The organism is Bartonella sp. AA86SXKL, from assembly GCF_042196885.1.
The window spans coordinates 173,014-218,421 of sequence record NZ_JBHIRE010000002.1 but is presented as its reverse complement, the minus strand read 5'-3'; the positions used below and the strand labels follow the sequence as shown (position 1 = coordinate 218,421).

Sequence of the window (45,408 nt, the reverse complement as noted above, 5' to 3'; positions counted from 1 at the left end):
CTGGTTGTAAGGCTTTGATCTAAACTACGAGCTAAAGTTTCTTGCATGCGTATCGTATGAGCAGATTCTTTTACATGTGCTTTAATGGCTTCAAGATTGGTAAAACTTTCAATAAGGCGCGATTTATGGACAGCTTGCAGAGTGAAAGAACGGCGTAATTGGCGGCGCAAGAAGGGACCGACCAACGCTAAAGAACCCATTTGTAAAGGTAAAATGATAAGGACAATGAAGGTCAGTTTCGGACTAATGGAAAAGAGTGCCGCAAGATAAATGATTGCGAACAGAACATTTAGCACAGTTGTGGCGATGGTTCCTGTTAGAAAACCGCGAATTGTATCAACCTCTCCGATTCGCGTGAATAGTTCTCCCACTTGCCAAGTGCGTAAGACAGGCAAGGAAAGACTTAACAGATGGCTGTAAATGCGCCGCCCAAATTCTAATGTAAGCCGATTGGCTAAATAAGCGCCTAGGTAACCTGATAGAGTGCTAAGAGCCGTGCTAAACAGCATAATAGCAACCATCAAGACAACGATAGCATAGAGACTTTCAATACGTTGAAAAGGGAGAATACGGTCGATAATCGCTTGAAAAATAAAAGGATTCACCAAGCCAAGTAAGCGCAAAACAACAGCAACGCAACTGAGTTCGATGACATAATAAATATATTTCTTTGTTGTTCTTGTAAACCAAGAGAATGATACAGGTTTTTCTTGTGAATGACTCATTTGAATTTATGATTTTGTTTAAGAGAAAGAGCGATGGATGTCGCATATTTAAACAGTATTGTAAATAGTATTATATTTATACAAAATATACATTTTGTATGTATGCAATACAAACAAAATGTATATTTTATTTATACAGTATTTTTATTGTTATTTATACAAATTATATTTGATATTTGCTAAAATGAATAATAATGAATTTTCCACTGTATCTTTGTGATACAGTTATTTTTAACAATAATTAAAGAGGTTTTATATGTTTCGTTCATTTGGTTCTAGTTTTTCTAATGGTTGGTCTCATGTTTCTAATACGTGGTCAAATATTTCATCAATGAATTTTTCAAGCAGTGGATCACGACCTGGGTGTACTGTTGGAGATTATCTCTCTGCAGGATTTTCAATGGGACATAGGGGACATGATATGGGAGTGGTAATTGGTGGAGTTATGGGGGGGGTAACTGGAGGACCAATAGGCGCTGTGGAAGGTTTATGGTTAGGAGGAAGAGTTGGCTCTGGAGTAGGATTTGCCACAGGTATAGGAAATACAGCCTATGGATGTTATCGCTAATATAAAAATCAGCAGATATTTCTAAAATGAACAAGCTTGTAGGCATAATTATGTGTCTACAAACTTGACAGGAAGGTTTAGGTGCATAATTTTACAAAATTATATATTTAATTTGGATTTTTTTTATGAATGAGATTATTAGTATTATTGTAGAATTATTATTTTCTATAGGTGCTTTATTTATATTTTTCTATACATTGTTTTCATATTATAAATCTAAAGGTTATAGTAAAAAGGAAGTTTGGAAAAAAATTTTGTTAAGAATATTTTTGTTCGTTATATTATTTTCTATAATATTTTTTATTTATATACGTTATTTCTATGAACAATGATTATTCATTATTAATTTATAATTATAGATTAATTTGGAAATTTTATTTTTATATTATTTTACTTTATTAACTTTTGTATGATATAATATATATTAATGTTTATTGTTTTTATATATATTTAATTTGGATTTTTTTATGAGTGATATTATTCGTATTATTGCAGAATTATTATCTTCTGCATGTGCTTTCTTTATATTTTTCTATACAATGTTTTTACGGTATAAATTTAAAGGTTATAGTAACAAAGAAATTGTGAAAAAAATGTTGTTAAGCACATTTTTGTTCATTATATTTGTTATATTACTTTCTATAACAGTTTTTATTTGTATACGTTATTTATATGAAAAATGATTATTTATTATCTTTATATAATAATGTTTTTGATATTTTATTTTCAATATTTATTTTTATATTTTCATTTTCATTAATTTATAGATACAGTGGTGACAGTTGGAAAAATAGTATAAAGGAAGCAATTAAGACATTTAGTGGGTTCTTTTTGTTATTTTTGGCGTTTTGTTTTATTTATGTTGCGTTTAAATATATTAGATATTAGTATTTATATTTAAGTTATGTTTGATAAAAAATTATTTTCATTTAAATAAGTTTCTATTATTTGTAATAATATATATTTTTTTTATTATTATGAAATTTCTTTATAAAATTGAAATAATCATTTATTGTAAAATACAGATGAATTTATGTGTATTTTATTGTTTATTTTTTTCTGTAACTATATTACATATGCATCATATTTTATGATAAATGTATTTCATCTTTCTTGATGAAGATATATTTTTCTATTTTCATTGGAAAAATAAGCCTGTAAGAAATGCTTAATTTCCTTATTAGAGAAGTCTTCTTTCCTACTTTTATGATGAGATTTCTGAGCATAAAAAATATATGTAAAATCAATTATAGTATTTAAGTTTAGAATTTGAATTCAAATTCAAATATTTTATCTATATGTCACGCGCTAAAAAGAGTCTATAAGTTGCTTTTGGGTGTTTAAAGAACTTGTCAGTAATGCTTATGGCCGTCGAGAGACGATAAATGTTTTGTGCGTTTCTGCACGTCTCAAAATTTATTTTTGAAATAAGCTAATTTAGTAAATGTAACTTACTATACTTCTAACCTCTACTCATTATCTTCAGAAAGAGGAAGTGAGGCGATTTCTGTATCAAGTGCATCCATAAAATCGATAATAAAAGCAGCATTTGTCCCCAAATCTCTTGGCAAATAACGAGAAGCAGAACGCATATCAACAAAAGTTGTATCCCCTTCATCAGTTAAACGAATAACAATATCTAAAATAAAGCCAAGATAAAAAGTTTTTGCTCTCGTTTCGATATAAATTTCATTTTCTTCGCCTTTGAATTCTCGTTGTGCTACAACAGGCCAATCATACGCAGCTAAAACATTAAGAACGGATTCGCGAATACGGTCAGGTGAGCCATCATAACGGCGCCCCGATATTTCTGGCCATTGTGACATCTGTATTGCTGCTTGTTCAGTCAAAACACTTTTGAGCGGTAAAGCATCGCTGGGACGTATTGTGCGAAAAAAAGCCGGCGGGCTTTGTGTATCGGTAGAAATATCGTAAAGAGCCGGTAAGGTAAACCAAAGTCCAAAAAAGAGCATCAATGGTGTCGCAGTTATGAGTGAATAAACGATCCCTTTTAAAGCTTTCATTCCCCCTAGAGCACCATATAACCATAAACTATGAAGTGCTTTAATAGCCAGAAAAAGAGAAATAATTACACAGCCAGTAGAGATACCTATCAAAATTATGAAGTCGCTTATGTTAATGACGGAAAAACGTTGTAAAATGACTGAAAATAATAAAATAAAGAACGACAATCCACCAAATCGAGGGGACCATACTGCTGCTCTTGAAACGAACCGAACATATCTCTTCTTCATGAAGTTTTTCCCCTCAATTGTAAACTATAAGCCAAGTTTTTTCAGAGTGCTATCTTACAAAAAGCTTATGCTCATAAAACAAAAATAAAGCACTTATTTTTGAGGTCAAGGATGCGTAATGTCTTATAAGTTTCCAGCGATTGTTTTGGCACTTCATTGAAGGTAAACAGTATTTCTTCTATAGTTTATCATGTTATTGATGCGAATTTTATGGGAATGTTTGTAAATAAAAAGAAATAAACTCAAATAACAAGTTTTACAATTGTTAGCAGCATATTTTTTAGAGCTTTACTCTTGATTTTTCTCTTCTGATTGCGGGGAGTTTTTTCTGTCAGATAATGCGTATCAAATAGGATATGATGATGTGCAATAGAGATTTCATTATATCTCAATAAAAAATTGAGGGATTTATAATCAGATAAATTTGAATATTCAATTAATAGAGAAAAAAGATAACCATTTTGATAGGCTTCATGTATTTTGTATAGAAAGTAAGGTGTTGTACAAATGAGAGGTTAGTCGGTTTTTATTCATAAAATATACGGCAGGTCGCAGATGAAAGGAAAGCTTCACTTTCTTTTCCCGCAAGGGAAGAAGGGACAAAAGTACGTAAAATAACAAACCCTTCATTCAAATTTTTAGCAACCAAAACTGAATTGGTATTTTTTTTAGGTTTTGATTTTTTGAGTTCTATGATTTGTATTGGTTTTCCAATGATAAGATCGAGTGTCGCATCAGGGGCTGTTCGGTCATTAAGGCTATAGAAAATAATTCCGTTGTGTGTGTAGGCTGCTAGTGACCAAAATTGTCGTGTTTTCAAAGCTTTTAAATGAACAGGTCCATTTTCAAGGTTAAATCTGCAGACTTTAAGAAGAAAGAGGGGATCAGCAGATTGTTGAATAGGATTATCGGGAGTAAAATCGACAAATTGATAAGAGGTTCCAGATTTTTTTAGTGCTGTCCATATATTATCTTGTGCCCAGGTGGGGATCAGAAAGAGAACGCAAATATGAACAATAATAGCGCCAATGATTGCAAGAAGTGCGATATAAATAAATCTAGTCACAATTTATTTGTCCTGATGGGATTTGTTCTATTGATGGCATTGTAAGCGTTTGTAATGCCGTTGCTGAGATGATTGGGGTATCGTATAAAGTAAGAATAAGCCCGAATTCTTTTTGACTAACTGTTGCAAGCCAATTGCCGGTTTGCGGTGTGGGTGAAATATTAATGCGCAATGAGCCATCATGCTCATAGATAATATTGTCAGTGTGGAGTTCAAAAGGTATTTCTTTGGATGAAGTATAGGGTTTTAGGGATTTGTCAGCTGTATAAAGGGTAAAAAGACGGGTTTCAGGGATGGTGCCTTTGAGTAAATAATGACAGTGATGATGAAGTGGACGCCCTTGGTTATCTTGCCAAATCTGGAATTGAATACCTTCAGTTCGTCCGAGTGAAACAATGCCTCGTTTGGTCGTGCGGGCGCGGGTATAAGGATCCATATTGGCGGTTCCCATTTTTGGATAAGCACTCCATTTTCCAATTCTAAAGCGTTCAAAATGAGGAAAGGAATTGAGCACATAATCGACACTCAGTGTTCCACATAAAATGGAAAAAGCGAAGATAAAAAAGAAAATGGTGATATTAAAAAACATCAGTGAATATCTTGAATTCAAAATGTTGAATCTCCAGTTGTTTTCATCTTCAAAGAAATTGCAGATGGTTTTTTCAGATCTTTGTTAATCAATCGCACAATATTCAATGTTTCAGGAGAAAGCGTAGAGGGTATTGGAGGAGGAACTTCAGAATCTGCATGGGAAGAAAGTACTGGGGGCTGATAAGGAGGAAGGAGAGAATCTTGAACACCATAGAGCTGTTTGAGCATGATATTTTGATGTGCAGCAAGCATGATGCGATGCCATATCATGGCAGGAACGCCACCCCCAAAAGCACGATTCATCGGTGAAAAGTTATCATTTCCCATCCATACGGCTCCCGTATAATTGCCTGTAAAGCCAACAAACCAAGCATCACGATAAGATTGTGATGTTCCAGTTTTCCCTGAGACGAGAGTCATGGGCAGAGCAGCACGCTTACCAGATCCTCGTGTCGTGACACCCACCATCATTTGGTTCATATAAGCTGTTGATTGTCTGCTGAGAACTCGGTGTAACTTATTTCCGTTATGTTCGAAATCCCACACAACACGACCATCAATTGTTTTGATTTGCGTAAACCCATGACGATTACCCGCTATTCCTCCATTGGCAAAGACATTAAAGCCTGTAGCTTGATCCATGGGGGTCATATTGGAAGTGCCAAGAACCATTGTTTTGTGTGATAAAATATGCGCGTTAATCCCCATATTCTTGATGAGATCTATGATGGGTTGGGTATCACGGTTAAGATATTGATAGGTGAGATACACAGGGACTGTATTAATAGAAAAAGCTAAAGCTGTTGCTAAATCAATTTTTCCCAAATAACGACCAGAATTATTTTTGGGTGTCCAACCTCCCCAATTGATAGGAGCATCTAAAACAATTGTCGAGGGAGACAGTCCGTGTTCCAGTGCGGTTGCGTAAACATAAGGTTTGAATGAAGAACCAGTTTGCCGTCCGCCTTGTGTTGCTCTGTTAAATTGGCTCTTTTTATAATCGAGTCCTCCAACAATTGCGCATACGGCACCGTTATTATCGAGTATAACGGTGGCAGCTTGGGTTACGCGATATTGTTGACCATATTGATGTAAATGATATGCGATTGATTCTTCTGCTGCTTTTTGAATATTCGGATCAAGGGTTGTTTGAATAATTAAACTATGGCTTGGAAGTTGATTGCGCATTTTTTTGACTTCCTCGAATGCCCAATCAAGAAAATAATCTGGCTGATTATTTTCTATTTGGGGAAGTGCCTTAGCAGGGTGGCGATGCGCATTGATAATTTGGCTCTTTGTCATAAAGCCACTATTAACAAGATTAGAAAGGACGACATTGGCACGTGTTTGAGCAGCAAAGAGATGACTATGAGGAGCATATTTTGTTGGAGCTTTAAAGAGTCCTGCTAACATAGCAGATTCACTTAAAGATACATGACGTATGTTTTTTCCAAAATAAAATTTTGCCGCTGCGGCAATACCAAAATTGTTTCCTCCCATATAGGCTCGGTCAAGATAAAGTTGTAAAATCTGCTTTTTGCTAAAATTTGCTTCTAGCCAAAGAGCAAGATAAGCTTCTTTGATTTTACGTGTTATGGTTCTCTCGTTTGTTAAGAATAAATTTTTAGCCAATTGTTGTGTGAGAGTTGAACCACCTTGCACCACACCTTTAGCTTGCATATTTTGTGAAATTGCCCGTGTAAGTCCTTGAAAATCAATACCCCAATGATCAAAAAAACGACGGTCTTCTGTAGCGAGAACCGCTTTAATGACAGTGTCAGGCATTTCTTCAACGGGGACAGAGATTGCCGGCAGTGCACCACGGTGCCCAATGGAATTTCCATAGCGATCTAGAAAAAGAATGGAAAAGTTTTTAGGAGAAGACCAATCTGTTTTGGTCAGTTCAAAAACAGAAATGCCAAAAATGGTAAAAAGAGTAAATCCCATCAACCCTAATGTTAGTATTTCATCGAGAACTTCAACGATAAAACGTTTCCATCCTTGAAGATGAAAATTTTGTGAGACGATTTTTGCCTTTTTCCAGAAAAAACTGTTAGCAGAACGAATGTGATAAAGCGCTGTGTCTAATCGTGCGTCTAATTCAATGAGAGCAGGACTGTGAAATGGCTTACGATGTTGCCTTTTCTTTTTTTTAAAAAAATCAAACATTTAAAGAGAGCCTATGGCAAAGAAATACAACCAAACAAATCTACAATAATTATATGGAGTAGAAGTATTTTTTTGCTATAGTGCTAACAGAGAAAGAGTTTATTTTAGAATTATTCATTTTTCATAAGATAGTGTATTAAGATTTTATTATTTTATTGAATAAATTTTATTCTCATTATTAAAAATATTTTATTTTGAGTTTTTAAAAATTTGGAATAATATTAATGTGTTCTTCTGTAAGATAGAGGATAAATTATTTCCATTTGTGATTTTTAAGTCGACCCAAAAAAACCATTATTTCTTTTATCCTTTATCAAGGAAAAGAAGAGATGGGTTATTGAAATATTTATGATGAAAAAAAAATTCTTGTTTGTAATAATAGCAGCTTTTTTAGGAGCAGATTCTGTTCGAGCTTCTGGGTGTGCTGAAGTAGGTAAGAAGGTTGCCGCGCAAGAGAGCGGGGTTCTCGTCCGTTCAAAACCGGTTGTTCAGGATGGAAAGGACATGTGTGCAATTGTGGTTGTTGTACCAGCCCGTAATGGTGAAAAGTTACGTCGTGTTGAGTTTTTTGTTCCTGCTGATTAGTCTTTAGCAGATGGTGTTGTGATGCGTATCTTAATCGTTGAAGATGATCGGAATCTTCACCATCAATTAGCAGAAGCTGTAAGACGTGCAGGATATGTTTCCGATAGTGCTTTCGATGGTGAAGAGGCTTATTTTTTAGGTAGCACAGAGTCTTACGACGCGGTGATACTTGATATAGGTTTACCGCAGATTGATGGTATTAGTGTTGTTGAAAAGTGGCGTCAAGAAGGGATCTCCATGCCTGTTTTAATGCTAACAGCGCGAGACCGTTGGTCTGATAAGGTGCACGGTATTGATGCTGGAGCTGACGATTATGTTGTGAAGCCATTTCATTTGGAGGAAGTGATGGCGCGCTTGCGAGCATTAATTCGTCGCACTACGGGACATGCGACGAGTGCATTATGTTGCGGAAATGTTTTGTTGGATACAAAGACATCTCGTGTTTTTGTGGATGGTCAATTGATTAAACTAACATCTTATGAATTCAGACTGCTTTCGTATCTCATGCATCATTGTGACAGAGTCATTTCAAGAACAGAGCTTACTGAACATCTTTATGATCAGGATTTTGATAAGGACTCGAATACAGTGGAAGTCTTTGTAGGTCGGTTACGGAAAAAGCTTGGAGTGGATTTGATTGAAACTATTCGAGGAATGGGATATCGCGTGAGAACGCGAGGTGATTAATGAATGTTTTTGAAGAGAATAATTGGTATAGGAGGTTCTTTTTTGTAATTACTCGATCTCTCAGTTTACGTGTTATGATCTTATCAACATTATGGGTTGTTATTTCTCTTTTATCGATTTCTGCAGTAAGTATTTTATTTTATAAGCGTTCGACTGAACAAAGCCTAGAGCGTATCCTTTCTGCTCAACTCTACAGTCTTATTGCAACAGTGACGGTGTCATCAGAAGGTACTTTAAGAGGAGGGGCTGGGATTGATGATATTCGTTATTCTGATCCAACAACAGGATGGTATTGGGAAGTTGTTGCGATATCCCATAATTTAAAAGGAAGATTGACATCCCCCTCATTGGGAACAGGCGAGATATTTACACCAAGTGATGTTGATATACCTTTTAACAATAAATTCTTTCGCTCTTATCGGATAACGGGGAACAATGGTCAAAAGCTACAAGTGATTGAGAGTGATGTTGTTCTTGATAATAAAAATCATATTGCACGTTTTCGGCTTGTTGGGAATATCGATGAAGCTCATGCCCAGGTAAAGGAATTTAAGCGAACTTTGCAAATTTTTCTTTGGAGTTTCGGTATCGGGAGTGTTCTTATTAATATTGCTATTATTTTCTTTAGTTTTCAACCGTTGAAGCTTATTCGACGTGCATTGAATGATATTCGCGAAGGAAGAGTTCATTATGTGAATACGGATTTAGTAAGCGAAGTGATGCCGCTTGTACAAGAGATGAATGCTCTCATTAATAATAATCAGCGTATTATTGAGCGATTTCGCACACAGGTTGGTAATCTCGCGCATTCATTGAAGACGCCTCTATCCGTGATTATGAATGAGACAGATAAGATGCGCGGAGAAAAGGCTAGTTTGTTGAGAGAGCAAACGCAAATAATGCAAGCTCAAATCAATCATTATCTTCAGCGTGCGCGGATTGCAGCACAATGCGATAGTGTTGTCTATCATACGTCTGTTCGCAGTGTGCTTGAACGCTTGGTGCGGGTTATGAAAAAGCTTAATCCTGAAAAACAAATTCAATTTATTATGGATGTTGATGATATTGTTTTTTCTGGAGAGAAGGAAGATTTAGAAGAAATTATAGGGAATCTGATTGAAAATGCTACTCAGTGGTCTCGCGCAAAGGTTTTGATCTCTTGTTGTTTAGAAGAAAATGCTGAAGAAACAGAATATTTTAGTATCTTTGTAGAAGATGATGGTCCTGGTTTAACAGAAGACAAAATTGATGAAGCATTAAAAAGAGGGCGGCGGTTTAATGAAAATAAACTAGGGTCAGGCTTAGGGTTAGCAATTGTTTCAGATATGGTCAGTGAATATGGTGGCAATCTCTTTTTATCACGTTCTGATTTGGGTGGATTGTATGCAAAAGTTTTATTACCTAAGATGGGAGAATAACATATTTTCTCCTTAAGCAAGAAATGTCTATAAAGTTTTTAAAGCAGTATTTTCAGACAATACATCAAAGAGTAGGGAAACATTGTTTTTAGTTTCTTTGTTTAATTGATGTATATAATAGATTAATATTCTCCATGAAAAAATGAATTTTTATTAATTCACATCATTTTTCTCATGAAGAGGATAAAATGTAAGCGAGTTATTCTCTGTTCGTATTGGAAAAAAACGATATGCTCTTATTAATTTCTGCAGCATTTTTTCTGATTTTTCTGGCAAGTGTTCTTTTTCTTTCACTACGTTTTGACGATGAGATAAAAAAAGAATGGAAAGTTCAAACCGTGGATGGTTACAGAAGCCATAAGCGTATGATTGAGTTTAACAAGCTTTATATGCATTATAAAAAAAGAAATATTCTTAAGGCTTTAAGTATCTTGTTTGTTCTCCTTATGACATGGAATATTTATGGGCTGACAGGCAATCCAGAAGTGAAAAGTTATTTTTTTAGCGAATTAATGGATAAAAATCCTCAAACTCTTAGTAAGCAAGAAAAGCTTATTCGTTTACAAGTGCTTTTTTTCCGTGCACCTCATGATGGCAAGCTAGCAGATGCGTTAGCGGTAGGGTATCTCGAAGAAAGCCTTTTTCAAGAAGCAGTGAATACTTATTTAGATGCACTTCGTTTGAATGGAGAAACAGCTCCAAGGCTTGTAGGATACGGTTTAGCATTGGTTGGTTATGAAGGGGGAGTGATAACGCAAGAAGCGCAAAATGCTTTTCAAAAAGCAGCAGATTTAGCGCCAACAGATTTTTATCCACGTTTATTGTTGGCAGATGCATTGCATCAAGCAGGAAAAACTGCGCAGGCAGTGCAATTTTTACAAAGCTTTCTTGATACAATGCCTGAAAATTTTTCAGGACAATCACGTGTTAAAAAAATGATGATTCAGTTACGTGATTTATCGAGTGATCATACAAAGAAAAGAAATCTTGCACCTATGTAGAAGATGTGCAAAGCTCTTAAAAAATAAAATATTGATACTTAGTTATAACGTATTTAAAATTTTTTCGCAGAGTGTCTATGAACAGTCAATCTTTAAAGAATTCTACCTCATGGAAGGTTATTTTAGAGCAGCGAAAAAAAAAGCGCTTACTGATCATATTATTATGTTGTTTGGTTATAACAATTGCAGCAAGTCTCATAGTGTATGCAATGCGTCATGCGGTCAGTTTTTTTAGAATGCCCTCTGAAATTACAAGAGAAGATATTTTAACGGAGCGCCCTTTGCGTTTGGGTGGCTTTGTTGAAAAGGGAACTGTTCAATATGTTGGAGAGAGAGGCGTTGTTTTTTTTGTAACGGATAACAAAAAACATGAAAAAGTAGTTTTCAATGGTGCCTTACCGGATCTTTTTCGTGAAGGTCAGGGGGTGATCGTAGAAGGGCATTTCGATAAACAGGGATTTTTTATAGGGATGCGTATTTTAGCAAAACATGATGAAACTTATATGCCTAAAGAAACAGCTGATCGTTTGAAAAAACATTACATTATGGAGAAATAATTCGATTGTGCTTGTCGAACTGGGTCATATTTTTTTAGCTGCAGCATTTTCAGTAAGCTTATTAGGGGCATTTTTACCTGCTTTAGGTTTTTGGTGGAGAGAGCGTTTGTTAATGCAAACAGTTGTTCCTCTAACATATATTACTTTTACATTACTGCTTTTATCTTTTTTAGTGATAATTTATGCTTATGTTGTATCTGATTTTTCTGTTTTGAACGTTGTTGAGAATTCTCATTCAGAAAAACCGATGCTCTATAAAATTACAGGTGTTTGGGGCAACCACGAAGGCTCTATGTTGTTGTGGGTTTTAAGTCTTGCTTTTTTTAGTGCATTGATGGCTTTTTTTAGCCAACATTTGCCAGAAGATTTTAAGACGCTTGTTTTAATTTGCCAAAGTTGGATTACAACTGCTTTTCTTTTATTTATTCTTTTTGTATCCAATCCATTTTTACGCGTAAATCCACCAGCATTGCAGGGAAATGGTCTCAATCCTCTTTTACAAGATATCGCATTAGCAATTCATCCACCGCTACTTTATTTAGGTTATGTCGGTTTTTCACTTTGTTTTTCTTTTGCCGTTGCGGCATTGATTATGGGACATGTTGATAGAATTTGGGCGCGTGGGATTCGTCCGTGGCTTTTACTTGCTTGGTGTTTTTTGACATTGGGTATTATGGTTGGCTCTTATTGGGCTTATTATGAGCTAGGATGGGGAGGCTATTGGTTTTGGGATCCTGTTGAAAATGTTTCGTTTATGCCTTGGCTTTCAGGAACGGCTCTTTTACATTCTGCTCTTGTTCTCGAAAAACGAGAAATATTGAAAAGTTGGACTCTGTTTTTAGCGCTGCTTACTTTTTCCCTTTCTCTGATGGGAACTTTTCTTGTGCGTTCTGGGCTTTTAGTTTCTGTTCATAGTTTTGCTGTTGATCCAGCACGCGGGCAAGCAATTCTTGCTCTTTTATTTTTTTTTACGGGAGCTGCTTTTCTTCTTTTTGCTTTGCGTATCCCTATTTTAAAAACAGAAAGATTTTTTCAACCAATTTCACGTGAAGGGTTTATTGTTTTAAATAACTTGTTACTGACAACAATAACAGCAACAGTATTGATTGGTACGCTTTATCCTTATTTTATTGAGATATTAACAGGGCAAAAAATTTCTGTAGGGGCTGCTTTTTTTAACCTTACCTGTGGACCGCTAATGGTTTTGCTGTTGTTGTTTGTTCCATTTGGGACAATGATGGCATGGAAACGCGGTGATTTTCTTGCAGTTTTTGAACGGTTGTGGTTTGTTTTTGTATTGGTTGGTATCGTCTGTTTTATAATATTCTATGCGGCATCTGTGCGTGATATTTTTGCAGTTTTAGGGATTGGGCTTTCAGCGTTTGTTTTTTTAGGCAGTTTAGCGGATCTATGGGGAAAGAGTGGATATGGCAAGAGAGCTTTTTCAGTACGCGTTAAGAGATTTCTTGGATTGCCATGGTCTACTTTTGGTGCAGCAATAGCACATATGGGATTAGGCATTACATTATTTGGTATTGTTTGCGTGGTAAGTTTTGGGCAAGAACGTATTTTAATCATGAACGTAGGGGATAGGGTGACGATAGCGGATAAAACGCTTCATTTTGATGCAGTGCATGATGGTGTTGGTTCGAATTATTCGACAATGGAATTTTATTTTAAAATATATGAAAATAAAAACATTGTGGGTCATGTAACAGCCTCAAAGCGATTTTATTCAAGCCAAAATACATCAACAACAGAAGTTGGTCTTAAAAATTATGGCTTATCGCAGCTATATATTGTACCGGGACATATCGATAATCGGGGTCTCGTTGTGCACGTATGGTGGAAGCCTTATGTAATATGTATTTGGTTAGGGGCATTCATGATGGCTATGGGGGGATGTTTTTCTCTTTTGGGGTATTGGTTTCGCATTGGCATGTACAATAGGATAGTGCTTGCTTTAAATTTTTGGAAAAGACATTGAGATGAAAAAAATTCTTTGGATTGTATTTTTTTTAATTGCAACGTTTCCTTTTCGATTAGCAATAGCAGTAGAGCCGGATGAGATTTTAAAGGATAAGATTCTTGAAGCGCGAGCACGCCATATTTCATCGCATTTACGTTGTCCGGTTTGTCAAAATCAATCAATTGATGATTCAGATGCTGCTTTAGCAGGTGATTTACGGCTTTTAATTCGGGAAAGGCTAAAAATGGGCTATAGTAATCAGCAAGTCACTGACTTTCTTGTTGAGCGATATGGTGAATTTATTCTCTTGAAACCACCATTGAATAAAATAACTTGGTTTTTATGGTTCTCGCCTTTGATCATTATTATCATTGGCGTAAGTATTATATTTTTCCACTTCAAACGGAATAATCATGCGTTATGTGAATGAAAAAGAACAGTCAAAAATGTCATTGCATTAAAAAAAATGTTACATAAAAGAAAAAAATCAGATCATCTGCAATAAGCAGACAATCTTATTGTAATTATATTAGGGAATACTGAAACCTTACAAAACTTTAATAATTTAGACAGAAAACGGTAAGGTCTGGTATTTTATAAGTGATCGGAATTGAAATATAGGTATGATTGAATAGGAGCATAGAATAAATGGTTAAAAAGGCTTTCTTTAAAACATTTGTCGCAGTGAGTTTTTCTGCGATATTGGAAAGTGCACTGTTTTTTAGTGGATGTACATCAAGCTTGTGGATGACAAAGGCTCATGCAAGTTCTGTATTTACTTCGTTAATGCAACAACAGGGATTTGCCGATATTGTTGCTCAAGTGAAACCAGCCGTTGTGGCAGTACAAGTAAAGAGCAATAAAAAGAAAGAAGATAGGTTCTTTAGCAACTTTTTTAGTGGTCCAGGACTTGATCAATTACCAGATCAGCATCCTTTAAAAAGATTTTTTAAAGAGTTTTATGATTTTGATAAACCTAAAAATAAATTTCCGCACCAATCGCAGAGACTCCGTCCTGTTGCTTTTGGATCGGGTTTTTTTATTTCGTCTGATGGTTACATTGTGACCAATGATCATGTGATTTCTGACGGAACAAGTTATACTGTTGTTCTTGATGATGGTACAGAATTGAACGCAAAGCTCATTGGGAAAGACCCAAAAACCGACCTTGCCGTATTAAAAGTGAATGATAAAAGAAAATTTTCTTATGTTGATTTTGGTGATGATTCAAAGCTTCGTGTTGGGGATTGGGTTGTTGCTATTGGGAATCCATTTGGTCTTGGTGGAACTGTGACAGCAGGTATTGTTTCTGCACGTGGACGTGATATTGGCACTGGTGTATACGATGATTTTATTCAGATTGATGCTGCTGTTAATAGAGGAAACTCTGGTGGTCCAACGTTTGATCTTAATGGAAAGGTTGTTGGGGTTAATACAGCAATTTTTTCTCCTTCTGGAGGAAATGTTGGGATTGCTTTTGCTATTCCAGCAGCGACTGTAAAACAGGTTGTACAACAACTTATTGAAAAAGGTTCAGTTCAACGTGGTTGGTTAGGTGTTCAGATTCAGCCGGTAACAAAGGAGATTTCCGATTCAATAGGATTGAAAGAAGCCAAAGGTGCTTTGGTTACTGATCCGTTAAAAGGACCGGCAGAAAAGGCTGGTATTAAAGCGGGTGATGTAATTATTTCAGTGAATAATGAAAAAGTTGCTGATGCGCGTGAGTTGGCGAAACGTATTGCAAATATTAAACCAGGAGAAATGGTAACCATAGGGATTTGGAGATCAGGTAAGGAGGAGAGTATAAAGGTTAAACTCGCTTCAATGTCTGAAGATGAAAGTAAGAAAGAGACTTCAAAATATTCAAATGGACAGAGTGATTTAGATGAAACATTGGAAGATTATGGTTTGATTGTTATGCCTTCTGATGATGGTGTAGGGGTTGTCGTAACGGATGTCGATACCGATTCAGATGCTGCAGATAAAGGGATACGCCCTGGTGATATCATTGTGACAGTAAATAATAAACCGGTTAAACGAGTCTCTGATATTATTAACACAATCAAAAATGCTCAGCAGTTAGGACGAAAGGCTATACTCTTACAAGTGCGAACAAATGATCAAAATCGTTTTGTTGCTCTTCCAATTTTCAAAAAATAAGGCTTTAGTTGTAGGACAAATGTTTATTAAATATTTGTCCTACAACATAATAAAATAATGGAGATACGTTTTATGAAGATACTCGTTATTGAAGATGATCATGAGACGGGGCATTATCTCGAAAAAGCATTTTTGGAAGTAGGGCATTCTGTTGATGTTGCTTATGATGGGGATACGGGATATGCTTTAGCAACCACGGAAAATTATGACGTTATGGTTGTTGACCGAATGCTTTTGCATCGTGATGGTCTTTCTATTATTGCTGAATTGCGCGCTAAAGGCAATGAAACACCGGTTCTTATTCTGTCTGCTTTAGGGCAAGTTAATGATCGTGTAACGGGGCTGCGTGCAGGGGGAGATGATTATTTGACAAAGCCTTATGCTTTTTCTGAACTTCTTGCGCGTGTTGAAGTTTTACAACGGCGGAAAAATCCTAAAGAAGCAGAAACTGTTTACTGTGTAGGTAATCTTGAGCTTGATCGGTTAGCACATACGGTAAAACGAGGTGATAGAAACATTCTATTGCAACCACGAGAGTTTCGTTTACTTGAATATTTGATGCGTTATGCGGGGCAGGTTGTTACACGCACTATGCTTTTGGAAAACGTTTGGAATTACCATTTTGATCCACAAACGAATGTCATTGATGTCCATATCTCTCGTTTGAGAGCCAAAATTGAAAAAGATTTTGATGTTCCCCTTCTCCATACAGTGCGTGGAGCTGGATATATGCTGAAAGTACCAGATAACAAAGCATGAATCGTTTGATTAATATAATGCGCACGACGGCGCTAAGGCTTTCAGCACTTTACATTTTATTGTTTGGATTGGTGGCAACAGGACTTTCTATTTATATGACGGCATTTTCTGCTTCATTGTTAACAGAGCAAACTGAACAGGCTTTACATGAAGAATTAAAGTATATTGAAAATGCTTATAATTATGGGGGATTATCCTTATTAATGCGCACTATTGATTATCGTTCAAGACAACCAGGAGCATTTCTTTATCTTGTTACAGATTCTATGGGGCGTATTTTAGCAGGAAATGTAGCACGTATTGAATTAGGTCTTTTGAATCAGAGTGGTTTTATTTCTACCTCTTTTTTGTATTCCCGTTTTGGAGAACATGGCAAAACAAGTGAACATCGCGCTTTGGCGGTTATTGTTGATTTGCCTAATGCTATGAAGATTCTTATAGGACGTGATTTGGATGAGCCAGAACGTTTTGCTGTTGTTATTCGCAAAGCTGTGATCATTGCACTTGCTGCAATGGTTGGAGGCGCTTTACTCATATGGTTTTTTGTTGGCAGGAGAGCTTTACAAAGGATTGATCATGTAACGGCTGCATCACAGCGCTTGATGGATGGTGATTTCAGTGGGCGTTTACCTGTTTCTGGAGTAGGGGATGAGTTTGATCGATTGTCAACCAATCTTAATGTTATGTTAGACCGCATTGAAGAGTTAAATATTGGTTTACGTCAAGTATCAGATAATATTGCTCATGATCTGAAAACGCCGTTAACGCGTCTTAGAAATCGCGCTGAAGAGGCACTTTCAGGAAATAAGACAAAGCTTGAATATCGTCAGGTCCTTGATAGGGTTATTGCAGAGTCAGATCAACTTATTTGTACGTTCAATGCGATTTTAATGATTTCACGTATTGAGGCCAGCAGTGCAATTGAACATCTTGAAATGATGAATATGAAATTGATCATTGAGGATGCTGTTGAGCTTTACGAACCTTTTGCTGAGGAGTCAGGTGTTTTACTTCAGTTGGGAGATATATTTGATAAAGAGCTAAAATTGAATCGTGAGCTTGTTGCACAATCAATTTTTAATCTTATAGATAATGCAATTAAATATGCGCCTAAAGGTGGAAGGCAAGCGAAGGTTTGCTTATCAATGGAATATCGTGATGAACATTTATTAGTTGTTGTGAGCGATAATGGACCAGGAATAGCAGAGGATAAACGTGAAAAAGTGACAGAACGATTTGTTCGTCTTGAAGAAAGCCGCACACAACCTGGGTTTGGGATTGGTTTAAGTATAGCAAAAGCGGTTATGAAGCTTCATGGGGGTGAATTGTTACTTGAAAATGCAAATCCAGGGCTTAGGGCTATTTTGTTATTTCCTTAAAGATATTTTTCTTCACTTTTCTCTTTTCATACGTAACAACTATTTTAAAAGTATAAAGCAATAGAAAGGAAAGAAAAATGCTTTTCAAGGGAGCGCAGACGAAACAAGCTTTTTTTAAAACACAGCTTCTCCCTTTATGTCCTCTCGATAAAAGTGGTTCCCAATGGTTAAAAGACATGGAAGAACAAGCAAGGAAAGAAGGTTTAGAATCGCTTGTTTCCATCATTTCAGAGAGTGGAACGCAGATTGATTTTATCAGTTCGGTTATGACCTTATCTCCTTTTTTGCGTGAGGTTTTAATTGCCAACCCATCATATCTTAGTGCTTTATTAAATGTTGATATAGAAACAAGGCTGAGCGAAATTATAGATGATATTACAGCTATTGATAAGGATGAAGCTATAAATGAAACTTCATTGATGGCTGCTTTAAGGCGCAAAAAACGAGAAGCGCATGTTCTTATTGCTTTAGCTGATTTGGGTGGTGTTTTTACTTACGAAGTTTCATGTGCTTGGTTGACACGTTTGGGCGAAGCAGCATTAAGTGTAGCACTACGTTTTCTATTAAGAGAAGCGCATGATCATGGTAAGATCAATTTATTAAGCCGTGAGAATCCAGAAAAAGACTGTGGTTTAATTATTTTAGGGATGGGAAAGTTAGGAGCAGGGGAACTTAATTATTCTTCTGATATTGATCTTATTGTTTTCATTGATGAAACATCACCTCATATTGGTAATCTTTCTGAAAGTGTTGACATATTTTCTAAAATGGTACGCCGATTAATCCGTATCATTCAAGAACGCACTGCGGAAGGATATGTTTTTCGTCTTGATTTTCGTCTTCGTCCAGATCCAGGATCAACCCCTTTGGCCTTACCAGTAAGGACTGCATTGCGTTATTACGAAGGGCGTGGGCAAAATTGGGAACGAGCAGCCATGATTAAAGCACGTCCAGTTGCTGGTGATAAGAGGGCAGGTTTTAACTTTCTCAAAGAGCTTTTTCCCTATGTGTGGCGGAAATATTTAGATTACGCTGCTATTGCTGATATTCATTCGATCAAACGTCAAATTCATGCGCATAAAAATTATGGTCAAATTGCAGCTTATGGGCATAATATAAAGTTAGGTCGTGGTGGTATTCGTGAGATTGAGTTTTTTGTTCAGACACAGCAGCTCATTGCTGGTGGACGTTTTCCTCAATTACGTGGACGTCAGACAGTTGCAATGTTAGCAGAACTTCACACGCTTGGTTGGATCAGTGAGAAAACGAGAAATAGCCTTATAAAAAGTTATGCTATTCTTCGAAATGTAGAACATCGTATTCAAATGCTTTTCGATGAACAAACACATCTTCTTCCAAATGATACTGCTCAATTCACGAGTGTTGCCTATTTAATGGGTTATCAAGACAGTAACAGTTTTATCCGTGATTTATTAAAAACACTTCAGGTTGTTGAAAAACATTATGCTGCACTTTTTGAGAATGAGCAAGAACTTGGTTTAGAAATTGGTAATTTAGTTTTTACAGGTGAAGAAGATGATCCAGAGACATTAATAACGTTAAGCCGTTTAGGTTTCGAAAGAGCAAGTGATATTTGTCGTATTATGCGCACGCTCCATTTTGGTCGTTATAAAGCAACGCAATCAGCCGAAGCACGCGAGAGATTAACGGAATTAACACCAGCTCTTTTGAAAGCTTTTGGTGGGACAAAACGAGCTGATGAGGCGATGTTGCGTTTTGATGGTTTTTTACAGGGCTTACCTTCAGGAATTCAGCTTTTTAGTCTTTTGCAGTCTAATCCTTCTCTTTTGGATATGCTTGTCCTTATTATGGGGGCTGCTCCACGTCTTGCAGAAATTATTGCACGCAGGTCCCATGTTTTTGATGGAATGTTAGATCCGAATATTCTTTCAGAATTACCGACCAAAACGTACTTAGAAAAACGGCTTGAATATTTTCTTGAAAATGTTCTTTCTTATGAGAAAATTCTTGACCATTTAAGGATTTTTGCAGATGAACAACGTTTTTTGATTGGTATTCGAATTTTAAACGGTACAATTACAGGAGAAAGAGCGGGTTTTGCTTTTACTGCGCTTGCTGATCTTATGATTACAAAAACATTTGCTACCGTTCAAGAGGAATTTTCTCGTCTTCATGGTCGTATTAAAGGGGGGCGTGTTGGCATATTGGGTATGGGGAAGCTTGGAAGTCGCGAATTAACAGCAGATTCCGATGTTGACCTTGTTTTGCTTTATGAACACGATAATGATGCAGAAATATCTGATGGAGAAAAGCCTCTTTATATCTCTCAATATTATACGCGTTTAGCACAGCGCCTCGTTTCTGCTTTATCCACTCTTACAAGCCAAGGTATTCTTTATGTCGTTGATTTAAGGTTACGGCCATTAGGCAATAAAGGACCTATTGCTGTTTCTTTTCCATTTTTTAAAAAGTATTACCGCCAAGAAGCATGGATATGGGAATATCTTGCTTTAACAAGGGCTCGAGGCATTGCAGGAGACCCTGATTTTTTACAAAAGCTAGAAAATGAAGTGTGTGCAATTATTGCTATTTCTCGTGATAAGAAGGAAGTTGCAAAAGAAGTATGTGAAATGCGTGCCTTGATTGCAAAAGAAAAGCCGCCAAAAAATCAATGGGATTTAAAAACGATGTCTGGTGGCATTATGGATTTGGAGTTTATTGCTCAATTTTCTCTTATTACGCATGTCATTGAGTTTCAAATTGGAGCGACGACAGCGGATATTTTAGATCACTTACCAAACAGTTTTCTTAATCAGTCATGTATTGCTGATTTACATTATGCCTATCGTCTTTATACAAATTTGAGTCAAATTATACGGCTTTGCTTAAATGATTCTCTTGATCCCAATGATATGCCACCTGGATTAAGTGACCTTTTGTTGAATAGTGTTGGGGAACCTGATTTGCTTCGTGTTGAAAAATTAATTGCAGAAACTGGGCAATTGGTCTGTTCAGTTTTTTCAAAAATCATGAAACATTAAAATAATTCTATAAGAATAAATAAAAATTATTAATTCCATTTTTATATATTAATTTTTTGTCTTTCATTTCATAGACGCTTGAGATGGTTAGAGTGAAGTTCTCTACTGGTTTTTCAAGTGTGATGAAAAAATTCTCCATTCTAGGTATCATTCTTTATACAAAAAACGATGAGTGATTAATTTAGTGAATCATATTTTTTATGAGCGTTATCTCATTTTTTCAAAAAATTGACATTATAATTATTTATATTATTGAATATAATGATGATCAATATGAAGCTATAAAAGCTGCTATAGATTAATAGTTTCTGGAAATTATAAATAATATTTAAGCTTTATTTAAAACTAATTTTAATTTTTTAACTGTGTCATTTTTGCTATAGATTTTTTCAAAAAATTGTGAAACGATTTACCATTATTTATGTATCACATTAGCTTTTAGGGGAGCAATTATGATTACAAAGTATTTAGCCTCAACATCTCTATTTTCTTTAATTTCAATTTCTGTAGTACAGGCGTCGGATATCGTTATTCCTGAACAACCTGTTCCTGTTATTCCAGCGCCTGCTTTGTCTTGGACAGGATTTTATCTTGGAGGACAGATTGGTAACTTTTCAGGTAAAACAACTGCAAGTTATTTAAAACATGAGACAGGGATATGGAATCCAATTGGAAAGGAGAATTTACCTAAACTTTCTGGTTTTATCGGGGGAGTTTATGCGGGTTCCAATATTGATATCGATAATAGTTTTATTATAGGTGTTGATACAGATATTATGTGGTCTGGTAAAAAGGATTCTAAAGATGTCAATCTACCGAAAAAAAGTCCAACTGAAGAAACACCAAAACCTATAGAAGAAACAAGTCTAACAAGAGATTTGCAGGAGAATGATTCAACAAGGCGTATTAAAGCTGTACGTCATACTTTAAAACAAAAATGGGCTGGTGCTACACGGGTGAGAGTTGGTTTTGCGATTGAGCGTATGATGCCTTATATTTCCGGAGGGATTGCTTATACGCAGCTTCAGAATATTTTTGCGGCAGTAGCTGATAGCAAAAATGGAGAAGTTGATTTTTCTGATTGGTTGCATGATGAAAAAAAGACCATGATTGGTTATACCCTTGGAGGTGGTATTGATTTTGCAATGACTGATAATGTCATTGTGCGTGCAGAATATCGTTATTCAGATTTTGGCAAAAAGAAGTTCATACAGGATAAATTTGAAATGGGCTACAAAACAAATGATTTCCGCGTGGGTGTAGCTTATAAATTTTAATTTTTTGCAGAATAAAACACTTCAAAAGTCTCATTTTCGAATGAGGCTTTTATTTTTCAGGTATGTTCTAGTAAATATCCTTTACTCAAAAGGGCTACTATTTTATTCGAACAATACTTTGATTTATAAATATAAATTACTTTTTGTCATGTTGAGTGAGAGACCCGAGTGTCATAAGATTTTCTCATTTTAAACCTATACTATATTGAACCAATCAAAACCATGTCTTTTGCACGTCAAAAAGAGGGGGAGTCGTGAGATAAAAAACATTAAAGAAAGAATAAAAATGCTTCTTATGAACTATCTTAAGTGCTAAAGGCTGTTGCTACATTAGGGGGTGGCAAAGTATGAGATTTGATACTAGCTTGCTTTTCCATAAACGTGAAGATGGTGTTGCTAAATGGACTTATCATTACATCATTCATAGGTGCCGTCGGGAAATGGGTTTTGGTGCTTTAAAAGATGCTTTTTAAAACCAACATGTGAATTGGCAAGCTAATGGCATTTTATTTTATTTGAAAGATCTCTCATACAATCAACTTTTCTGTTTTGCGGTATCGTAAAATATTTTATTTAATAACAAAAAGATCGCAAAAAAATTCTAAAGCACGTAAAATTACATCCGCAATGTAACTCAATAATAAAATAATTATAAAGAGTATTATAAAGTGATTTATAGGAAAAAATAGAGAGAAAATTAGGAATTTATTGAGACATAAAAAACATTATTACCTATGTCTGTTATCGAAATATAATCTACTATTTTTTATAACTTTTTTAATGTACGATAATAAATGTCGAGTGAAATAGTAATGGATCATTTCAAATCTATTTACGATAAATCAATCAACATCATTTGTTTATGAATCACAAGTAGGTTGGGTTATTGAAATTATATACTTTAGTTATTATTTGGCTTTTTTAGGCATTGATTTTCAGGTATAGACGCTGAATGAGCTTCTCTATTATTCTATAAAATATCATCATTGTAATAATATAAGGATTTTACGCATTAGATGCTTTTGGAGGAGTGTATGATGAAATTCAAAGCAGGGTTTATGTGTAGAGCTTTGTGAAGTAAATCACATGCGCAATTAGCAGCTGGAACCCGTGAGACAAGAATCCGGATTATTTATAAATCAGATGTGGTAGAATTTTCGTTCTTTAGGGCGGGAAGGAAGAAAACCGATAAGTTTGTAAAAAGCTAGTCACATAAGTGGGGCAGCAGATGGAACTGTCTGAGAAAAATTGATCTATTGACAGAGAAGGTGAAACTTTGTCTTTTAAGGAGAAAAAGGGAAATAAGAATTATGATTTTCAAAGGAATATGAAATAAAAATATTTTCGTTTTTTGTTGTTTTGGCAACTATGAAGGTGTTTAAAGATTAATTGTTTCAGTACATGCAATCTCGTTTTGAAGATTGATAATGCTATAACGTTGTAATTGGCAATGCCATTGATTTTGTAAGCGTTCAATGGAAAATAAATTAAAGCCTGCGGGTGGTTTTTTATCACCAAAAGCTTGTGATGCGGAAGGAACACCAACAATAGGAATTTTTTTAATTGGTCCTTCAATGTAATTCAATGTGGGTAAATGAGTATGTCCGTGAAGAATAAGCTCACAACCGTGATATTTGATAACGTCTAGAAAACGTTTTATATCCCGTAGTTTTTTATGCCAAGACGTTGCCTTTGGAAAGGGGGGGTGGTGAATCATGACGACACGAAAAAGGTTGCGCTGTGCTGCTTCCTTTAAAAAGAGCGGTAAAGTTTGCGCTTGCATTTTACCAAAATAGCCAGAAGCTTGAAAAGGCAATGTCGCAATGGCTGAAGAAGCTGCTATGATGGCAACATCTTTGCGAATGCGCATATAAGGAAAGACGCTTTTTTGAGGGATGTCACCTGTAATCCAAGGTTTAAAAAGAGTGCATGCTTTTTGTAAAGCGCCGCGGACATAGGCATCGTGATTTCCAAATGTTAAAGAAATATCTTGAGGTTTTCCTAGGTTAAGTAGCCAACGATGAGCTTGTACAAATTCTTTATCGAGAGCAAGATTTACAAGATCACCAGAGATCACAAGGTGATCAGGTTTTTTTTTGTTCAAGGCATCTATTACAGTTTCTAGGACATCTGTTGCCATCTGACTCTTACGTTTTTTTTGCCAGTTCAGATAACCGGTAAGACGCTTCCCAGAAAGTTCAAAAAGGGAAGGTTGCGGGAGAGGGGAAAGATGTACATCCGATATATGGGCAAGATAAAACATAAAAGCTCGTAGAGGATTAAAAACGATTTAAAGAATAAACATAAGATAAGTTAGTGCTTAAAGGCAAGAAAGATTGTAAAATGAAAATTAGCTTGCAAAAAAGAACGTCTCAAGCGGAATGTTCCAAATAGAATATCCCTAATAAAATATCATTGTGTTGTAGATTCACATATTTGTAAAAAAACATTTCTCAATGCGTTTGAGCTAACTTCACGACGGTACTCGATATTATAATGGAAAGCTTCTGTGAACTATATAGGGCTTACTGTACACTACCATCTCTACACTTATACAAGGTGCAAATAAAAAACATCATACTATTTTCCCCCAATTTTATGAAAATCCTTGCTTTGCTTTAAGAGGATTCATAAGAGGTATTTCACTCTTTTCTTCAATGGTTTCTATCCATACAGCATCTCTTCTAATAATACGCAAGAGAATGTTTTTTATTGTTTTAATATGAGGATATTAGAAATAAGGAGAATTCCACTGTATTTTGAGTTATAAATCAATACGTTATCTAATTACAAAAGACAAGTAGATACGTAAAAAGATAAGCTGAATTTTAAAACTATTATACGAAATCTCAGACTTTTTAACGGCCTTCATAATACCACATGCTGCTCAACAGTAAAAGGTAAGCAAGCAGTGCAAAAAAACCAGAAAATATCGAAAAATAAAAGGTATTGATTAAACGGGTTTCTGTTGCTTCTTTCAGAACAATTGAATGTGCTGGGGAAGAGGACGGACTTGTTTTTGATTGAATCAGCTTAAATGGAGGAAGATGAATGTTTTCTTTTCCTTCAGGGTGTAAACGTCCGATGTAGCCACCAGTGTGCTTAATAATGGGGGCTAGTTTTTCTTGTGTTGAAATCAAGTCAAACAACTCAAGATTATCGAGCATCCCTACAGAAGAAAGTATTGTTAAACCGCCATTTTTAATGGTAAAAATTCCTGTCTCATCAGTGGTCACAGTTGCAGTAAAAAGGCCTTCTTGCTCTTTGGTCAGAGTAATATTTTCTTTTTTTCCAGAGGGAAAGATTATTTCAGCGGGTTCTGGATGGTCTTTTAGAGTTTGGCGGCGAATTGTTAAATGATGATGGCTGCTGGTCGCACTTAATTTTTCTTCCTCAAGTTCTGGTTCTTTCATGAGCCAATGGGCAATACGACGATAAAGAGCAGCATAAGGACCACCGCCTTCGAAACCTCGTGCCCAAAGCCAACTTTCATCAGAGAGCAACATGCCTACACGTCCTTTATCAACATGCGAGAGAAGTAAAAGTGGTTGTTCATCGGCTCCTTTCATGAGGGCGATTCCGTTATTTATGTTTTGAATAGCAATTTGTCGCAACCACTGCCCCCATTGAGAAGCGGGAAGGTTAAGTGTTGCAAGACCCCTTGTGACAGGATGGCGCTCACCTTCTTTGGTTAATGTGGGGCGAAAAGGTTTTTCAATAATAGTTCCATTGGGCAATGCCGGTAAAATGCTTATTAAAGGTGTTTTCGCAAGTGAGTTTTTTTGGGTAAATTCAGGTCCTGTTACCATCAGCAATGCACCACCCTTTTGTACATATTGGGCGATATAATCATAGTAGATTAAGGGGAGAACAGTAGAGTGCTGGTAGCCATCAAGGATGATGAGATCAAAGTTATTAATTTCTTCAACAAAGAGTTTTCTTGTGGGAAAGACCACTAAGGATAATTGGCTTGAGGGCGTATTATCTGCTTTGGTGGGGGGACGCAAAATAGTAAAGTGAACAAGATCAATATTAGAGTCACCTTTCAAAAGGTCTCGCCATGTCCGTTCTCCATTATAAGGAGCACCTGAAATAAGAAGAACGCGTAAATTTTCTCTGATTCCTTCAATAATTGTTATGGCGCGGTTGTTTTTAAAGCTTAGTTCACCTTTGTGTGGATCAGTTATAACTTGGATAATATTTTTTTCAGCATGAGGAAGGCTAATTTCAGTTTGAAAAATCACGCCAGGAGTCACAGAATAATGGCCAATGTCTTGTCCATTGACGCTTAGTGTAATATTTGCTTTCTGTGGTATTGTTTTTTTGGCGGGGCCTTTATCTTCTACCAAAATGGAGAGCGTTTGTGGTTTGTTGACAAGGGCAAAGCGTGGAGGAGAAATAAACTTGATTTGGCGATCAAATTCATCTGAGTGCCCTGTAATCAGGGCATTGAGAGGTGCTTCATGATGAAGGTCTGATAGGTCAGGAATGTCATGCACTTGTCCATCGGTGATAAAAATGGTTCCTGCATAACGAGAGAGCGGTACATCAGATACTGCTTGTGTTAAAGCCTCAAACAAATTCGTTGAGGGCGCATACTGATTATCAGCAAGTTTTCCAGCTTCAATAAAGCGTGGTTCAAATTGTGGATAATGCGCCAATGCTTGAGTTAATTGCGCGCGCGCTTCATCACTGTCGTTTGTACGTGTTCCAAATGTTTGGCTTTTGCTGCGGTCAATAACAATTCCTACTGTGCTTTTCAGTGGTTCACGCTGTTCTTTTATGATCATTGGATTGAGCAAAGCAAGGATGAGGGCGCTTAATGCCATCAGACGAAATAAAGAACCTTGCCGTTGCGTAACAAGACCAACAACGACAAAAAGAATCGATATTCCACTTAAGAACAGAATCCAAATGAGTGGTAAAAAAGGCTGAAAAGTGAAAAATGATATCATTGCCTTCTTTCTCTTTTAAAGCGTTCCAAGAGTGCTGGAACATGAACTTGATCCGCTTTATAGTTTCCTGTAAGAACATAAAGGACAATATTTAAACCTGCACGAAATGCCCATAGACGTTGCATTGGATCATTGGGAACAAGGGGATATTTCCATGACCCTTTTTTATCGAGTGCCCAAGCACCAGCAAAGTTATTGGCAGTAATGAGAAGAGAACTTACATTATCGCCGCTGGCAAGGGAATTTTTATTTTTTTTGTTTGTTGATGAGGATTCAATCCATAAAGGTGAACCACGGTAGAGACCAGGAAAATCTGGCATAATATAAAAAGAACGTGCAACAACATGATCCGTTGATGCTGGCTCAATGGATGGAATATTTAACTCTTTTAAGATATCTCGTAATCTTTGCGTTTCTGGAGTAGCATCTCCTTCAAGATTAAGATTGCTCTTTATCTGATCGCGCGTGTCAAATAAAATTGTTCCCCCATGTTTCATAAAGTTATTTATTTTTTCAAGGCTTTTGGGGGTTGGTATAGGACTCTTAACATCAATTGGCCAGTAAATAAGAGGATAAAAAGAGAGTTCATCTTTATCGAGATCAAGTGCTGTAACAGAGCCGAGGGTAAGCATTGTGCGCTCTGCGATAAATTGACTTAATGCTTCTAGACCACTTTTACTCGTTGTATCAATTTCATGATTATTGGTTATAACATAGGCAAGATGTGTTGCACCAGCAGCTTGTACACTATCATATTGATTTTCTTTCGTTTGTGCATGAAGAGTTGGATCATATGAAAACAAGGCAATAAGACTTATAAAGGGGAGGAGAAACATATTACGCCGTTTCATGAAAGAAAAAATATCTCCTATCCATAAAATGAGAAAATTGTCAAAGGCGAATAATAAGATGGCTAATCCTAAAAGTGGGCCGATAAGATTTTTTTCTTTTGTATCGTAAGATAAAGGTTTTTTATTAAGAGAAGTTGGCAATGATGATTGTTTCATCAAGTGCGACGAATGAGTTAAGAGATTGAGTGCATAAAAATCGTTTTTGACACCATAAAGTCCTGGGGGAGTATGGTAGGAAGGATGGGGTGGATTTTGAGAGTCAAAGATCAAAGGAACAACATCAGAGGGTGGTACTTGTAATTGTCCGTCAACGGCTATAGTTCGCCAAGGGTTTTGTACCACTGTTCTTTTTTCTCTGTGTGTTAGGTTTGTGTTTTCGTTAGAACCTAATGTGATTAATTTTTGCAGCATTTGTGCAAAAAAGCCAGAAAGAGGAAGGTTAGACCATGTTGGGTCAGGAGCAACATGAATGAGAATGAGGGTTCCTTTACCACGTTTTGCTGCGGTAATAAGAGGAGTTCCATCCGAAAGGCTAAGCCACGTTTTTTCAAAAAGATCTGGGGTTGGTTCTGCGAGGATTTGGCGCGAGACAGTAACATCTCCTGGAAAGGGAAGACCAAAGAAAAAGCTATTTTTTGCAAAAGGGGCAAGCTTTTGTGGTTTTGTCCAAGACATAATACTTCCAAGGGAACGTTGACCTGGGCGTAGTGGTATCGGAAGAAGGTTATCGTAATGTTCTGCGCTACTGAGTTTTTCTCCTGCAAAGCGGATGAGTGTTCCCCCTTTATTCACAAAATCAGAAAGTTTTTTTTCTGCTTTTGGGGGTATGTTAACAATGTCACCCATAATCAAAACAGATGGATTTTGTTTAAGCAAATGATCAATATCCGTTGAAAGTTCTCTTCCACCGGCTGTTATAAGCTGTGTATGACCTTGTAAGGCTTTGATAATGTAATAAAATGGAGCAAGTAAAGGCTGTGCCATTTCATTGGTATCGGGTGAGAGAAGAGCAACACGGCTTATCCTGTTATGGCTGTCTACCAAGAAGGTTGCAGCAGCATGGTTTTGATTGTTTATTTTTATCCAAGCGATATCATTGCGTAGTTCAAGTGGTACATTAAAAGGAACAAGTGCTGTTGTTTCTCCTTCAGAGAAATTGTTCGTAAATTGTCCGAGAAGTTGATTATTTGAATCGTAGAGGCTGAGTATAGCGGGAGTGTTACTGTGTGTTGTTGAGCGGATAATACGCGCGCCCATGTTTCCATTGTTATTTTCTATGGATGTTATGCCGGTTAAATCGGAAATATCAGTCAAATACCACAAGAAGTTTCTAGGTTTTAATTCTTCAAGAAGAGCAAAAGCTTGCTCATCTTCATTTGTTTGTAATCCATCACTTAAATAAGCAATATCAAGAGGTTTTCCTTTGGTTATTTTGCTGAGTTTTTTGAAGGCATGCACGCGGTTGACAGGCCAAGGACGCGGTTGCAAATGCATTAAATGCTGTTTTATAATCTTGGCTGGTTGGGGCTCTATATTGGAGATATTATTTTCAGCCGTTGCAACAAGATAAATATTTTTTTGCTGTTTTTCTGCCTGTGCAAGGAGCATTTCAGCGATAGAGATGCGCTGTTTCCATTCTTTTACAGAAACCCAACCATTATCAATAATGAGTGCAAGGGGTTGAGACCCGGAAAAGCTTATTGGTTTTTGATTCCAAGTGGGGCGTGCTAGAGCTATGATAACAAGTGCCGCTATGGTTAAACGCAACAAGAGCAACCACCAAGGTGTATGTTTTGCTGTTTCTTGTTGATGAGTTGGTTTGGGTAAGAAGCGAAAAGGAGGAAAAAGCTCTTTACGCGGAGATGGAGGAGTTATCCGCAACAGCCACCAAATGACCGGTAGGAACAAAAGCCCTAGTAACAGAAAGGGAGCAGCAAAACTCAAAGTGCCCTCCTTTTTTGCAATGGAGAGTCGCTCATTGTATTTGCAAGATGAAAAATGGTCTCTGTTAAAGGTTGATCTGTTGTACTAACGTGATAAGACCATCCTTGGCGTGCGCAAAAATTTACCAATTCTTGTCGCCTTGCGTGATATAGTTTACAATAGTTCTTACGAAGATCTTCTGCTTTAGTGGAAACATGTTTCTCTTTCGTTTCAGGATCCAAAAATTCTGTGTGACCTGTGTAGGGAAAGCTTTCTTCTGCGGGATCAGAAATTTCAATTAAATGAGCTGTCACCTGTTTTGTAGTTAAAACGGTTAAATGTTGGATGATTTTTTCAGGATAGTCGAGAAAATCACTCATTATAATGACATGTGAAAAGCGTGTAATCGTTGAAAAATCCGGAAATAAATTTTCATCTGAATGATTTTCTAAAGCAAAGGCTATTCGTTCTACGACATTGGATGTCATTGTGGGGGACATTAAGTTGGGAATAGCAATATGTTCGCCACTGCGTGCAAGAAGGGATGCCAAGGTAAGGGTAAGAATAGTGGCATGATTACCTTTAGAGATTTTAGAAAAGCGCGAACAGTAATGCATTGATGCGCTCTGATCAGGACAAAGCCAAACGGTTTGTGTCGTTTGCCATTCGTGTTCACGGAGATACGTATTTTCATCACGCGCTGAGCGACGCCAATCAATGCGGGTAATGGATTCTCCTTCCATATAGGGACGAAATTGCCAAAAGTTTTCCCCATTACCGCTTTTACGTTGTCTATGCCACCCGGTGATCAATGTATTAGCGATATGACGCGCTTGTAAAAGGAAATATGGCATTTTGCCAGTATCCTTATGCAGTTCATTTGCCAGCGACAATGGAGGCTTTTGTAAAACTTTTTTGCCAAGAGCCATTCAAAGAGCATCTTTCACAAGGTTATTGATAATATCTTTTACGGTTATATCTTCAGCACGGGCAGAAAAATTAAGAGCCATGCGGTGTTGTAATACGGGATAGGCCAATGCTTCAACATCATCAAGTGAAGGAGCTAAGCGTCCATAATAAAGAGCACGAGCGCGAACACAAAGTGAAAGGGCTTGTGATGCCCGTGGACCAGGTCCCCAAGAAACATAAGTATTAGCAAGGCTATTGTCTTTATGAGGGCGAGATGAGCGGACAATTTTTAAAATAGCTTCAATCACATTTTCTGAAAGAGGCATTTTGCGAACGATATTTTGAATTTTTTGCAATTTTTTGCCGGATAAAATTGGTTTTGCATTTGATTTTTTTTCTTTTGTTGTTTCTAAAATAATCCGTCGTTCTGTTGTAAGGTCAGGATAGTCAATATCGATTTGCATCAAAAAGCGATCCAGTTGTGCTTCAGGAAGTGGATATGTCCCTTCTTGTTCGAGAGGATTTTGCGTTGCAAGAACATGAAAAGGTTGTGGCAAATCATAACGGTTACCTGCAACAGTAACATGATATTCTTGCATAGCTTGTAAAAGGGCTGACTGTGTCCGTGGGGAAGCACGATTGATTTCATCGGCCATGAGAAGTTGCGTGAAAATAGGACCTTGAATGTATCGAAAAGAACGTTTACCGTCTTTATCGGAATCCATAATTTCAGAACCAATAATATCCGATGGCATTAAGTCAGGAGTGAATTGGATGCGTTTTTCATCAAGCCCTAAGACTGTTCCCAATGTTTCAACAAGACGTGTTTTTGCAAGTCCTGGAGCACCGACAAGAAGGGCGTGACCACCAGCGAAAATAGCGATTAAAGCATATTCGATTACCTGATTTTGCCCAAAAATAACTTTGTCAATTTCTTTTTGTAAAATATCCAATTCTTTGTGTGCCGTATCAATATCATCAATAATGACTTGAGCTTCATGATTGATATTGACCTTTTTTATAGAATTGGATGATGGATCATGTTGACTCATATTTCTTCCTTAAGGCGTTTGTCGCAAAAATGGTAATTTTCTCTGCATGATAATGGATATCTTATTGTTTGTAACAGAAAATGAGAAGAAATGAAGTATCATATGCCGTTTTTTTATATTCGTATATAAGAAGAGAAAAGTTTCTTTGGAAGAAATAGACGTGCTTTATAAGGGATGTCTTAAAAAAATTGTTTTATGAAGAGAGTTTTTTAAAGCAATGAAGACAATTTTTGAAAGGTTAAAGGGTGAGTATAAGACAGAACTTCAAACAGGTTGCGTGGTTACAACAAAGTGATATCCAAACACTTCTTCGTGTTTTGTCTGTGGAGGGGGAAGAGGCGCGTATTGTAGGGGGAGCAGTGCGCAATCAACTGCTAGGGCAGCCTATTAGTGATATTGATATTGCAACAACCTGTTTGCCGCAACAGGTTATTGCACGTGTAGAAGAAGCAGGATTTAAAGCTATTCCTACAGGGATTGCTTTTGGTACAATAACAGTAGTTGCTCATTCATGTTCTTATGAGGTTACAACGCTTCGCTGCGATATTGAAACAGATGGTCGTCATGCAAAAGTGGCATTTGGTCGTGATTGGAAAAAAGATGCTGAACGGCGAGATTTTACGATAAATGCGCTTTATTGTGATGCTGCTGGCAACCTTTATGATGATGTGGGAGGTTTGAGTGATATTGCTAGCCGAACAGTTCGTTTTATTGGGGTTGCAGAAGATCGTATTGGCGAAGATTATTTGCGTATTTTACGGTTTTTTCGCTTTTTTGCGTGGTATGGAGCAGGGCGACCTGATGTGCAAGGATTGAAGGCATGTGTTCGTTTAAAACACGGTTTAAAAAAACTTTCTTCTGAACGTATTTGGGCAGAAATGAAAAAGCTTCTTGCGGCGTTTGATCCAACGCGTGCTCTTTTATGGATGCGACAAAGCAGAATTTTGGCACTCATTTTTCCTGAAACAGAACGATGGGGCATTGATGCAATTCACGCATTGGTGAAGACAGAACAGGCTCTTAGTTGGAAAGTTGATCCATTGTTACGGCTAGAAAGCCTTCTTCCTCCTGATCCCATACGTCTTCATGAAATGGCACAGCGCTTGCGTTTTTCTCTTAAGGAAACAACGCGATTAAAAGAATGGGCAGAGTTAGAAATAATAAACCAAAACTGTTCTGATCATTTTGTGCAAAAACTGATTTATTTTCATGGACGACAGCCAGTTTTAGATCAATTATCGTTGTCTGTCGCTGCATCACATCTTGATCATCTGGAAAAAAGTGATGCTTTGCAAAAAGCAGAGGGTTATGTCAAGCTTTATCAATTTGCCCAAAAATGGCAAATTCCAACTTTTCCTATTAATGGTAACGATTTAATAAAGAAAGGTTTTACAAAAGGTGTACTTTTAGGAAAAAAGCTTAAAGAGCTAGAAATGATATGGATTGAAAGCGGATTTTTAATGGATCGTCATGCACTATTAGAAAAAATTGATTTATAATATTTCTGTTTATAAACTCACTGTTGTTTATATTTTTTAAGTCAACATATTAATTTATAATAATCATTATTTATGTGAAATAAGAGTTCACAATATTGTAAGGTTATTTCAAACCTGTTCATATTACATCAATCAAAGTTATTGCCTTACACGTCACAAGTGAGGAAAAATGATTACAGAGAGGAAAAATGTCTCTTATGAATCATCTCAAAGATAAGGATTCTCGAAAATGAGAACGAATAAAGAGAATAGTGGTAGCGGTTTGCACCTTGTATGACCATAAAGAGGGGGATGTTCACTGGATTTTTACTATGAGGAGTATTTAATCATTCATAGGTGGTGATATGAGGTGATATGAAATGGATGTGATGGGCACTAAGAAATGTTTATTTTACCAGCACTTAATTGTTGGAAAATGATAGGCATTATACGCTCTAACTGTTCTTTATATGTTGTATTATTGTTTTTCGTGATAATTTATGTTTTTATAGGTTACAGTTTCTTTCATGATAACCAATTTGGCGTAATGCTTCTCCTGTTGTTATGGCTACGCTCATGGCGAGATTTAGAGAGCGTGCCTGTGGTTGCATGGGAATTTTCAATGTGTAATCGGCCGCTTCATGAACATAATCGGGAACGCCAGCTGTTTCACGACCAAAAAGTAAAACATCATTTCTTTGATAGCATATCTGCGTATAGCATGTTTTTGCTTTTGTACTTAAAAGCAACAGGCGGCGTTTAAAGTGTTTCATGGAGCTTATAAAATGTTGCCAATCAATGTGTCGTTCTAAGGAAGCATATTCGAGATAATCCAATCCTGCGCGTTTGAGATTACGATCCGACAGATTAAAGCCTGCAGGTTCAATAATGTGCACATGTAAACCAAAGCAAGCGCTAAGACGTAAAATCGTTCCAGTATTACCAGCAATATCAGGTTGGAAAAGAGCTATATGAAGTGTCATGTTCTCTGTAATATGATTTTTCTTTCGACTTTGTAAAGAAGCACCACAATTTATTCGAAAAATATGCTTTGAGAAATACATGTTTTTTACGGTTCATTTTTATTCCCTTTAAATTTCAGGGAAAAAGTTATGTATACAGGTCTGTTTGGGATCAGAGAGAAGCTCCCTATTAGGGGCTTCATTTTATTGAGCAATCCATGAAATGAATTGGCTCATTATGTTGAAAAATGGGATATTTAATAAGGTTAGATCATCAATTTTAATTAAAATCAACAAAATATGCTTTTTATGCAAAAACAGAAGCGAAAAAAATACTCATGCAACCAGTTGGAATTGAGGGAGGGAGAGATGCTGTAAATGTGTTAAAGAAATAACCGATAAGCTCAACTTGTTTACTGAGATATGGTCATAACAAGACTATGTTTCTTTCTTTAGAAGTGTTTATTTACATGCTATCTCTGATTTTCACGGGCGGGGGAGTAATTTTGATTGATTAATATGAATAGGTTTGAAATGAAAAAACCTTACGGTGTTTAGGGATTTCATTCACTCCGTAAAACGATGAATTATCATTATAAAACAGTTTTTTGTATAAACCATACAAATGGCAGGAGTTTTTTACGGGGATGTTTTTATGGTTGAGGTAACGGAGTGATCAAGCATTGTATAATGGGAGAGGGTATGGTAAAAGAATGTTTTAGCAAAGTGTCTCTTTAAGTTAAGTCCATGGGTGAGCAAACGAGGCGGGATTTTCTGTTTTTGGTAACAGCTGTTGCAGGGGCAGTTGGAATGGGAGCGGTTGTGTGGCCTTTTATCCGTCAGTTGCGTCCAGATGAAGCTGTTTTGGCATCTTCCTCTGTTGAGGTTGATCTTTCTGGTATTGAAGAGGGGATGTCGGTAACGGTAAAATGGCGAGGACAGCCTGTTGTTATTCGAAATCGTACGGCAAAAGAAATTGCTGATGCGCGCGCTACTGAATTGAGACTTCTAAAAGATCGTCAAGCGCGCAATCCTAATCTTGAAGGTGAAAAGGAAGCAACAGATTTTGCGCGTTCAGCAGGTAAAGGACGTGAAAATTGGCTTATTGTTATTAATCTTTGTACGCATCTAGGCTGTGTAACACTTGGGCAATCGGGTAAATTTGGAGGATGGTTGTGTCCCTGTCATGGGTCTGTTTATGATACTGCTGGAAGAGTGCGGTCAGGTCCAGCTAACTATAATTTGACTATTCCACCTTACCAATTTCTTTCTGATACTTTGCTCAAAATAGGATAAAGTCATGATAAGGTTTCCTCCTTATTGTCCTAAAAGTGCTCTTGTCCGTTGGTTTGATAAGCGTTTTCCTCTTCCTCGTTTTTTTTATAATGCATTTGTGATTTTTCCTGTTCCACGTAATCTTAATTACTTTTACACATTTGGCGGTATTTTAACCATTATGCTTTTATCACAGCTCTTGACTGGTATTGTCTTGGCTATGCATTATGTTCCGGATATTCATTTGGCTTTTGAAACTAGTGAACGATTTCGGCGTGAAGGGCAGTTTGGTTGGCTTTTTCGTCCATGGCATTGTGTAGGCTCTTCGTTTTTTTTTATTGCTGTTTATATCCATTTGGCACGTGGACTTTATTATGGTTCTTATAAAAATATGCGAGAAATGGTATGGGTTACAGGTATTTTTATTTATATCATCATGATGGCAATAGCATTTTTTGGTTCTGTGCTTGTTTGGGGGATGATGTCTATTTCAGCGGCTTCAGTGATTGCAGGGCTTTTAAAAACGATACCTTTGGTGGGGATATGGTTGCATGAGACACTTCTGGGTGGTTATGTCGTAGGACAACCAACGTTGAATCGTTTTTATGTTTTCCATTATGTTTTATCATTTATTTTGCTTCTTTTTGTGGGGCTGCATATTTGGGCAATTCATTGTGTTGGGCAAGGCAATCCAACAGGTCTTGCTATACAATCAGATAAGGAAACAGTTCCATTTTCGCCTTATGCGCTTATCAAAGATATTTTTGCTATTACTGTTTTTCTCATCTTCTTTGCCTGGTTTTTGTTTTATATGCCCGATTATATGGGGCAGGCTGAAAATTATAGTGTGGCAGATCCTTTAAAGGCACCTCTTCGTGTGGTTCCAGAATGGTATTTTTTGCCTTTTTATGCGATGCTTCGTGCTATAACTTTTGATATTGGTATTTTCTCTTCAAACTTTGTTGGTTTTGTTTTATTCGTCAGTTCGATTTGCATTTTAATTTTTGTGCCATGGTTAGACCGCTCTAAAATATGTTCAGCAAGATATCGACCTGTTTATAAAATTTTCTTTTGGGCGTTGGTTATTGATATCGTTTTTCTTGGTTGGTTGGGGTCAAGAGAAATAAGTGACAAAATTCTTTTATGGACACAATTGGCTACGGTTTATTATTTTATATTTTTTTTGGTTATTTTGCCGATTTTGCCAGCGTTTGAAAAAAATTGTTCTCTTCCTTCTTCAATTATGCAAGATTTAAAACAGAAAAAAAAGAGACTATGGTAAATGTCTTTGTCGGGTTGGTTGTTATTGTTGCTATGAGTTTTTCTGCTCAGAGTTTAGCGAGTGATGCCTCTGATCAGGAAGAGGGATTTATTTCTTTTCCTTTACAGGTTCCTAAAAAACAAGAATGGAGTTTTTCAGGTCCATTTGGGCTTTATAATAAGGCGCAATTGAGGCGCGGATTAAAGGTTTATAGACAAGTTTGTTCCAGCTGCCATGGGCTAAAATATGTGGCTTTTCACAATTTAAAAGATCTTGGGTATGATCAAGAACAGATCAAAGCTTTGGCGGAGCAATATGAAGTGCGCGATGGTCCTAATCGAGAAGGAAAATTTTTTAAACGTGCTGGGATTGCAACGGATTATTTTCCTTCTCCCTTTTCACATGAAGAAGAAGCAAGATTTATTTTGAATAGTGCTTATCCTCCAGATTTGTCATTGATGGTACGTGCACGTGGGGTATCTTTGCCGTTTCCTGCTTTAATTACTGATGTATTGACTCATTATGATACAGCTGGTCCAGATTATATTACGGCTCTTTTAACAGGATATCAGAAGGCACCGAAGGAGATAAAAATTGCGAATGGTTATTGGTATAATCCTTATTTTATTGCCGGTAATTCTTTAACTATGGCTCCTCCTTTGAGTGATGGTATGGTTTCTTATGAAGATGGGACCCCAGAAATCATTGAACATTATGCGCGCGATGTTTCTGCTTTTTTGATGTGGGCTGCCGATCCTCATATGGAAATTCGTAAAAAAACCGGTTTTCGTGTTATTTTATTTTTAATCATTTTTGCAGGGTTTGTTTATATTTTAAAAAATCGTATTTGGTGTGGTTTAGAAGAAGAATTAGAGAAAGAAATAAAAGACGAAATAAAGAGAAAAGGGTAAAGCGACAAGGCTCAAAAGAGTATAGAGTATAAAGAGCATAAGGAACAAATCTTTTTATGATGCATTGAGGTTTTATAAAGTAAAAGCAAAGTAAAAATGGAGATGTTAAAATGAAAAAAATTGCATGTACTACTCTTATGTCAATTTTGATGGTTTCTAGTACTTATGCTCAGTCTTTTGAAGTGCCTTCAAAACCTGAAATGATCTCTTCGACGGGTATTGTACAGGTAGGGATAGATAAGTCTGTGCGTTATGTGACACCTTTAGCAACGGATTTTGTTGCTTCCAGTCTTATAGGCGCCAATGTATATAATATAGAAGATGAAAATATTGGTGAAGTAAAAGATATTATTTTACGTGAAAATAATATTGCAGGATTTGTTATTGCTGTTGGTGGTTTTCTTGGCATAGGCGAGAGTTATGTGGTCGTTTCTCCAGAAACAATCCAGATGACAAATGATTATGGTAAATGGAAACTCATTACAAATGCGACAAAAGATTCTTTAAAGAACGCTCCAACATTTAAATACGAAGGGCGTTGGACACGCTAATTTTATATTTCTATTCTTTAATGGATCAAGCTGTTGCTATCACAATCATATGCTAGCAACAGTTTTTTTGTTCTAAAAACTCTTGAGAATTTTTGCGACAAGATTCCAAGGAGCTATTACCAAAGTTTTCAAGATAAACTATTAAGACAGAGTGAAGATTTAAGTATTATGTTTAAATAACATGATATCGCCATCTTGCACAATGTATTCCTTTCCTTCATCGCGGGCTTTTCCTGCTTCCTTTGCACCGCTTTCTCCACCCAAAGCAATATAGTCATTATAGCTGATGGTTTGGGCACGAATGAAACCGCGCTCAAAATCTGAATGAATAACACCAGCTGCTTGGGGAGCTTTTGTACCACGCGTAATTGTCCATGCTCGTGTTTCCTTAGGCCCACAGGTGAAGTAAGTAATGAGATCAAGTAAATGGTAACCAGCGCGAATGAGGCGATTGAGACTCGGTTCAAAGAGTCCTAGAGCATTGAGATATTCTGATGCTTCAGCATCACTCAGTTGTGTAATTTCCGCTTCGATAGAAGCAGAGATGATAATGCTTTGCGCATTTTGCTCTGTTGCCATTTTTTCAACTGTTTGGGTAAAGCTATTTCCATGAGCGGCGTCATTTTCGCTTACATTACAAACATAAAGTACAGGCTTGGAGGTTAAAAGATTCAAACTCTTAAGAATGTGGTGTTCATCGGAAGAAATATCTTTGAGTAATAACCGGACAGGGTTTCCCTGTTGCAGTATGTTTAATGCTTTTTCCATAATAGGTAAAATTGTGAGAGCTTCTTTGTCTTTTCCGGTTGCTCGTTTACGGATTTGTATGATTCGTCTCTCAAGACTTTCAAGATCCGCAAGCATGAGTTCGGTTTCAACCGTTGTCGCATCACAAACAGGATCAATACGTCCTTCTACATGGGTAATATCTTCATTTTGAAAACAGCGTAAAACGTGGACAATGGCATCGACTTCGCGAATATTGGCTAAAAACTTGTTTCCTAAACCTTCACCTTTTGAAGCTCCTCGCACAAGCCCCGCAATATCGACGAAGTTAATGCGTGTAGGAATCATTTCTTTTGAACCAGCGATTGATGCAATTTTTTCCATTCGTAAATCTGGAACAGCAACTTCACCGGTATTGGGTTCAATGGTACAAAAAGGATAATTGGCAGCCTGTGCAGTGGCTGTTTTTGTTAATGCATTAAAAAGAGTTGATTTCCCGACATTAGGTAATCCGACAATACCGCATTTAAAGCCCATGAGAGTCTTTCTTTTCTATTGATTTTATGGTCAAGATAAAGCTTCCTTTTTATAGCATATTTTCAGAAGAGTTATAGTCCTTGTCTTGCGATAAGTGAGAAAAAAGTCTAAAGTAGTAGGTATCTACTTTTTTACCTTAGTTCTTCTTACCTTATTGTTCTCCTTAGTTACAAGGATAAGAAAACTTCGAATTAATGTTAATATTGTGCTAAGTTTTTCATGGTATGCAAATCTGCATAAATAATTAATCGGAGAAAATAGAAGAGTGTTATCTCGTTGTGCCTTTTTAATTGCAGCACTTTTGGCTTTGGCTGGATGTGCTACACGTCAGTCAGATATGTCATCGGTACCTTTTCAACAAGTTCGATACATTCCACCAGAAATACAGGCTTTGTATGGTCCTGTAACGAATGAGACCTATTCGTTACCTGCTGTTGATCTTGCGACAATTGATCCAAAATATTGGCGACAAGAGGTGATTTATTATACATCTTATGCGCCTGGAACATTGGTTATCGATACGCAAGAGTGTTTTCTTTACCTTATTGGTGAAAATGGAAAAGCTTTGCGTTATGGGATTGGTGTCGGTAAAGAAGGCCTAGCATTTGAAGGTGAGGGGGTTATACAGCGCAAGCGTCGGTGGCCAAATTGGGCTCCTACTGCAGCTATGATGGCTCGAGAACCAGAACGTTATGGTCATCTTGGGAAAGGAATGCCACCAGGGCCCGATAATCCATTAGGTGCGCGGGCACTTTATTTGTTCAAAAATGGGAAAGATACACTTTTCCGTATTCATGGCTCACATGAATCGTGGTCAATTGGGCGTGCTATTTCAAGTGGGTGTATCCGTTTGCTTAATCAAGATATTATCGATCTTTATGATCGTGTTCCCGTTGGTTCGCGTGTTGTGGTATTGCAAAACAATAGGAGTATTCCTACAGTTTATAATCAACAATCAAATGGTTACGATCCGCTACAGTCGACCATTCAGCCAAATGATTTTTTTTAATTTAGGGGAGAAGATTGGAGAGAGCCGTTTGAGTATTTTGGTTTGCTGTTCAATCTTCTCTTTCTCTCAAAAGAGAATAAAAGAGAATATAAGCCTTTCTTTTTCAAAGGTGTATACAAGCTTGTATTCTGTTCTATTTTCTAGCTTCTCACGTTGCCAACAGATTTTGCCTTAAGTTTATAAGAGGATTTTTTTAAGAGTTCTTATTCATATTCTTCACGCGACTGGGACACGCAAGCCAATGGTTCTGATTGTTTTTTATCGTTTGTGAAACTTCATTCATAAAGAGGGATTTATCATCTTTTATAAGGAGAGCGATATTTTTTGCGATTGTCTCTAAGAGAGGGGATAACCATTCTTGATCAGATTTGGTAAAATTTCCCAGGACATGCTGATGAACAAGTTCTTTGCTTCCAGGATGACCAATTCCTATGCGTATACGACAATAGTCAGTACCACAATGGGCATCAATAGACTTAATGCCATTATGCCCATTATTTCCTCCACCAATTTTTATACGAACTTTCCCCGGTGACAGGTCTAGCTCATCATAAATGATGATCAAATTCTTTAAATCTAATTTATAAAATCGCAAAGCTTCACCGATAGCTTGACCAGAAAGATTCATGAAAGTTTGTGGTTTTATAAGAAAAATTTTCTCATTATTTATGAAACCATTGGAGATTTCTGCTTGAAACTTCTTTGACCATGGAGAAAAAAAGAAGGACTGATAAATGGCATCAACAGCCATAAAACCGATGTTATGGCGGTTATTTTGATATTGTAAACCAGGATTGCCAAGACCAGCAATAAGCCACATGTGTATCTTCAGTCAAAGTATGAGTAAGGGTAATGTCTCATAAATTAAGGCGGAAAAAATTCCCGCCTTTTGAGTTTTATGAAGTTTCCGTGTCTTCTTCATCATTTTCTTGTTCAGAAGTTTCATCGCTGACATCCATGCCAGCAGGAGCTGCAATGGTTGCAATGGTAAAGTCTCGATCTTGGATGATGGGAGTCACATCTTTTGGCAGTTGCACTGCTGAAATGTGAATAGAATCACCAATAGAGTAGCTGGAGAGATCAATTTCAATAGCTTCAGGAATAGCACTTGCTGGAGCTGTACATTCAATTTCGTGCCGAACAATATTGAGGACACCACCCTTTTTAAGTCCAGGTGCCGTATCTTCATTGAGGAAGTGGACAGGAATATTCACTTCTACAACGGATTTTGCTGAGATGCGCAAAAAGTCTACATGGAGGGGAAAGTCACGCACGGGATCTAATTGATAATCTTTTGGCAAAACCATAATTTTTTGCTTGTCAAGAATAATCGTTGCAATGGTGGTACGAAAGCCACCGGCATGAATTTTGTAGAAAATTTCTTTATAGGGAACTGTTATTGCCAAGGGTGGTTGTTTTTCACCATAAATGACAGCAGGAATAAGACCGTTGCGGCGAAGTTCACGGGAGGACCCCTTACCAACCCGCTCGCGTTTTTCGGCCTTAAGAGTGTAGCTTTTGCTCATAATTTAAGTCCTTTTTACATGATTGGAGATCCTTCAAAAACAGTAATAGTTTTTGCATGGATATGAAGATATGCGCTAACCAACAGCGATCACTCCATTCTGCGTTGCCTCCAAGGGTGTCTACGCAGAAGTTTGTTCTATAGTTCAAACTATTCATAGATGCAAGAGTTGTGGGAAAAATCGATGATTTCTACCGTTAAAAAGGAGGAAATGTTACAAATTACGGTGTGGATGGAGAATCAACCAATATGTGCTGGCGCTGATATGTTCAAAATCAAACACTGGAGATGTTATGAAGGTTGAGATTGCCTTGGGTGAGATGTCAGAGAGTCGTGCTTTGCATAAATCGATGCCAGCACTTCTTGACTTGGAAGAATTATTGGCGACACGTCTTCTTGTACAAGGTAATTCCGGTTCAGGAAAATCACATCTTTTACGCCGTCTTTTGGAGCAAAGTGCTAAGTGGGTGCAGCATTGTGTAATTGATCCAGAAGGCGATTTTGTAACTTTGGCAGATAAATTTGGTCATGTTATTGTAGAGGCTCAACGTAGTGAATTAGAATTGACTCGTATTGCCCATCGCATTCGACAACATCGAGTTTCAGTGGTATTTAATCTTGAAGGCTTGGATACTGAACAACAGATGCGTGCTGTAGGGGCTTTCCTTGGGGCACTGTTTGATGTAGAACGTGATTATTGGTATCCTATGCTTGTCGTTGTCGATGAAGCACAATTGTTTGCTCCAACTGCAGCAGGAGAAGTTTCTGATGAAGCGCGTAAAATTTCTTTGAGCGCTATGACCAATCTTATGTGTCGAGGACGTAAACGTGGTCTTGCTGGTGTTATTGCGACACAACGTTTGGCTAAGCTTGCCAAAAATGTTGCTGCGGAAGCTTCAAACTTTTTAATAGGGCGGACTTTTTTAGATATTGATATGGTGCGCGCTGCTGATCTCTTGGGAATGGAGCGTCGTCAAGCGGAAATGTTTAGAGATCTTGAACGGGGAAATTTTATAGCTTTAGGACCTGCTTTATCACGACGTCCCTTACCAATCATTATCGGTTCTGTTGAAACTTTGGCACGCTCTTCTAGCCCTAAATTAATGCCACTTCCAACAGAGCGGGATGATGTGCAAGAGCTCGTTTTTACTGCTTCACCAGAGGAAATTTTAACGCCATTTAAACAAACACGAGAGCCGATGAGGGAAAAGTCAATGCACGAGATGTTAGAGGAGGTAGTGCATAAAAAACAAGAGTTGTTGGAAGAAAACCCGAGTTTATTTCCTGAACTTTCTGATGTTGAGCGTGACGGCCAAGCAGAACATATTATTCGGGAGATTCTTGAGGATTCTGAGGCTTTTTATCGTTCAACAGCGGTGCTTTATCAAGATTTTTCAGTTCGTTGCCGTATCCATGGTATGTCAAAGGTTCCTTTTAATCTTTCACAATTTCGGCGTAAATTGGCTATTGCTCAGGCTTTTGTTGATGAACAAACGGCTGTCAGTGAACATTGGAAACATATTTTGCAGATATCAGAAAGTTTGGAAGAAGATGTTCAAGGAGTCTTCTTGAACGTGGCACAGGCCGCATTAGGGGGAAAATCATGTCCATCTGATGCATTTTTAGCACGTCTTTATGGGACTCATTCTTTAAGCCGTGTACGCCGACTTTTAACCTACTTTGAAGAGCGTGGACTTATTGTTATTCACACGCATTTTAGTGGTCAACGTATTGTTGCATTTCCTGATCTTGGTGTTGAAACAGCACCAGGAGACCCCAAGGAACCACTTTAACCAAATAAGCTGGAAACCGATTGTTCTGCTGCTGTCCTTGCTATTGCTTCTCCCATAAGGTCGGCAATGGGCAAAACACGAATATTATGGGTTTTCTCAATAGCTTGTGTTGGCATAATTGAATCTGTAATAACCAATTCTTTCATCTCTGAATTAGCAATTCGCTCGATTGCATTACCAGAAAGAACACCGTGCGTGATATAAGCTGTGACACTATTGGCACCATGTTTAAGCAGAGCACTTGCTGCATTGCATAAAGTTCCACCTGAATCAACAATATCATCAAGCAAAAGGCAATCTTTTCCCGATACATCTCCAATGATATTCATAACTTCTGATTCACCGGGGCTTTCGCGACGTTTATCCACAATAGCGAGCAAACTGTTCAAGCGCTTGGCGAGTGCGCGCGCACGCACCACACCACCCACATCAGGTGAAACAACGATAACATTTTCAAGAGAATAATGCACTTTGACATCGCGAGAAATGACAGGAACAGCATAGAGATTATCCGTAGGGATATCAAAAAAACCTTGAATTTGTCCTGCATGAAGGTCCAATGTTAAAACACGATGGGCCCCTGCTTCCGTAATTAGGTTGGCAACAAGTTTTGCAGAAATAGGAGTCCGTGGTCCTGGTTTTCTATCTTGGCGGGCATAGCCAAAATAGGGGATAACAGCTGTAATACGACGCGCAGAAGAACGACGAAGGGCATCAATCATGATGAGTAATTCCATCAAATGATCATTTGCGGGATAGGATGTAGATTGCAAAACAAAAACATCTTGTCCACGTACATTTTCATGCAGTTCTACGAAAATTTCTTGATCAGCAAAGCGCTTTACAGTTGCTTTGCCTAAGGGGATGTTCAAATAATTTGCAACATCTTCAGCTAGGCGTGGATTAGAATTTCCGCAGAAAAGTTTCATAGTAGAACCTCTGAATCATCATGGTGGGAATGCGACACGGTTTTTAATTTCTTTTTATTAAATTGCAAGAGAACAATTACAAAAGCCTTACAATTTTATTGATTATTATTAAAGAGCTATGCAGTATGTTTTCTCTTTTTCCAAAAGTTTGTTACTTTTAGAGCAAAGTTTTTTCTCCATGCGGCAAAGAAATACATATTGATTAAGCTTTTTAGTTATTACTTTATAAAAATACTTTCAATATGGGGAATGTTTCATATTTAAGATGAATGAAGGGGAGTAATAAAAAGAAGTATCATCTTGCCTTCAATCATTATAACCAAACATTGAAAATGATCATAGCGAAGGCTATCATATTTTATGGGCTGGTAGATAATTTCGTGAAAAAAGCAAAGTACAATGGGATTTATTTTTCCATTTGGGTAAAAAGTTTAGTTTTGCAGTTTTGGTATTGTTCTCAAGCATAAAAGGGGCTCATCTTTTGTTTTTCAGCATAATAGCAGAAATTTGCCGTCCGTAATCGGGTTCGTTGCGGTGTATTGCACGGCGATAGGAGAAAAAACGCTGTTCAT

The 45,408-nt window shown here is 37.0% G+C and carries 37 protein-coding genes (1 of these 37 only partly in view); 21 read left to right on the top strand and 16 right to left on the bottom strand.

Going from position 1 to position 45,408, the window contains the following annotated elements:
- A partial coding sequence (locus ACFIO5_RS02150) for an ABC transporter transmembrane domain-containing protein (RefSeq protein WP_375705066.1) occupies nt 1-725 on the bottom strand: 725 nt, incomplete at its 3' end.
- A 256-nt stretch (nt 726-981) separates the two neighbouring features.
- On the opposite strand from ACFIO5_RS02150, the gene ACFIO5_RS02145 reads away from it, so the two are divergent.
- On the top strand, nt 982-1,293 hold the full coding sequence (locus ACFIO5_RS02145) for a hypothetical protein (RefSeq protein WP_375636207.1): 312 nt from the start codon (nt 982-984) through the stop codon (nt 1,291-1,293).
- Nucleotides 1,294-2,762: 1,469 nt separating this feature from the next.
- Here the strand turns inward: ACFIO5_RS02145 and ACFIO5_RS02140 are convergent.
- From ACFIO5_RS02140 to ACFIO5_RS02125, 4 genes are all read right to left on the bottom strand, one after another.
- On the bottom strand, nt 2,763-3,548 hold the full coding sequence (locus ACFIO5_RS02140; RefSeq protein ID WP_375636209.1) for a DUF1499 domain-containing protein: 786 nt from the start codon (nt 3,546-3,548) through the stop codon (nt 2,763-2,765).
- Nucleotides 3,549-4,074: 526 nt separating this feature from the next.
- Nucleotides 4,075-4,614, bottom strand: coding sequence for a DUF1254 domain-containing protein (locus ACFIO5_RS02135; RefSeq protein WP_375636211.1), 540 nt, complete (start codon nt 4,612-4,614; stop codon nt 4,075-4,077).
- Nucleotides 4,607-5,203, bottom strand: coding sequence for a DUF1214 domain-containing protein (locus ACFIO5_RS02130; RefSeq protein ID WP_375634262.1), 597 nt, complete (start codon nt 5,201-5,203; stop codon nt 4,607-4,609). The genes ACFIO5_RS02135 and ACFIO5_RS02130 overlap by 8 nt, the downstream gene beginning before the upstream one ends.
- 17 nt (nt 5,204-5,220) lie before the next feature.
- The gene (locus tag ACFIO5_RS02125) at nt 5,221-7,374 is read right to left on the bottom strand and encodes a transglycosylase domain-containing protein (protein WP_375634261.1); all 2,154 of its coding nucleotides are present in this window, start codon (nt 7,372-7,374) and stop codon (nt 5,221-5,223) included.
- Nucleotides 7,375-7,722: 348 nt separating this feature from the next.
- On the opposite strand from ACFIO5_RS02125, the gene ACFIO5_RS02120 reads away from it, so the two are divergent.
- The 13 genes from ACFIO5_RS02120 (at nt 7,723) to ACFIO5_RS02060 (ending at nt 22,662) form a co-directional block, all read left to right on the top strand.
- Nucleotides 7,723-7,959, top strand: coding sequence for a hypothetical protein (locus tag ACFIO5_RS02120; protein WP_375634259.1), 237 nt, complete (start codon nt 7,723-7,725; stop codon nt 7,957-7,959).
- Between the two features lie 21 nt (nt 7,960-7,980).
- Nucleotides 7,981-8,646, top strand: a complete 666-nt coding sequence (locus ACFIO5_RS02115; protein ID WP_375634257.1) for a response regulator transcription factor — start codon at nt 7,981-7,983, stop codon at nt 8,644-8,646.
- Entirely contained in the window at nt 8,646-10,064 is a 1,419-nt protein-coding gene (locus ACFIO5_RS02110) for an ATP-binding protein (protein WP_375636213.1), read from the top strand. The genes ACFIO5_RS02115 and ACFIO5_RS02110 overlap by 1 nt, the downstream gene beginning before the upstream one ends.
- A gap of 230 nt (nt 10,065-10,294) precedes the next feature.
- Nucleotides 10,295-11,065, top strand: coding sequence for a tetratricopeptide repeat protein (locus ACFIO5_RS02105; protein WP_375634253.1), 771 nt, complete (start codon nt 10,295-10,297; stop codon nt 11,063-11,065).
- Between the two features lie 77 nt (nt 11,066-11,142).
- On the top strand, nt 11,143-11,622 hold the full coding sequence (gene ccmE, locus ACFIO5_RS02100) for a cytochrome c maturation protein CcmE (protein WP_375634251.1): 480 nt from the start codon (nt 11,143-11,145) through the stop codon (nt 11,620-11,622).
- Between the two features lie 7 nt (nt 11,623-11,629).
- Nucleotides 11,630-13,609 (top strand): heme lyase CcmF/NrfE family subunit, encoded by a 1,980-nt coding sequence (locus ACFIO5_RS02095; RefSeq protein WP_375634249.1) that lies wholly within the window; start codon nt 11,630-11,632, stop codon nt 13,607-13,609.
- A gap of 1 nt (nt 13,610) precedes the next feature.
- Nucleotides 13,611-14,021: a cytochrome c-type biogenesis protein gene (locus ACFIO5_RS02090; protein WP_375634247.1), complete on the top strand. Its 411-nt coding sequence runs from the start codon at nt 13,611-13,613 to the stop codon at nt 14,019-14,021.
- A gap of 218 nt (nt 14,022-14,239) precedes the next feature.
- Nucleotides 14,240-15,751 carry a Do family serine endopeptidase gene (locus ACFIO5_RS02085; protein ID WP_375611163.1) on the top strand — a complete coding sequence of 504 codons (1,512 nt, stop codon included), beginning with the start codon at nt 14,240-14,242 and terminating at the stop codon, nt 15,749-15,751.
- A 72-nt stretch (nt 15,752-15,823) separates the two neighbouring features.
- Nucleotides 15,824-16,510, top strand: coding sequence for a response regulator transcription factor (locus ACFIO5_RS02080; protein WP_273791552.1), 687 nt, complete (start codon nt 15,824-15,826; stop codon nt 16,508-16,510).
- Nucleotides 16,507-17,889 carry a sensor histidine kinase gene (locus ACFIO5_RS02075; RefSeq protein ID WP_375634245.1) on the top strand — a complete coding sequence of 461 codons (1,383 nt, stop codon included), beginning with the start codon at nt 16,507-16,509 and terminating at the stop codon, nt 17,887-17,889. The genes ACFIO5_RS02080 and ACFIO5_RS02075 overlap by 4 nt, the downstream gene beginning before the upstream one ends.
- Nucleotides 17,890-17,966: 77 nt before the next feature.
- On the top strand, nt 17,967-20,912 hold the full coding sequence (locus ACFIO5_RS02070; RefSeq protein ID WP_375634243.1) for a bifunctional [glutamine synthetase] adenylyltransferase/[glutamine synthetase]-adenylyl-L-tyrosine phosphorylase: 2,946 nt from the start codon (nt 17,967-17,969) through the stop codon (nt 20,910-20,912).
- A 452-nt stretch (nt 20,913-21,364) separates the two neighbouring features.
- A complete protein-coding gene (locus ACFIO5_RS02065) occupies nt 21,365-22,189 on the top strand; it encodes an outer membrane protein (protein ID WP_375634241.1) in 825 nt (274 codons plus the stop codon).
- 347 nt (nt 22,190-22,536) lie between these two features.
- Nucleotides 22,537-22,662: a hypothetical protein gene (locus ACFIO5_RS02060; protein WP_375617587.1), complete on the top strand. Its 126-nt coding sequence runs from the start codon at nt 22,537-22,539 to the stop codon at nt 22,660-22,662.
- Nucleotides 22,663-23,567: 905 nt separating this feature from the next.
- Here the strand turns inward: ACFIO5_RS02060 and ACFIO5_RS02055 are convergent.
- From ACFIO5_RS02055 to ACFIO5_RS02035, 5 genes are all read right to left on the bottom strand, one after another.
- Entirely contained in the window at nt 23,568-24,452 is an 885-nt protein-coding gene (locus tag ACFIO5_RS02055) for a metallophosphoesterase family protein (protein ID WP_375634238.1), read from the bottom strand.
- 595 nt (nt 24,453-25,047) lie between these two features.
- Nucleotides 25,048-27,144 carry a glutamine amidotransferase gene (locus ACFIO5_RS02050; RefSeq protein WP_375634236.1) on the bottom strand — a complete coding sequence of 699 codons (2,097 nt, stop codon included), beginning with the start codon at nt 27,142-27,144 and terminating at the stop codon, nt 25,048-25,050.
- Entirely contained in the window at nt 27,141-29,939 is a 2,799-nt protein-coding gene (locus ACFIO5_RS02045) for a DUF4159 domain-containing protein (RefSeq protein ID WP_375634234.1), read from the bottom strand. The genes ACFIO5_RS02050 and ACFIO5_RS02045 overlap by 4 nt, the downstream gene beginning before the upstream one ends.
- Nucleotides 29,936-30,847, bottom strand: coding sequence for a DUF58 domain-containing protein (locus ACFIO5_RS02040; RefSeq protein ID WP_375617591.1), 912 nt, complete (start codon nt 30,845-30,847; stop codon nt 29,936-29,938). The genes ACFIO5_RS02045 and ACFIO5_RS02040 overlap by 4 nt, the downstream gene beginning before the upstream one ends.
- The gene (locus ACFIO5_RS02035) at nt 30,848-31,879 is read right to left on the bottom strand and encodes an AAA family ATPase (RefSeq protein WP_375634232.1); all 1,032 of its coding nucleotides are present in this window, start codon (nt 31,877-31,879) and stop codon (nt 30,848-30,850) included.
- Nucleotides 31,880-32,124: 245 nt separating this feature from the next.
- Here ACFIO5_RS02035 and ACFIO5_RS02030 point away from each other — a divergent pair, with 245 nt between their 5' ends.
- A complete protein-coding gene (locus ACFIO5_RS02030; protein WP_375705065.1) occupies nt 32,125-33,378 on the top strand; it encodes a CCA tRNA nucleotidyltransferase in 1,254 nt (417 codons plus the stop codon).
- Between the two features lie 485 nt (nt 33,379-33,863).
- Here ACFIO5_RS02030 and ACFIO5_RS02025 read toward each other — a convergent pair whose 3' ends face one another.
- Nucleotides 33,864-34,340 carry a tRNA (cytidine(34)-2'-O)-methyltransferase gene (locus tag ACFIO5_RS02025; protein ID WP_375634307.1) on the bottom strand — a complete coding sequence of 159 codons (477 nt, stop codon included), beginning with the start codon at nt 34,338-34,340 and terminating at the stop codon, nt 33,864-33,866.
- 726 nt (nt 34,341-35,066) lie between these two features.
- On the opposite strand from ACFIO5_RS02025, the gene petA reads away from it, so the two are divergent.
- The 4 genes from petA (at nt 35,067) to ACFIO5_RS02005 (ending at nt 38,317) form a co-directional block, all read left to right on the top strand.
- A complete protein-coding gene (gene petA / locus ACFIO5_RS02020) occupies nt 35,067-35,615 on the top strand; it encodes a ubiquinol-cytochrome c reductase iron-sulfur subunit (protein ID WP_375620691.1) in 549 nt (182 codons plus the stop codon).
- Between the two features lie 4 nt (nt 35,616-35,619).
- The gene (locus tag ACFIO5_RS02015) at nt 35,620-36,876 is read left to right on the top strand and encodes a cytochrome b (RefSeq protein WP_375634226.1); all 1,257 of its coding nucleotides are present in this window, start codon (nt 35,620-35,622) and stop codon (nt 36,874-36,876) included.
- The gene (locus tag ACFIO5_RS02010; protein WP_375684103.1) at nt 36,870-37,766 is read left to right on the top strand and encodes a cytochrome c1; all 897 of its coding nucleotides are present in this window, start codon (nt 36,870-36,872) and stop codon (nt 37,764-37,766) included. Before ACFIO5_RS02015 ends, ACFIO5_RS02010 begins: the two co-directional genes overlap by 7 nt.
- 110 nt (nt 37,767-37,876) lie before the next feature.
- Nucleotides 37,877-38,317, top strand: a complete 441-nt coding sequence (locus ACFIO5_RS02005; protein ID WP_375611176.1) for a PRC-barrel domain-containing protein — start codon at nt 37,877-37,879, stop codon at nt 38,315-38,317.
- A gap of 159 nt (nt 38,318-38,476) precedes the next feature.
- On the opposite strand, the gene ychF is transcribed toward ACFIO5_RS02005, so the two are convergent.
- Nucleotides 38,477-39,580, bottom strand: coding sequence for a redox-regulated ATPase YchF (gene ychF / locus ACFIO5_RS02000; RefSeq protein ID WP_375661796.1), 1,104 nt, complete (start codon nt 39,578-39,580; stop codon nt 38,477-38,479).
- Between the two features lie 265 nt (nt 39,581-39,845).
- On the opposite strand from ychF, the gene ACFIO5_RS01995 reads away from it, so the two are divergent.
- The gene (locus ACFIO5_RS01995) at nt 39,846-40,589 is read left to right on the top strand and encodes a L,D-transpeptidase (protein WP_375634218.1); all 744 of its coding nucleotides are present in this window, start codon (nt 39,846-39,848) and stop codon (nt 40,587-40,589) included.
- Between the two features lie 193 nt (nt 40,590-40,782).
- Here ACFIO5_RS01995 and pth read toward each other — a convergent pair whose 3' ends face one another.
- Both pth and ACFIO5_RS01985 read right to left on the bottom strand, forming a co-directional pair.
- Entirely contained in the window at nt 40,783-41,409 is a 627-nt protein-coding gene (gene pth / locus ACFIO5_RS01990) for an aminoacyl-tRNA hydrolase (RefSeq protein WP_375684102.1), read from the bottom strand.
- A gap of 76 nt (nt 41,410-41,485) precedes the next feature.
- Nucleotides 41,486-42,115: a 50S ribosomal protein L25/general stress protein Ctc gene (locus tag ACFIO5_RS01985; RefSeq protein ID WP_375610123.1), complete on the bottom strand. Its 630-nt coding sequence runs from the start codon at nt 42,113-42,115 to the stop codon at nt 41,486-41,488.
- A 292-nt stretch (nt 42,116-42,407) separates the two neighbouring features.
- On the opposite strand from ACFIO5_RS01985, the gene ACFIO5_RS01980 reads away from it, so the two are divergent.
- Entirely contained in the window at nt 42,408-43,907 is a 1,500-nt protein-coding gene (locus ACFIO5_RS01980; protein WP_375701128.1) for a helicase HerA domain-containing protein, read from the top strand.
- Here the strand turns inward: ACFIO5_RS01980 and ACFIO5_RS01975 are convergent.
- Nucleotides 43,904-44,836 (bottom strand): ribose-phosphate pyrophosphokinase, encoded by a 933-nt coding sequence (locus tag ACFIO5_RS01975; protein ID WP_375606345.1) that lies wholly within the window; start codon nt 44,834-44,836, stop codon nt 43,904-43,906. The two genes, ACFIO5_RS01980 and ACFIO5_RS01975, sit on opposite strands and share 4 nt — an antisense overlap.
- A 474-nt stretch (nt 44,837-45,310) precedes the next feature.
- On the bottom strand, nt 45,311-45,408 hold the 3' end of the coding sequence (gene pgeF / locus ACFIO5_RS01970) for a peptidoglycan editing factor PgeF (RefSeq protein WP_375705064.1). It continues 694 nt past the right edge of the window; 98 of the gene's 792 nt are visible here — the last part of the coding sequence; the start codon falls outside the window, past its right edge; it ends in the stop codon at nt 45,311-45,313.

Excerpts from the sequence above, each read along its gene's own strand:
- ACFIO5_RS01975 (WP_375606345.1), bottom strand. The coding sequence starts at position 44,836 with ATGAAACTTTTCTGCGGAAATTCTAATCCACGCCTAGCTGAAGATGTT.
- ACFIO5_RS02130 (WP_375634262.1), bottom strand. The coding sequence starts at position 5,203 with ATGTTTTTTAATATCACCATTTTCTTTTTTATCTTCGCTTTTTCCATT.
- ACFIO5_RS02015 (WP_375634226.1), top strand. The coding sequence starts at position 35,620 with ATGATAAGGTTTCCTCCTTATTGTCCTAAAAGTGCTCTTGTCCGTTGG.
- ACFIO5_RS02035 (WP_375634232.1), bottom strand. The coding sequence starts at position 31,879 with ATGAGTCAACATGATCCATCATCCAATTCTATAAAAAAGGTCAATATC.
- ACFIO5_RS01985 (WP_375610123.1), bottom strand. The coding sequence starts at position 42,115 with ATGAGCAAAAGCTACACTCTTAAGGCCGAAAAACGCGAGCGGGTTGGT.
- ACFIO5_RS02010 (WP_375684103.1), top strand. The coding sequence starts at position 36,870 with ATGGTAAATGTCTTTGTCGGGTTGGTTGTTATTGTTGCTATGAGTTTT.
- ACFIO5_RS01980 (WP_375701128.1), top strand. The coding sequence starts at position 42,408 with ATGAAGGTTGAGATTGCCTTGGGTGAGATGTCAGAGAGTCGTGCTTTG.
- ACFIO5_RS02085 (WP_375611163.1), top strand. The coding sequence starts at position 14,240 with ATGGTTAAAAAGGCTTTCTTTAAAACATTTGTCGCAGTGAGTTTTTCT.
- ACFIO5_RS02065 (WP_375634241.1), top strand. The coding sequence starts at position 21,365 with ATGATTACAAAGTATTTAGCCTCAACATCTCTATTTTCTTTAATTTCA.
- ACFIO5_RS02025 (WP_375634307.1), bottom strand. The coding sequence starts at position 34,340 with ATGACACTTCATATAGCTCTTTTCCAACCTGATATTGCTGGTAATACT.
- ACFIO5_RS02070 (WP_375634243.1), top strand. The coding sequence starts at position 17,967 with ATGCTTTTCAAGGGAGCGCAGACGAAACAAGCTTTTTTTAAAACACAG.
- ACFIO5_RS02115 (WP_375634257.1), top strand. The coding sequence starts at position 7,981 with ATGCGTATCTTAATCGTTGAAGATGATCGGAATCTTCACCATCAATTA.
- ACFIO5_RS02090 (WP_375634247.1), top strand. The coding sequence starts at position 13,611 with ATGAAAAAAATTCTTTGGATTGTATTTTTTTTAATTGCAACGTTTCCT.
- ACFIO5_RS02060 (WP_375617587.1), top strand. The coding sequence starts at position 22,537 with ATGAGATTTGATACTAGCTTGCTTTTCCATAAACGTGAAGATGGTGTT.
- ACFIO5_RS02110 (WP_375636213.1), top strand. The coding sequence starts at position 8,646 with ATGAATGTTTTTGAAGAGAATAATTGGTATAGGAGGTTCTTTTTTGTA.
- ACFIO5_RS02145 (WP_375636207.1), top strand. The coding sequence starts at position 982 with ATGTTTCGTTCATTTGGTTCTAGTTTTTCTAATGGTTGGTCTCATGTT.
- ychF (WP_375661796.1), bottom strand. The coding sequence starts at position 39,580 with ATGGGCTTTAAATGCGGTATTGTCGGATTACCTAATGTCGGGAAATCA.
- ACFIO5_RS02080 (WP_273791552.1), top strand. The coding sequence starts at position 15,824 with ATGAAGATACTCGTTATTGAAGATGATCATGAGACGGGGCATTATCTC.
- ACFIO5_RS02105 (WP_375634253.1), top strand. The coding sequence starts at position 10,295 with ATGCTCTTATTAATTTCTGCAGCATTTTTTCTGATTTTTCTGGCAAGT.
- ACFIO5_RS02055 (WP_375634238.1), bottom strand. The coding sequence starts at position 24,452 with ATGTTTTATCTTGCCCATATATCGGATGTACATCTTTCCCCTCTCCCG.
- ACFIO5_RS02120 (WP_375634259.1), top strand. The coding sequence starts at position 7,723 with ATGATGAAAAAAAAATTCTTGTTTGTAATAATAGCAGCTTTTTTAGGA.
- petA (WP_375620691.1), top strand. The coding sequence starts at position 35,067 with ATGGGTGAGCAAACGAGGCGGGATTTTCTGTTTTTGGTAACAGCTGTT.
- pth (WP_375684102.1), bottom strand. The coding sequence starts at position 41,409 with ATGTGGCTTATTGCTGGTCTTGGCAATCCTGGTTTACAATATCAAAAT.
- ACFIO5_RS02040 (WP_375617591.1), bottom strand. The coding sequence starts at position 30,847 with ATGGCTCTTGGCAAAAAAGTTTTACAAAAGCCTCCATTGTCGCTGGCA.
- ACFIO5_RS02005 (WP_375611176.1), top strand. The coding sequence starts at position 37,877 with ATGAAAAAAATTGCATGTACTACTCTTATGTCAATTTTGATGGTTTCT.
- ACFIO5_RS02140 (WP_375636209.1), bottom strand. The coding sequence starts at position 3,548 with ATGAAGAAGAGATATGTTCGGTTCGTTTCAAGAGCAGCAGTATGGTCC.
- ACFIO5_RS02050 (WP_375634236.1), bottom strand. The coding sequence starts at position 27,144 with ATGATATCATTTTTCACTTTTCAGCCTTTTTTACCACTCATTTGGATT.
- ACFIO5_RS02075 (WP_375634245.1), top strand. The coding sequence starts at position 16,507 with ATGAATCGTTTGATTAATATAATGCGCACGACGGCGCTAAGGCTTTCA.
- ccmE (WP_375634251.1), top strand. The coding sequence starts at position 11,143 with ATGAACAGTCAATCTTTAAAGAATTCTACCTCATGGAAGGTTATTTTA.
- ACFIO5_RS02125 (WP_375634261.1), bottom strand. The coding sequence starts at position 7,374 with ATGTTTGATTTTTTTAAAAAAAAGAAAAGGCAACATCGTAAGCCATTT.